Below are 56607 nucleotides of genomic sequence, written 5' to 3'. Positions count from 1 at the left end.
GTCGACGAGGCCCGGATCGGCCACCGCGGCGGCGAAGCGATGGTCGAAGGCGAGGGCGCGCTCCATCCAGTAGCTGCCCTGACTGATGCCGAGGACGGCGATGCGTGCGGCATCCACTCCCTCCATCGCCGCGACCGCGTCGAAGACGGGGGTGAGCACGTTCTCCCAGTCGGGCCGGAACGGCACGCCGCGCTCGAACAGCTCGGACTGCTGTCCGGGGCCGTCGAAGACGAGCACGTCGTAGCCGCGCTCCAACGCCGCCGACACGCACGACGCCCACAGCGATGCGCGTGAGCCGTCGCTGCCGTTGACGACGACGAGCGCCGCGCCACTGGGCGAGGGTGCGCGGAAGAACCACCCCGGCATCTCCCCGCCCTCGTACGGGATCGCGAGCTCCTCGACCGTCACGGCCGTGTGCGCGATGAACCCGCGCCACGCCTCCTCCTGCTTCGCGAACGTGGGGGCGAGGAGGTCCGTCTCGGGGAGCGCGCTGACCGCGTTGACGGCCACCGCGTAGTACGCGCTCGCGCGCAGGCAGGCCGCTGCGGCGCTCACGCGGTGGCCCCCGGCGGCCGAGGCGACGGCCACGGCGAGGGTGCGATCGGCGAGGTCTCGCCAGGCGGCGTACCAGCCCTCGTGGTCGCCCTTGTGGACGTGGGTGACCGCGGCGAGGATCTCGCCGAGATCTCCGGCGCCCCCGGCGGCGTTGCCGAGCGCGCACCGGATCTCGTAGTCGAAGTCGGGATCCGCCGAGAACGGGCGGATGCCGGACTCGGAGCGGCTCATGACGGCAGCTCCTGCAGCACGTTCGCCACGACCGGCCCCGCGACCGCGGGCGAGGTGAACAGCACCGACTCGGTGTGGACCCACGCCCCGATGTCGCTGAAGACGTCGATCAACGTGCCGCCCTGGCCCGAGGAGTACGCGGTCAGGTCGGCACCGAACACGTCGGTCTCCACGCCGGCACGCGAGACCATGGCCTCGGCGTCGTCCACGACCTGGGTGCCCACCTGGCCGGCGGCCAGCAGCACGACGTTTCCGGAGTCGTCCGACCACGCGCACGAGGTGCCGCCGGCGTCCACCAGCATGTCCACGGCGGAGCCGGCGCCGGGCGCGGGCGGCTCCTGCGGCGTGAACGTGCCGCCGAACGTGCTCTGCAGCAGCGAGACCGGCACGAGCTCCTCGCACGTGAACGCGGCCGGGGTCGGCGTGGGCGTGGGGGCGGGCGTCTCGGGGGCGGGGGCGGGTTCCGTCGCCGGCGGAGAGGTGGGCTCCGGCGCCGGGGTCTGGGCGCAGCCGGTCAGGACGAACGGCACCGCGAAGGCGGCGGCGAACGCATACGCGGCGAGGCGGCGGGGGCGGGAGTGGTGCGTCATGTCTGGACTCCTCGGAGCTGGTGACGATCCGGGCTTTCCGGTCGACTCGACGCTATGGCCGACCGGCCGGGCGGCGACTGTCCGTTCTGCACAGTCCTGCCCCGGCGCACGGGCGGGCACCGGTCAACGTGCGGCCTCGCGCACCAGGCGGGTCAGCTGATGGCGGGATTCGACGCCGGTCTTCGCGTAGATGTTGCCGAGATGGAACGAGACCGTGCTGCGCGTCACGTAGAGCTCCTCGGCGATCTGCGTGTAGCTGAAGCCCGCCAGCAGCAGCGTCGCGACCTCGCGCTCGCGGTCGCTGAGTCCGGCCAGCGGATCGGTGGGCGCGGCCACCGCGTCGGCCGTGGCGAGCCTGGCGAGATAGGGGACGGCCCCGAGCCTCGTGTACAGCTCCGTGGCGTGCGCGGTGGCGCGTCCGGCGGTCTCGGCGTCTCCGGCCTGCAGCGACATCCGCGCGAGGTCGGCGTGGAGGTGCGCCCGGTACAGCGGCAGCTCGGTGTCGAGGGCGGCGACGGCATCCGTCAGCAGGCGACGGCCGCCGTCGATGTCGCCGGCGCGCTCGCGAGCGAGACCCGTCACCCACGGCCTCGCCCAGCGCGCCCACTCGGGCACGATCATGTCGGTGTCGATGGCCACGAGGTGCTGCTCGACCCCGTCGAGCTCGCCCGCCCAGATCCGCGCGAGGATCACGTGGAGGTGCCAGAGCGCCCCGTCGCCGTTGTCGACGGCGGTCACGCCGTCGCCGAATCGCGCCCTCAGGCGCGCGAGGTACGACGCACGGGCCGCCTCGTCGTCGCCGACGTGCAGACGCACGATCTCGGCCTGGGTGAGCACCGAGACCGCCTCGTGCCACGGCAGGTCGAGCAGCAGCGACTCCGACCTGGCGAGGAGCTCGTCGGCGCGGGCGAAGTCCCCGCGGACGGTCGGCACCAGCGGGAGGATGGCCTCGGCCAGCGGGCTCATCCGGTCGATGGCGAGCTCGGCGGAGAGCTGCAGCTCGATGCGCGCCCGTTCGAACTCGCCGTTCTGCCAGAGCGCGAACGCGTAGAGCGCGTGGTTCACGCCCGCGGCCGCGTCGATCCGACCGCCGCGGATGCGCGAGACCACCTCCGACAGATCCCGACGCCCCTCCGCCGAGAAGCCGCAGAGCGCGTAGACGGCGCCGCGCCAGCTCAGCCGGTCCGTGTCCTCCATCGGCGTCCGCCGCGCGTCGACCGGCACCGCGTCGAAGTCGTTCCGGATGTGCTCGAAGTCGAAGTCGCGGGTGGCGACCTGGCCGGCCGTGCGCTGGTAGACCCCGCGCAGCACCGGGTCGGCTCCCACGTCGGCCGGGATCGTGGCCAGCACCGCCCTGACGTCGTCGGCGGGGTAGCCCGACATCAGCATCGTCCACGCCTTGAGCACGAGCAGTCCGGTGCGGGTCCGGACGTCGGCCCCGACCATGAGGTCCGGCGGCAGGGCGTCGAGCGCGCGCCGCGCGTCCGCGATGCGGTTCTCGGCGATGAACAGCCACGCCAGCACGAGGGTGCGCAGCGGCGCCTCCCCCGACCAGCCGATCTGGCTGAGATGCGCTCGCACCGCCCGGGTGTCGTGCGCGTGCACGCGCGCGATCTGCGACTGCAGCCATCGCCGCTCGCGTTCGGAGGCATCCGGAGACAGCTGCGACGCCCACTGCAGCAGCTGCGCCTCGCGGTGGTGATCGCGTTCCGCGTACGCGCTCGCGGCCACTCCCTCCAGTCGGGCCGCCAGCTCTTCGTCGCGCCTCTCGGCCGCCGCGACCTCGTGCTCCAGCCGCTGCATGGGAGACCCCAGCAGCGTCGACGCGAGCCGGTGCCGGCGCCGCCGCTCGGTCGCCGGCGTGGAGTCGTAGATCGCGGCCCGCACGAGCGCGTGCACGATCCGGACGTCGGCGAGCGCGACGGCGCCGCGCGCGACCAGCAGCCCGCTGTCGAGGAGGAGCTCGACGGCGGATGCCGGGTCGTCGACCTCTGCGACGGCCGCGGCGTCGAGACGATCGACCCATGACGAGCCGATGACGGCGACGGCGCGCAGGAAGGCGGCGGCGTCCGGATCCATCGACACCAGGCGGGCGTTCAGATCACGGGCGACCTCGGCGGGAGCCGGCAGCGGCGACATCCCGTCGAGCTCGTCGAGGGGGTACTGCGACAGCAGCGAACGCAGGTACATGGGGTTGCGGTCGGTGTGGCGCCAGAGACGCTCGACGAGCTCCCCGCGGACCCGCCCGCCGTCGTCGTGCAGCCCGTGCACCATCGCTGCGGCCTCGTCGAGGTCGATGCCGTCGAGCTCCATGAGCGAGACCGCCTCGGGGTCGGCCATGAGCCGGTGCCACGGCGACCGGTCGCCCGGGGCCGGCGGGCGGGTGGCCACCACGACGAGGAGCCGGTCGCCGGAGAGGCTCTCCAGCACGAGCCGCAGGGCGTCGAGCGACTCGGCGTCGGCCCACTGCGCGTCGTCGACGGCGATGACGACCGGGCCGTCGCGGCTCTCGTCGTCGATCAGGCGCCGCAGCGCCTGGGCGACGACGGCACGGCTCTGCGGCCGGCCGCTGTCGGTGACCGTGCGGCGCACACCGAGCTCCTCCAGCAGCCCGTACGGCGGCCGGTACGCGGTCTCGACGGCCGCGGCGCGGAGCACGCTGAAGCCGGCCGCCTCGGCGAGGATCGCGCGGAGGTGAGAGGTCTTCCCGATGCCGGACGCTCCGACGATGCACAGCACGCGGGGCGAGCCGTGGCGCGCGTCGGCCATGGCCTTCTCGACGACCTCGCGGCGGTCCGGCCTGAGATCGCGCACCGGCTCGTCCTCAGCCGTCGCGGTTGACGATGTGCATCGCGCGCGTGGCGTCGGTGATGCTGCCGGTGAGCGAGGGGAACACGGCGAACACGCGCGACACCTGGTCGACGGTCAGCCGGCGCTCGATCGCGATCGCGAGCGGGTAGATCAGCTCCGACGCGCGCGGCGCGACGATCACGGCGCCGATGACGGTGCCGCTCCCGGTGCGCGCGATGACCTTGACGAAGCCGTCGGTGATGCGCATCATCTTCGCGCGCGCGTTGGCGGCGAGCGGCAGCTTGTAGACGACGCCGTCCGCGCGGCCGTCGACGACGTCCTGCTCGCTGAAGCCGACCGAGGCGATCTCGGGCGACGTGAAGATGTTCGCGGTGATGCGTCGGCGCTCGAGCGGGATGACGATGTCGCCGAGCGCGTGGAAGACCGCGGTGCGTCCCTGCATCGCGGCGACGGATGCCAGCGGCACGAAGTCCGTGCAGTCCCCCGCCGCGTACACGTTCGGCACCGAGGTGCGCGCGACGCGGTTCACCTGGATGTGCCCGGAGTCGGTCAGCTGGACACCGGCCTGCTCCAGCCCGATCCCGCGCGTGTTCGGGATCGAGCCCACCGCCATGAGGCAGTGGCTGCCCTCGACGGTGCGCCCGTCGGAGAGCGTCACCACCACGCCGTCGCCGGTGTTGACGACGCTCTCGGCGCGCGTGCGCGACAGCACCCGCATGCCGCCGCGGCGGAAGACGTTCTCGAGCACGACGGCGGCGTCGCTGTCCTCGCCGGGGAGCACCTGGTCGCGGCTCGAGACGAGCGTCACGGCGGCGCCGAGGTTCATGTACGCGCCGGCGAACTCGGCTCCGGTGACGCCCGACCCCACCACGATCAGGTGCTCGGGGAGCGAGGTCATGTCGTACAGCTGCGTCCACGTGAGGATGCGGTCGCCGTCGGGCCGGGCGCTCGCGAGCTCGCGCGGCGACGCGCCGACCGCGACCACGAGCGTGTCGGCCTCGACGTGCTCGAAGTCGGTGCCGCCCTCGCTCGTGGACACCACGACCTCGCGGGGCCCGGCCAGCCGACCGTGGCCGGAGACGATGCGCACGCCCGCCTCGACGAGCGAGGCGCGCTGGTCGTCGGACTGCTGCCGCGCCAGCGCCAGCAGGCGGTGGTTCACCGCGGCCAGGTTGATCGCCACCTCGGGGCGCAGCGGCGCGCCGCCGCCCCCGCGCGCGAACAGCTGCACGCCGAGCTCCTCGGCCTGCCGGATCGCGACGGCCGCGTCGGCGGTCGCGATGAGGCTCTTCGAGGGCACCACGTCGGTGATGACCGCCGCACCGCCGATCGCGGCCCGCTCGATCAGGGTCACCTCGGCGCCGAGCTGCGCCGCCGCCAGGGCGGCCTCGTAGCCCCCGGGTCCGCCACCCAGCACCGCGACGGTCTGACTGCTCTGGAAGCTCGCTGCCATGAGCCCATTCTGCCCGGATGCCCGGCGGCGCTGGCACCCCGATGCCCGTCCTCCCTAAAGTGGTGCCATGTCAGACACCTACAGCAACCCTCTCGACGACCCCGCCGCCGACCCGTTCGCCGTGGCATCCGATGCCGCCGCCGACATCGCCCGCCTCACCGGCGTCGAGAGCCACGACATCGCGCTCACGCTCGGCAGCGGCTGGGGAGGTGCCGCGGAGCTCATCGGCGAGACGACCGCGACCATCCCGGCCACCGACGTCACCGGCTTCAGCAAGCCGGCGCTGGAGGGCCACGTCGGGTCGCTGCGGAGCATCCTCACCCCCGGCGGCAAGCGCGTGCTCGTCATCGGCGCGCGCACGCACTACTACGAGGGCCACGGCGTGCGCCGGGTCGTCCACAGCGTGCGCACGGCCGCGGCCACGGGCGCCAAGGTCATGGTGCTCACCAACGGCGCCGGCGGTCTCAAGACCTCCTGGAGCCCCGGGCAGCCGGTCCTGATCAGCGACCACATCAACCTGACGGCCGACTCCCCCATCGAGGGCGCGAACTTCGTCGACCTCACCGACCTCTACTCGCGCCGCCTGCGCGACCTCGCCCGGACGATCGACCCGACCCTCGACGAGGGCGTGTACTGCCAGTTCCGCGGCCCGCACTACGAGACCCCGGCCGAGATCCAGATGGTCAAGGCGATCGGCGGGCACATCGCGGGCATGTCCACGGCGCTGGAGGCGATCGCCGCCCGGCAGGCGGGCCTCGAGATCGCCGGGTTCTCGCTCATCACGAACCTGGCCGCCGGCATCCAGACCACCCCGCTCAGCCACGAGGAGGTCATCGAGGCCGGCCAGCAGGCGGGACCGGTCATCGGGGCGCTGCTGGCGAGGTTCGTCGAGGCGCTGTAGCCGCGGCGTAGGCTCGGCGTGTGCTGCTGACCGAACCGATCGCGCTCGAGAACGACCACGTCCGGCTGGAGCCGCTCCACCCGGACCACGCCGCCGACCTCGGCGAGGCCACGGTCGGCCTCGAGCACGCGTGGTACACGTCGGTCCCGGCATCCGTCCCGGACGAGATCGCACAGCGTCTCGCCTGGCGGGATGCCGGGACCATGAACCCGTGGGCGGTCGTGCTGCCCGACGGGCGCGCCGTCGGCATGACCACGTTCTGCAACGTCGACCAGGCGAACCGGCACGTCGAGATCGGCCACACGTGGCTGTCGCCCGCGGTGCAGCGCACCGCCGTCAACACGGCGGCCAAGCTGCTGCTGCTCGGCCACGCGTTCGAGGCGTGCGACGCGATCGCGGTCGAGTTCCGCACGCACTGGCACAACCGGCAGTCGCGCGCCGCGATCGAGCGGCTCGGCGCGCGCCTCGACGGCGTTCTGCGCAACCACCGGCTCGGCCCCGACGGCACCCTCCGCGACACCGTCGTGTACTCGATCCTCCCGCACGAGTGGCCGGCGGTCGCGCTGGGGCTGCGCGAACGCCTCGCGCGCGGCTGACGCGGACCCGGGAGGTCGAGCGGCACGGCCCGCGTCACCGAGGGCGTAGGCTGGCGCGAACGGCGCGGGACGGATGCCGTCGGCCCGGATCGGCCGCGGACGGTTGTCGCGGACGGCCCCGGCCAGCCAGAATGGCTCTGGTGCGTGCAGACGCATCGGCCGCCGTGCGGCGCACATCGATGGAGAGGAACCCGCATGACCGAGGTCTCGCGCACCGTGCGCATCGGATCGTCCCATGGCCTGCACGCCCGGCCGGCGAAGCTGTTCGCCCAGGCTGCGCGGGACTCCGGCGCGAACGTGACGATCGCCAAGGGCGCGGGCGCGCCCGTCAACGCGGCCAGCATCCTGGGCGTCATCGGCCTGGGCGTCGAGTTCGGCGACTACGTGACCCTCACGGCGGACGGCGACGCCCCCGACGACGTGCTCGACACGCTCGCGGAGCTGCTGACCACCGACCACGACGCATAGCCCGAAGACCACCGGACAAGGACAAGGAAGTACCATGAGCGAACTGCGAGGAGTCGGAATCGGTCTCGGCGTGGCCCAGGGGCCCGTCGCGCGGATGGCGGAGCCGCTGCCCGCACCCGAGGACGTCGCCAGCACGCGCACTCCGGACGAGGAGACCGCGCGCGTCAAGGAGGCGGTCGCCGCCGTCGCCCGCGAGCTCGAGGCCCGTGGCGCGCAGGCCGGCGGCGCCGCACGCGACGTGCTGGAGGCGCAGGCCATGATGGCCGAGGACCCCACGCTCGAGCAGGAGGTCTCCACCCGCGTCGCGGCGGGCAAGACCGGCGAGTTCGCGGTGCACGAGGCGTTCGCCAGCTTCCGCGACATGCTCGTGGCGATGGGCGGCTACCTCGGCGAGCGCGCCGCCGACCTCGACGACGTCGCCCAGCGCGTCATCGCGCGCCTGCGCGGCCTGCCCGCACCCGGCGTCCCCGACCCGGGCCACCCGTTCGTGCTCGTCGCGAAGGACCTCGCCCCCGCCGACACGGCGCTCCTCGACCTCGACAAGGTGCTCGGCCTCATCACGACCGAGGGCGGCCCGACCTCGCACACCGCGATCCTCGCGCGCGAGAAGTCGATCGTCGCGGTCGTCGGCGTCGCCGCCGCCTCCGGGCTCACCGACGGCGAGACGGTCATCGTCGACGCCGCCGCCGGCACCGTCACCACCGAGCCGACCGAGGACGAGCTCGCGCGCGCGCAGCACCGCGCCGACGCGCGCAAGTCCGCGGCATCCGCCCCCCTCACCCCGGGTGCGCTCGCCGACGGCACGGCCGTGCCGCTGCTGGCGAACCTCGGCAAGCCGGGCGGTGCGACCGAGGCCGTCGAGCTGGGTGCCGAGGGCGTGGGCCTGTTCCGCACCGAGTTCCTGTTCCTGAGCTCGTCGCAGGCGCCCACCGTCGAGCAGCAGCGCGAGGCGTACACCGAGCTGCTGGCCGCGTTCCCGGGCAAGAAGGTCGTGGTCCGGGCGCTCGACGCCGGCGCCGACAAGCCGCTCGCGTTCCTCAACGACGCGCACGAGGAGAACCCGGCGCTGGGCCTGCGCGGCCTTCGCGCCCTGCGGGCGAGCGAGGACATCCTGCGCGAGCAGCTGACCGCTCTGGCCGAGGCGGATGCCGCGACCGAGGCCGACCTGTGGGTCATGGCGCCCATGGTCGCCACGGTCGAGGAGACCGAGTACTTCACCGCGATCGCGCGCGAGTACGGCGTCAAGACCGCCGGCGTCATGGTCGAGGTGCCCTCGTCGGCGGTGCTCGCCGATCGCGTGCTCGCGATCGCCGACTTCGCCTCGATCGGCACGAACGACCTCACCCAGTACACGCTCGCCGCCGACCGCCTGCTCGGCTCGGTGGCGTCGTTCCAGGATCCGTGGCACCCGGCGGTGCTGCACCTGGTCGGCATGGTCGGCGCGGCCGGCAAGAAGAACGGCAAGCCCGTCGGCATCTGCGGCGAGGCCGCCGCCGACCCGCTCCTCGCGGTGGTGCTCGTGGGCCTCGGCGCGACGAGCCTGTCGATGGCCCCGACCGCGCTCGCCGACGTCCGCGCGACGCTCCTGGAGCACACGCTCGAGGACGCCCAGCGCATCGCCGCGGCGGCCCTCGCGGCCGACTCGGCCGACTCCGCGCGTGCGGCGGCCCGGGCGGCGGCGGCGAAGTAGGCGGCACAGGGGCCTCTCGTGGACGTCCGCGCGCAGGCGGCGGCCGGTGATCCCACCGGCATCGTCGTCGCGGTCGTCGCGGTCCTGGTGGTCGCGGCCGTGATCGCGGTGCTGCTGGTCGTGCGCAGGCGCCGGTCGGCGGCATCCGCCCCCGCCGGCGGCCCGCGCGCGATCCGCCGGGTCGTGTTCGCGTGCGACGCGGGGGTCGGGGCCGCCGTCGTGGGGGCGACCGTGCTGCGCAAGCGCCTGCAGAAGGCGGGCATCGCCGACGTGGACGTGTCGGTGCGCGCCATCTCGCACCTCGACCGCACCGTCGACCTCGTGATCACGCAGGCCAGCCGCAGCGAGAAGGCCCGGGCCAAGGCGCCCGACGCGCTGCACATCTCGGTCGACAACGTGATGTCGTCGACGGGCTACGACGACGTCGTGCGCATCCTCTCGGAGCAGCGGCGCAACACGGGAGACGGTGCGACATGACCCGCGACATCCTGGGCCTCGGGCAGGTCCGCATCCACGCCGGCAGCGTCTCGCGCATCGAGGCGATGAAGGAGGCCGCCGAGATCCTCGAGGCGGCCGGCGCGGTCACGGCGAGCTACTTCGACGCGATGCAGCAGCGCGAGGCGACGATCTCGACCTACATGGGCAACGAGCTCGCGATCCCGCACGGTCTCAACGAGACGAAGGGCACGATCCTCGACTCGGCGCTCTCGTTCGTCCGCTACGACGGCGGCGTCGACTGGGACGGCAACCCGGTCACCTTCGTCGTGGGCATCGCCGGCAAGGGCGGCGAGCACATCCAGCTGCTGTCGCACATCGCGCTGCTGTTCTCGGACGAGGACGACGTCGAGAAGCTCCGCGCGGCGCAGTCCCCCGAGGAGCTGTACGAGCTGCTGCTCGCGATGTACTGACGGCATCCGCGGCCCCGGACGTCGGAGAACCGCGCGTACGTCGGATCGTTCCCCGGCGAATCCTCCGGGACTCGGTCCGATTCTGCGACGTTCGTGCGGGCGGATCAGTCGTCGACGACGGCGACGACCTCGTCGAGGAAGTCCGAGAACGTGGTGGCGCGCCGCACGATGCGCTGCACGCCCTCGTGGCCGCTGAAGACCTCCACCAGCTGCTCGAACACGGTCTGGAACGCGGTGCGGTCCGACTCCGAGAACGCGACCATCGCGACGACCTGCACGTGCCCCTCGCCCCACGCGATCGGCGGCTCGGCGATGCCGACGGCGATCGCGGTGCGCGTCGCGGTCATCGTGAGCGCGTGCGGCACGGCGAGCGCGTCGGTGAACGCGGTCGACGACAGCCGCTCGCGCTCGATCGCCCGCTCGACGTACTCGTCGTCGATGACCCCCTGGGCGACCAGCAGCGCGCCCAGACGACGGATGACGCCGTCCTCGCCACCGGCGCCGTCCAGGCGCGCGACGAACGCCTCGGGGTCGAAGTAGCGCTCCAGCTCGGTGCGCAGGCGCGCCAGCCGGTGCGCGCGACGCACGCGCGCGACCGCGGCCTGCACGCGCGACACGTCGGCGTCGGTGAGGAACGGCTGGATCCGCACGATGCCGTCGCCGGCGATGCGCGGCTCGATCGTGGTCAGCACGAGATCGGTGTCGATCGACGCCCAGTCCGGGTCGGCGCGCGTCTCGACGCCCACGACGTCGACGGCCTGGCCGAGCGACCCCTCGACGCGGGCGTGCAGCAGCTCGTGGATCTCGTAGTAGCCGGGGCACACGATCGTCGCGGTGAGCCGCCGGCCCTCGCTGCGGTGCCGCTCCAGGTGACCGCCCACGTGCATCGCGAGGTAGGCGATCTCGTCGTCGAGGATCGGCAGGCCGAGGAGCCCGCGCAGCCCGTCGGCGACGAACACGGCCACCTCGAAGATCATCGGGTACGCGGTCTTCAGCGACCGCGTCAGCGGGTTGCGCGACCACGCGCCCTCCTGCGCGCGCTCGCGGAGGTTCGCGACGTGCTGGGCCAGGCGCAGCACGAAGTCCTCGTCGTCGAGGTCGATGAGGTACTCCTGCTCGGCGCGCGCGACGACGTCGCGCACCGCGGTCTCGACGTCGACCGGAAGCCGCTCGCGGATGAGCGCCGCCCGCGCGGCGGTGCCGGCGGCGACGACCCTGGTCTGCACGAGACCGGCGAGCTGGGCGAGGTCTCCCCCGCCGAAGCGGATGCCGAGATGCTCGCGCGCCAGCTCGTCGATCAGCTCCCCGATCTGCGCCCGTTCCGCCGACGCCGGCGCGGGCGCCTCGTCGAGCCCGCGCTCGCGGGCGACCCGGTCGGCCGCGATCGCGACGTGCATCATGACGTCGCCGATGCTGAGCTCGTTGACGACGTATCCGAGGCCCTCCAGGCCCGCGACGAGGTCGGCCTTGAACCGGCCGAACGCGCCCGGCTCGACCGCGTCGGCGCCGAGGGCCCGCTGCAGCGCGGCGAGGTCGAACGCGCTCGCCTCCATCTCGTCGTGCGCGAGCCGGCTGAGCAGGCGCCGCTGGGCCGTCTCGGGTCCGCGCAGGAAGGCGCGCGACGCGGTGCGGTGCAGGGTCAGCTGCGTGCCGCCGAGCAGCGCCCGCACGCGCGCGAGATCGGCCTCGAGCGTCGCGGGGCTGACGAAGAACGCCGCGGCGGTGTCGAACACCTCGATGCCCTCGGGCGACTCGAGCAGCGCCCGCACCAGCCGGTGCAGTCGGTCGCGCGTCGACGGCGCCTCGGCGACGGCGTGCAGCGCCTGCGCGGCCTCCGGGCCGGCGCGGTAGCCGCGCGGACCGGACTCGACGGCCGTGCCGGCGGGCACGCGCGCGTTGATCGCGGTGACGTAGCTGCGGATACTGCGCGGGGTCACCCCGACGACGCCGGCGAGCTCGGCGGCGGTCACCCAGTCGCGGCCGCGCAGGAGGTGCGCGATCACCTGGTCGTGCCGGGTTCTGCTCACGCTTTCAGTCAACCACGCACCCCGCCGGCGCGGGCGGCTCGCCGCGCCCCCGCGAGCAGCCGCGCGGCTGCGGTCCCGTGCCCGGCCGCGAGACTCCATCCGGTCTCGCGGGTGCGAGACGGCGCCCGGGGCGGGTGGGAGCGCTTTCCGGACCCGCGGAAACAGATGGGGCCTGACCGGACGCACGGCCTAGGCTGAGAATCTCCTCAGAAGGGATGGTCGATGAAGATCCTCGTCGTCTGCGGAGCGGGAGCCTCCAGCACGTTCGTCGCGCAGCGCGTCCGACGCGCCGCCGAGGCACGCGGTCGCGCCGTGACCGCCGCGGCGGGCACGCAGGCGTCGCTGCCGGTCGAGCGCGACGTCGCGGACGTGCTGCTGCTCGGTCCGCACCTGGCCGGCGCGTTCGAGGACATCCGACGGGATGCCGCAGCCCGCGGCATCCGCGTCGTCCTGCTGCCGCACGACATCTTCTCCGACCGCGACGGCACCCGGACGCTCGACCTCGTCGACGCCGCCGCCGACCGTCCCGAATCCGCCGAGGCCACCGCCTCGCCACCCGAAGCCGCGCACCCCGCGGCCCCTGCAAAGGAGAGTCAGCCATGACAACGTCGTCAACGGACGCGCCGCGCAAGCCCGGCGCGCGCGTCGCCGTCCAGCGCGTCGGCACGTTCATGTCCGGCATGATCATGCCGAACATCCCCGCCCTGATCGCGTGGGGCATCTTCACCGCGTTCTTCATCGCGGTCGGCTGGACCCCGAACGCGGATCTGGCCACGATCGTCGGCCCGATGATCCACTACCTGCTGCCGATCCTGATCGCCTACACCGGCGGCAGCCTCGTCTACGGACCGCGCGGCGCGGTGGTCGGTTCGATCGCGACCTTCGGTGCGATCGCCGGCTCCGACCAGCTCATCGCGAACTTCAACGCGTCGCTGCCCGAGGGCGCCGATCAGCTCGGCCAGGTGCACATGTTCATCGGAGCGATGATCCTGGGCCCGCTCGGCGCCTACACGATGAAGAGGCTCGACCAGCTGTGGGACGGCAAGATCCGCGCCGGGTTCGAGATGCTCGTGAACATGTTCTCGGCCGGCATCTGGGGCTTCGTGATGGCGATCGTGGGCTTCTACCCGGTCGCCTGGCTCGTCAACGGCCTCATGACGATCCTCGGCAACGCGGTGAACTGGCTCGTCGAGACGAACCTGCTGCCGCTGACGAGCATCATCATCGAGCCGGCGAAGGTGTTCTTCCTGAACAACGCCATCAACCACGGCGTGCTCACGCCGCTCGGCATCGCGCAGGCCGACGAGCAGGGCTCGTCGATCCTGTTCCTCCTCGAGGCGAACCCCGGCCCGGGCGTCGGGCTGCTGCTCGCGTTCACGTTCTTCGGCATCGGGGCCGCCAAGGCGTCGGCGCCGGGCGCGGCGATCATCCAGTTCTTCGGCGGCATCCACGAGGTGTACTTCCCGTTCGCGCTCATGAAGCCGGTCCTCATCGTCGCGCTCATCGCCGGCGGCATGACCGGTGTGACCACGAACATGGTCCTCGGCGGGGCGCTGCGCGCTCCGGCCGCTCCGGGAAGCATCATCGCGGTCCTCGCTCAGACGGCGAACGGCTCGTACTTCGCGGTGATCCTGTCGGTGGTGCTCTCGGCCGCCGTCACGTTCCTCATCGCGGCGGTGATCCTGCGGGCCTCGCGCAAGCGCGACCTGGCGGCCGCCGAGGCGGGCACCGACAGCTTCAGCTCGGCGATCGCGAAGACCGAGGCCAACAAGGGCAAGAAGTCCGAGGCCCTCGCGGGCCTGCGCGGCGGCAGCGAGCTGGCGGAGGCCAACACCGAAGCCCAGGTCGCCACCGAGCGGCTCGTCAGGAGCATCGTCTTCGCGTGCGACGCCGGCATGGGCTCGTCGGCGATGGGCGCGAGCGTGCTGCGCAACAAGGTCAAGAAGGCCGGCATCGAAGGGGTGACCGTCGTCAACAAGGCGATCGCGAACCTCGACCCGTCGGCCGACCTGGTCGTGACGCAGAACCAGCTCACCGACCGGGCCCGGGCGCAGGTGCCCGACTCGATCCACGTGTCGGTGGACAACTTCATGAACTCGCCGCGGTACGACGAGGTCGTGGAACTGGTCCGCAGGCAGCATCAGGATGGAAACCAGGAAGGACACTGACATGGCACGCGAGGTTCTCAGCATCGAGCAGGTGCGCATCCACCCCGGCAGCGCGACCCAGGAGGAGGCGATGAGGGAGGCCGCCGGCATCCTCGCCGCCGCGGGCGCCGTCACCGACGCGTACTTCGACGCGATGCGGCAGCGGGAGGCGACGGTGTCCACCTACATGGGCAACGAGCTGGCCATCCCGCACGGCACGAACGAGACCAAGGAGGCGATCCTCGCCTCCGCCCTCTCGGTGGTCCGCTACGACGGCGGCGTCGACTGGGGCGGCGAGCCGGTGACGTTCGTCATGGGCATCGCCGGGGTCGGCGACGAGCACCTCGAGATCCTGTCGCAGATCGCGCTGCTGTTCTCGGACGACGACGAGGTGGCGAAGCTGAAGGCCGCGCAGACGCCCGAGGAGCTGCTCTCGCTCCTCGCCACGGTGAACGAGTCATGAGGGCGGTCCACTTCGGCGCCGGCAACATCGGCCGCGGGTTCGTGGGGCTGCTGCTGCACGAGGGCGGGTACGAGCTCACCTTCGCGGATGTCGCGGCACCCCTGGTCGACGCGATCAACGCGGTGTCGTCGTACACCGTGCACGAGGTCGGGGAGGGCGGCGTCGACAAGGTCGTCACCGGCTTCCACGCCCTCAACAGCGCGACGCAGGCACCCGCGCTGATCGAGGAGATCGCCGGCGCCGACGTGGTCACCACGGCCGTGGGGCCGACGATCCTGCGCTTCATCGCGCCGCCCCTGATCGCGGCGCTGGCGCTGCGCGACCCGTCGTCGCCGCCGCTGCAGATCATGGCGTGCGAGAACGCGATCAACGCGACCGACCTGCTGCGCGACGAGATGCGCGCCGAGGCCGGCGACGCGTGGGACGCCCTGGCCGCGCGCGCGGTGTTCGCCAACACCGCGGTCGACCGCATCGTCCCCGGTCAGCCGGAGGGCGCCGGGGTCGACGTGACCGTCGAGCCGTTCTTCGAGTGGGCGATCGAGCGGACGCCGTTCGGCGACGACCCGCCGCGCATCCCCGGCGCCCACTTCGTGGACGACCTCGCGCCCTACATCGAGCGCAAGCTCTTCACGGTGAACACGGGGCACGCCACCACGGCCTACCACGGCGCGCAGGCGGGCATCGAGCGCATCTCGGACGCCCTCGCCGACGACGCGATCGCCGCCAGGGTCGCCGCGACGCTCGAGGAGACCTCGGCGCTCCTCGCCGCCAAGCACGGCCTCGACGTGGGCGAGCTCGCCGCCTACCGCGCGACGATCCTGAACCGTTTCCGCAACCCCGCCCTGCCCGACACGGTGTGGCGCGTGGGCCGGCAGCCGCTGCGCAAGCTGTCCCGCCACGAGCGCTTCGTGGGCCCCGCCGCCGAGGCCGCCGAGCGCGGCCTGTCGGTCGACGCCCTCGTGGGCGCGATGGCGGCCGCGCTCGCCTTCGACGATCCGGAGGACCAGCAGTCGGTGGAGCTCCAGCGGCGGATCCGCGAGGAGGACGCCGAGTCGTTCACGGCATCCGTCACCGGCCTGGAGCCGTCGCACCCGCTGTTCCCGCGCGTGCAGGAGGCCGTCGCCGCGCGCCAGGCCGCGCTCTGACGCACGATCCGGCCGGTCCGACTCGCGTCGGCCGGCCGGTTCGCCATGTCGGACGCGGGCGCGGCGCCCGGCGGCACGTCAGCGTTCGAAGCCCTCGCCCACGATGTCGATGAGCTCCTCGCGCTCCTCGACGGTCAGGAACGCGCCGGCGGCGGCGTTGAGCTGGAACGCCTCGAGGTCGTCGAGCGTGTACTCGAAGGCGTCGGCGAGCAGGCTCAGCTCGCGCGTGAGCGACGTGCGGCTCATCGTGCGGTTGTCGACGTTCACGGTCACCGCGAAGCCGAGCTGGTAGAGCAGGTCGAAGGGGTGGTCGGCGAGAGTCGTGCCCCAGGTCGCGATCGCACCGGTCTGCAGGTTCGACGAGGGCGAGAGCTCGAGCGGGATCTCCCGGTCGCGCACCCAGCGGGCGAGGTCGCCGAACTGCACGAGCACCTCGTCGCCGGCGCGCGAGACCACGTCGAGGTCCTCCGCGATGCGCACGCCGTGGCCGAGCCGCAGGGCGCGGCCGTCGAGCAGCGCGGAGCGGATGGACTCGAGCCCGGCCGCCTCGCCCGCGTGCACGGTGACCGGGAAGAAGTGCGCGGCCAGGTAGTCGAACGCCGCACGGTGCCGCGACGGCGGGAAGCCGTCCTCGGGGCCGGCGATGTCGAAGCCCACGGCGCCGCGGCCGCGGTACTCGACGGCGAGACGCGCGATCTCCATCGAGCGGTCGGTGTTGCGCAGGGCGGTGACGAGCTGCCCGACGCGGATGTCGCGACCGGTGCCGTCGACGGCGTCCTCGCCCTCCTCGATGCCCTCCTGCACGGCCTCGACCACATCGGCGAGGCCGAGGCCGCGCTGCAGGTGCAGCTCGGGCGCCCAGCGCACCTCGCCGTACACGACGCCGTCGTCGGCGAGATCCTCGACGAACTCGCGCGCGACCCGACGCAGCCCCTCGCGCGTCTGCATGACCGCGGTGGTGAGGTCGAACGTCTTCAGGTACTCCACGAGCGACCCCGAGTCGCTCTGCTCCTCGAACCAGTCGGCGAGGTCGTCGGCGTCGGTCGTCGGGACGTCGAGGCCGATCTCGTCGGCCAGCTCGATCACCGTCTGCGGGCGGACGGCGCCGTCGAGGTGGTCGTGCAGCGAGACCTTGGGGAGCGAGCGGATCGACACGCCCTGCAGGGTCGCGTCGCCGTGCTGGTCGATGCTCATGGATGTGTCCTCGTCAGGGGTCTGGGAACGGGGTGGCGGGCGTCAGGCGGTGATGCGCTCGATGACGAGCGGGGCGGATGCCGGTGCGTCGGCGCCGATCGCCCACGCGCCGTCGACCGCGTCGAGGGCGCGTGCGAAGCGCTGGTCGTCGTCGGCGTGCAGCGTGAACACCGGCTGGCCGGCGGCCACGGCGTCGCCCGGCTTGACGTGCAGGTCGATTCCCGCGGCATGGACCACCGGGTCCTGCGCCCGCGCGCGGCCCGCGCCCAGGCGCCACGCGGCGATGCCGAACGGCAGCGCCTCGAGGCGCGTGACGACGCCGGCGGCCTCGGCGACGACCGTGTGCGCCGCGCGCGGCGTCGCCAGCGCCGCGTCGGGGTCGCCGCCCTGGGCGCGGATCATCGCCCGCCACGTGTCCATCGCACGGCCGTCGCGCAGGGCCGCCTCGACGTCGGCGTCGGGGTGCCCGGCGAGCGCGAGCATCTCGCGCGCGAGCGCGACGGTCAGCTCCACGACGTCGGCGGGTCCGCCGCCGGCGAGCACCTCGACCGACTCGCGCACCTCGTTGGCGTTGCCGATCGCGAGACCCAGCGGCGTGTCCATGTTCGTCAGGAGCGCGGTCGTCGCCACGCCCGAGTCGGTGCCGAGCGCCACCATCGTGCGGGCGAGCTCACGCGCGCGGTCGAGGTCGCGCATGAACGCGCCCGAGCCGACCTTGACGTCGAGGACGAGCGAGTCGGTGCCCTCGGCGATCTTCTTCGACATGATGCTCGACGCGATGAGCGGGATGGCCTCGACCGTGCCGGTGACGTCGCGCAGGGCGTAGAGCTTCTTGTCGGCGGGGGCGAGCCCCGAGCCCGCGGCGCAGATGACGGCGCCGATGTCGCGCAGCTGCGCGAACAGCTCGTCGTTCGACAGTGCCGCGCGCCAGCCCGGGATCGACTCCAGCTTGTCGAGCGTGCCACCGGTGTGGCCGAGCCCGCGGCCGGACAGCTGCGGCACGGCGACCCCGAACGAGGCCACGAGCGGGGCCAGGGGCAGCGTGATCTTGTCGCCGACGCCGCCGGTGGAGTGCTTGTCGACGGTGACCTTGCCGAGCCCGGCGAAGCTCATCCGCTCGCCGGAGCGGATCATGGCATCCGTCATCACGCGGATCTCGTCGCGCTCCATGCCGCGCAGCAGCACCGCCATCGCGAACGCGGCCATCTGCGCGTCGGCGACGTAGCCGCGCGTGTACGCGTCGACCATCCAGCGGAGGGCGTCCTCGGGCACCGCGCCGCCGTCGCGCTTCGTGCGGATCACGTCGACCGCGTCGAACGGCTCCACGTCGGCGCTCATCGGGCCGCCTCCTCGAGGTCGCGCGGCCCGAACGCGTCGGGCAGGACCTCGTCGATCGTGCGGATGCCGGAGACCGTCTCGAGCAGCATGCCGGGGATCGCGAACTCGTTCAGGAGCTGACGGCACCGGCCGCACGGCATGATCGTCTCGCCGTCGCCGTTCACGCACACGAACGCGACGAGCTCGCCGCCGCCGGAGCGGTGCAGCTCCGAGACCAGGCCGCACTCCGCGCACAGCCCCACCCCGTACGAGGCGTTCTCGACGTTGCACCCCGACACGATCCGTCCGTCCGACACGAGCGCCGCAGCGCCCACCCGGTAGCGCGAGTACGGCGCGTAGGCGTGCGTCATGGCATCCGCCGCCACCGCGCGCAGCTCATCCCAGTCGATGTCCATCGTCATCCCTTGATGTACGGTTTGCCGTCCGCGGCGGGGGCTCTGGACTTCCCGACCACGCCTGCCACCACGAAGATCGTCACGAGGTACGGCAGCATGAGCATGAACTCGCTCGGCACCGGCGAGCCGATCACGCTGAGCGTGTTCTGCAGGCTCGACGCGAACCCGAACAGCAGGGCCGCGAGCGTCGCCTTGATCGGATCCCACTGGCCGAAGATCACCGCCGCGAGGGCGATGAAGCCCGCACCGGCGGTCATCTCCTTGTTGAAGGGGATGCCGTTGCCGATCGTGAAGATGGTGCCGCCGAGGCCGGCGATGGCGCCGGCGAGCAGCACGTTCCAGAACCGCGTCGCGTTGACGTTGATGCCGACGGTGTCGGCGGCCTTGGGGTGCTCGCCCACCGCACGCAGCCGCAGGCCCCACCGGGTGTGGAACATCCCGACGTACACGAGCGCGACGGCCGCGTACATGACGTACACGAGGATCGTCTGGCGGAACAGCACCGGACCGAGCACCGGGATGTCGGCCAGCAGCGGGATCGGCACGCGGTCGAACCGCACCGGGCTGTTGAGCACCGACGCGTTGGGCTGCAGCACCTGCGAGAACAGGAACGAGGTGAGGCCGATGACGAGGACGTTGAGCACCACGCCGACGATCACCTGGTCGACGAAGTAGGTGATCGCGAACGTCGCGAGCACCGCCGCGACGAGCATGCCGGCGATCATCGCGCCGAGGAGGCCCATGAGGGGCTGCCGGGTGATGGACGACAGCATCGCGGCGGTGAAGGCGCCGGCGAGCAGCTGCCCCTCGATCGCGATGTTCACGACGCCCGCGCGCTCGCCGATCACGCCGCCGAGCGCGCCGTAGATGAGCGGCACGGCGAGGGCGACGGCCCCGGCGAGGAGGCCCACGACGGGGATCGTCGCCCCGGCCGCCGCCCAGCCGAGGAAGCCGACGATCGCGACGAGGATGTACACGATCACGATCCACAGCGGCGCGCGGCCCTGGGCCCGCACGAAGTACAGGGCCCCGGCCGTGAGGAGCAGCATCAGGACGAGGCAGACCCAGCCGGTCGCGGCGACCGGGAGCGACAGGGCCGGCAGCTGGATCGCGTCCGAGTCGTTCGACAGGCGCAGCGTCGCCTGCCCCGTGCGGGGGGCGAGCAGCACCAGCAGCGCGAACAGGATCGCGAACGCGGCGAGCGCGACCGGCGCCTTGTACGAGCGGACGACGGTCGTCGCGGGGACGTCGGGCATGAGACCGGCGGTGGAGACGTGCGGCGCGCTCACTTGGCCACCCCCTCGAGCTCGTTGCGGGCGGCGGCCTTGAGCGCCTTCTCGTGCGCGCGCTCCGCTCTCTTGCGATCGCGTTCCGGTGAGGGCAGGAAGAAGATCGCCCGCACGAGCGGCGGCGCCGCGATGAACAGCACGATGAGCGACTGCACGACGACGACGATCTCGACCGGCACCCCCTCGGCGGCCTGCATCGAGAAGCCGCCCGCCTTGAACGCGCCGAACAGGATGCCGGCGGCGAGCGTGCCCCAGGGGGTCGATCGGCCGAGGAGGGCCACCGTGATCGCGTCGAAGCCGATGCCGGCGTCGATGTCGACGGTGAAGCCGGTCGTGATCGTGCCGAGCACCTGGCTCGCCCCGGCGAGGCCGATGAGGGCGCCGGAGATCAGCATGCCGTACACGTACATGCGCTTGACGTCGATGCCCGCGACCCGCGCGGCGTTGGGGTTCTCGCCGACAGCGCGGAACTTGAAGCCGAGGGCGGAGCGGTCGAGGATCCACCACACCAGCACGGTCGCGAGGATCACGAGGACCAGCCCGAAGTGCAGGTTGAACTGCGGTCCGAGCAGATCGGGGAAGACGGCCGTGGGCTTGGCCGCCGGCGAGATGGGGTTGCTCTGGCCCGGGGCCTGCAGGAGGCCCGGGCGGCGCAGCATGAACAGCAGCAGGTAGATGGCGACGTAGTTGAGCATGATCGTGACGATCACCTCGTGGGCGCCCGTGGTGGCCTTCAGGAACCCCGCGATGCCGGCCCAGAGGGCGGCGGCGACGATGCCGGCGACGACGGCGAGGATCATGTGGAGGCCCCACGGCAGCTCGAACGAGCCGGCGATCCAGCCCGCGCCGGCCGCTGCCATGAGCATCTGACCGCGACCGCCGATGTTGAACATCCCGATGCGGAAGGCCAGGGCGACGCCCAGGCCCGCCGCGATGAGCGGGGTCGCGAAGGTCAGCGTCTCGGTGAGGGGCCGGATGGCGCGCGCGAAGGTCGGCGCGCCCGGGTTGAACACCGCGCCGCGGAAGAACGCCGCGTAGGCGCCGGCGACGGCATCCCAGATCGCCGCGAACGTGTCGCCGGGCCGCGCGAAGAAGTATCCCGCGGCCTTCTGGACGTTCTCGTCGGTCACGGCGATGAGGAGCCCGCCCGCGATGACGGCGAGGACCATCGCCAGGACGGAGACGAGCCAGCCCTTCTGCGTGATCCGCAGGAACGCCTCGTGCCACTTCGACGGCTGCGGCGGGGCCGCGTCGACGGCGCTCATGCGGCCACCCCCTCGGGCAGCTCGCCGGCCATCATGAGGCCGATCGTGTCGCGCGGCGCGTCGCCCGGCACGATGCCGACGATGCGGCCACGGTACATCACCATGATGCGGTCGGCGAGCGCGGTGACCTCGTCGAGCTCGGTGGAGACGACGATGACGGGGACGCCGCTGTCGCGCGTGGCCACGATGCGCTTGTGGATGAACTCGATCGAGCCCACGTCCACGCCGCGTGTGGGCTGGGCGGCGACGAACAGGGCGAGCTCGCGGCTCAGCTCGCGCGCGAGCACGACCTTCTGCTGGTTGCCGCCCGACATCCGCGCGACCGGAGTGTCGATGCCCTGCGCGCGCACGTCGAACTCGGCGAACTTCTCGGTCGCGAACCTCTCCAGGTAGCCCCGCTGCACCGAGCCGCCCTTGACGAACGGCGGGCCCTCGGCGCGATCGAGCATGAGGTTCTCGGCGATCGAGAAGGCGCCGACCAGGCCGTCCTCGTTGCGGTCCTCGGGCACGAAGCCCACGCCGGCGTCGAGGACGCGACGCACGCTCCGCCCGACGAGCTCCTGGCCGTCGAGGGTGATGGAGCCGCGCACCTGCGGCTGCAGGCCGAGGAGCGCCTCGGTGAGCTCGGTCTGGCCGTTGCCCTGCACGCCCGCGATGGCGAGGATCTCGCCGCCGCGCACCCGGAACGAGAGGTCGTCGACGACCACCTGGCCGTTCGGGTCGATGACGCTGAGCCCGTCGACGACGAGCCCGCCCTCGCGCAGCTGCGGCGGGTCCTTGTGGACGGTGAGGTCGACCGCACGACCGACCATCATCGACGCGAGCTCGACGTTCGACGACTGCGGAGACGCCTCGCCGACGACCTTGCCGAGGCGGATCACCGTGATGCGGTCGGCCACCTCGCGCACCTCGCGCAGCTTGTGGGTGATGAAGACGATGGCGGCGCCGGACTCCTTGAGCTGGCGCATGATGCCCATCAGCTCGTCGGTCTCCTGCGGGGTGAGGACGGCGGTGGGCTCGTCGAAGACGAGCACACGCGCGTCGCGCGACAACGCCTTGATGATCTCGACGCGCTGCTGCACGCCGACCGGGAGGTCCTCGACGACGGCATCCGGATCGACGTGGAAGCCGAAGCGCGCCGAGATCTCGCGCACCCGGGCGCGCGCCGCGGCGAGGTCGAGGAGGCCGCCGGCCTTGGTGGACTCGTGGCCGAGCATGACGTTCTCGGCGACGGTGAAGACGGGCACCAGCATGAAGTGCTGGTGGACCATGCCGATGCCGGCGCGCATCGCGTCGCCGGGACCGCGGAAGGCCTGCACGCGGTCGTCGAGGAGGATCGCGCCCTCGTCGGCCGTGTAGAGGCCGTAGAGGACGTTCATGAGCGTGGACTTGCCCGCTCCGTTCTCGCCGAGGAGGCAGTGGATCTCGCCGGGCTCGACCACGAGGTCGATGTGGTCGTTGGCGACGAGACTGCCGAACCGCTTGGTGATGCCGCGGAGCTCGAGCTTCATGTTCCTGATCCTAGGAGTCGGGGTGCCGGAGCGCACCAGATGGATGCCTCTCGCGAACGGCCGAGGGCGGCTGGATCAGCCAGCCGCCCTCGGGTCCGTCACGGGGTCACTCCGCCAGGTACGAGGTGACCGGGATCGATCCGTCGACGATGCCGGCGGTGATCTCGTCGAGCTCGCCCTGCAGGTCGGGCGAGACCTTGCTCTCGAAGTCGTGGAACGGGGCCAGGCCCACGCCCTTGTTCTCGAGCGTGCCGATGAACGGGGCGGCGTCGAAGTCGCCCTTGCCCGCCGCCACGACCGTCTCCTTGACGCCGACGTCGATGAACTTGCGGATCGAGGTCAGGAGCAGGTCGCCGACGTTCGGGTCGGTCTCGAACACGTCGGCGTCGACGCCCAGGAGCGCGATCTCGCGTCCGGAGTCGCGGATCACCGACGCGGCACTCTGGTAGATGCCGCCGCCGACCGGGAGGAGCACGTCGACGCCCTGGTCGACGAGGCCCTGCGCGGCGTTGGTCGCCGGCTGGCCGGGCACGAACGCGTCGGCGAACACGCCGTTGGTGCCGTCCCAGCCGAGCACCTCGACGGTGTCGCCCTTCTGCTCGTTCCAGTACTCGACGCCCTGCTTGAAGCCGTCCATGAAGATCGTGACGGTCGGGAACGGCTTGCCGCCGAACGTGCCGACCTTCTTCGCCTTCGAGAACGAGGCCGACGCGTAGCCGGCCAGGAACGCCGCCTGGGCGGTGTCGAAGATGATCGGCTTGATGTTGGGCTGGTCGGTCTTGCCGTCGAAGTCCTGGTCGACGATGTCGTCGATCGAGACGAACTGCACGTCGGGGTTGGCCGCCGCCGCCTCGGCCGCCGCCGCGGCGAGGTCGAAGCCGACCGTGATCACCATGGTGCAGTTCTGGTCGAGCACGCTCTGGATGTTGGGGGCGAAGTCCGAGCTCGTGTTCGACGCCACGTCGACGCCGTCGATGCCGAGCTCCTCGAGCGCCTCGTCGAAGCCCTTCTTGCCGAGCTCGTTGAACGACCGGTCCTCCCAGCCGCCGGTGCCGGAGACGATGCAGGGCTTGAAGCCGTCGACGGCGCCGCTTCCGCCGCCGTCGGACGAGGACTCCTCGGGTGCCGATCCACAGCCGACGAGGGCGACGAGCACGCTCGCGGCGACGACGCCGCCGAGCAGGCGCTTTCGGGTAGAAATGGTCAACTCTGCCTCCACGATCTCGACTCGCGGACATCGCGAGCTTCCGAGAAGAAGCTACCCATTGCGGCGCGATTCACCAGGACATTCGGTGAATGGTTATGAACTCGCAACACAGCGGGTCAGAGGACGTCCCCACGGCCGGTGAGCTTGAGCGCGTCGACCACGTGCTTGACGCGCTGCGCGTGCTCGCTCGTGGTCACCAGGAGCGCGTCCTCGGTGTCGACGACGACGATGTCCTTGACGCCGATGAGGCTGATCACGCGCTTCGTGTGGCTGACCACGATGCCGCTCGCGGCGTCGGAGAGGATGCGCGCGTTCTCGCCGAGGATCGCGAGGTCGTTCTTGCGTCCGCCCGAGTTGAGCTTCGCGAGGCTCGCGAAGTCGCCCACGTCGTCCCAGTCGAAGTGCCCCGGCACGACGGCGAGCCGGCCCTTGGCGGCCGCCGGCTCGGCGACGACGTAGTCGATGGCGATCTTCGGGAGCGTCGGCCACACGCGGTCGACGACCGGGCCGCGCCGCTCGCGGTCGTCCCACACCTCGGCGAGGTCCATGAGCCCCGCGTACAGCTCCGGGTCGTTCTCGGCGATCTCGCCGAGCAGCACGTCGGCGCGCGAGATGAACATGCCCGCATTCCAGAAGAAGGAGCGGGATGCCACGTACTCCTTCGCGGTGGCCAGGTCGGGCTTCTCCACGAAGCGGTCGACCAGGGCCGCCTCGGGGGCGCCCTCGACGGCGAGCATCTCGCCCTTCTGGATGTAGCCGAAGCCCACGGCGGGCTCGGTCGGGGTGATGCCGATCGTGCAGATGTATCCCTCGCGCGCGACGGCGACCGCCTGCTGCACCGCCCAGTGGAACACCGGCAGCACCCGGATGACATGGTCGGCGTGGAAGGAGCCGATGATCACGTCGGGATCGCGGCGGCTCAGGATCGCCGCAGCCAGCCCGATGGCCGCCCCCGAGTCGCGCGGCTCGGACTCGAGGAACACGTTGCGATCCGGGATGCCGGGAAGCTCCGCCTCCACCGCCGCCCGATGCGCGCGACCGGTCACCACCGCGATGCGGTCATGGCCGGTGAGCGGCTCGAGCCGGTCCCACGTGTCGCGCAGCAGCGAGCTGCCGGAGCCGGTGAGGTCGTGCAGGAACTTCGGCGCGTCGGCGCGCGAGAGCGGCCACAGCCGGCTTCCCACCCCTCCCGCGGGGATGACGGCATACAGGTCGGAGATCGCGTCCACCATGGTCCGAGCGTACCCGCGGCCTCCGGCGTTCCGCCTCCGCACGCGCCGCCCGAGCGCGCCTCGCGTCGTCTCCCGGTAAGGCTCGCCTCAGTCGCCGCACGGGGCGGACAGGAATAGGATGACTGTGCGCCCGTGCGACGCAGGGCTCGGCCCCCGGGTCATCGCTTGCCCTCCGGCGCTTCGAGCAGTCGGCTCACACCAAGGGAGGACGATCGTGTCTGCACCAGCACGCGTCACACCGTCGTTGACGCAGACCACGTCGAGAACCCCGCGCGGCACCCTGTACCGCGGCAACGAAGGCATGTGGTCCTGGGTGCTGCATCGCATCACCGGCGTCGCGATCTTCTTCTTCCTGCTCGTGCACGTGCTCGACACCGCTCTCATCCGCGTCTCGCCGGAGGCGTACGACGCGGTCATCGGCACCTACAAGAACCCGATCATGGGGCTCGGCGAGGTCGCCCTCGTGGCCGCGATCGCGTACCACGCGTTCAACGGCCTGCGGATCATCGCCGTCGACACATGGCCCTGGGCGACCCGTCACCAGCGGCAGCTGTGGTGGACGGTCCTGGGCGTGTGGGCGGTCACGATCGTCGGCTTCTCGGCCCGTCACCTGCCGATCGTCTTCTCCTCGGTGGGAGGCGGTCACTGATGGCCACCGACACGCTCCGCCGCTCGCAGCGCGACGCGCTCGCCGCCCCCCGCACGACGGTGCGCCGCAAGGGCGCGAACCTCGAGAAGTGGGGCTGGATCTACATGCGCGTCTCCGGCGTGCTGCTGGTCGTCCTGATCTTCGGCCACCTGTTCGTGAACCTCATGATGGGCGAGGGCATCCACGGCGTGGACTTCGCGTTCGTCGCCGGCAAGTTCGCGACGCCGTTCTGGCAGTGGTGGGACGTGCTCATGCTGTGGCTCGCCCTCATCCACGGCGCCAACGGCATGCGCACGATCGTGAACGACTATGTGACAGGGCCGCGCATCCGCCGCGTGCTGGTCGCCGCGCTGTGGCTGTCCGCCGCGTTCCTCATCCTGCTCGGCACGCTCGTCGTCTTCACCTTCGACCCGTGCCTGGGCGCGAGCGGCGACAGCGTCCAGTGGCTCCAGGACCTCTGCCTTTCGTGACGCACGCCGAGTAGAAGAAAGCCTCCACACGTGACAACCTCCACCGCTGACTCCATCGTCAAAGACGGCGTGCACTACCACCAGTTCGACATCGTCATCGTCGGAGCCGGTGGCGCCGGCATGCGCGCCGCGATCGAGGCCGGTCCCGGCGCGAAGACCGCCGTCATCACGAAGCTCTATCCCACCCGCTCGCACACCGGCGCCGCACAGGGCGGCATGGCGGCGGCCCTCGCGAACGTCGAGGAGGACTCGTGGGAGTGGCACACGTTCGACACCGTCAAGGGCGGCGACTACCTCGTCGACCAGGACGCGGCCGAGATCCTCGCCAAGGAGGCCATCGACGCGGTCATCGACCTCGAGAACATGGGCCTGCCGTTCAACCGCACGCCCGAGGGCAAGATCGACCAGCGCCGCTTCGGCGGCCACACCGCCGACCACGGCAAGACCCCCGTGCGCCGCGCGTGCTACGCCGCCGACCGCACCGGCCACATGATCCTGCAGACGCTGTTCCAGAACTGCGTCAAGCTCGGCATCAACTTCTTCAACGAGTACTACGCGCTCGACCTGATCACGGTGAAGGATGCCGACGGCGCGACGCAGATCGCGGGCGTCGTCGCCTACGAGCTCGCCACCGGCGACCTGCACGTCTTCCACTCCAAGGCCGTCATCTTCGCCACCGGCGGCTTCGGCAAGATCTACAAGACGACCTCCAACGCGCACACCCTCACCGGCGACGGCGTCGGCATCGTGTGGCGCAAGGGCCTGCCGCTGGAGGACATCGAGTTCTTCCAGTTCCATCCGACCGGCCTGGCCGGCCTCGGCATCCTGCTCACCGAGGGAGCCCGCGGCGAGGGCGCGATCCTGCGCAACGCCTCCGGCGAGCGGTTCATGGAGCGCTACGCGCCCACCATCAAGGACCTCGCTCCGCGCGACATCGTCGCCCGGTGCATGGTGAAGGAGGTGCTCGAGGGGCGCGGGGCAGGCCCGCACAAGGACTACGTCTTCCTCGACTGCACGCACCTCGGCGCCGAGGTGCTCGAGACGAAGCTCCCCGACATCACCGAGTTCGCCCGCACCTACCTCGGCGTCGACCCGGTGGTCGAGCCGGTGCCGGTCATGCCGACCGCGCACTACGCGATGGGCGGCATCCCCACCAACAACAACGGCGAGGTGCTCGCGGACAACACCACGGTCGTCCCCGGGCTGTACGCCGCCGGCGAGTGCGCGTGCGTGTCGGTGCACGGCTCGAACCGCCTGGGCACCAACTCGCTCCTGGACATCAACGTGTTCGGCAAGCGCAGCGGCCGCAACGCCGTCGAGTACGTGAAGACCGCGGACTTCGTGCCGCTGCCGGACGACCCGGCCGCCGGCGTCCGCGAGATGATCGAGGGCCTGCGCAACAACCCCGGCAGCGAGCGCATCGCGGTGCTGCGCAAGAAGCTGCAGGAGGAGATGGACGCCAACGCCCAGGTGTTCCGCACCGAGCAGACCCTGACCGACGTCATGGGCACCATCCACGACCTGCGCGAGCGGTACAAGAACGTGCACGTCGACGACAAGGGCAGGCGGTACAACACCGACCTGCTCGAGGCCGTCGAGCTGGGGTTCCTCCTCGACCTCGCCGAGATCGTCGCCTACGCCGCCCGCAACCGCAAGGAGAGCCGCGGCGGCCACATGCGCGAGGACTACCCCGACCGCGACGACGTGAACTACATGCAGCACACCATGGCCTATCTGACCGGCGACCCGCACTCGCCGAACCCCGAGGACCACATCCGGCTCGACTGGAAGCCCGTCGTGTTCACGAGGAACGAGAAGGGCGAGCTGAACTACCCGCCGCTGGAGAGGAAGTACTGATGTCGACCGCCATCGTCGAAGAGGTCGTCGAGCAGGACACCGTCGCCGAGGCGAGCGACGAGGCTCCCATCCAGTCCTTCCTCGTGACCTTCATCATCCGTCGCTTCGACCCGGAGCGCGACTCCGAGCCGCGCTGGGTCGACTACGACGTGGAGCTGTACTCCACCGACCGCGTGCTCGACGCGCTGCACAAGATCAAGTGGGAGGTCGACGGCTCGCTCACGTTCCGCCGCTCCTGCGCACACGGCATCTGCGGCTCCGACGCGATGCGCATCAACGGCCGCAACCGCCTGGCGTGCAAGACGCTCATCAAGGACCTCGACATCTCGAAGCCGATCTACGTCGAGGCCATCAAGGGCCTGCCGCTGGAGAAGGACCTCGTCGTCGACATGGAGCCGTTCTTCGCCTCGTACCGCGAGGTGCAGCCGTTCCTCATCGCGAACTCGAAGCCCGAGCCCGGCAAGGAGCGCATCCAGTCGATCGTCGACCGCGAGATCTTCGACGACACGACCAAGTGCATCCTCTGCGCGGCGTGCACGTCGTCGTGCCCGGTGTTCTGGACCGACGGCCAGTACTTCGGCCCCGCCGCGATCGTCAACGCGCACCGGTTCATCTTCGACTCGCGCGACGACGCCGCGAACGTGCGCCTCGACATCCTCAACGACAAGGAGGGCGTGTGGCGCTGTCGCACGACCTTCAACTGCACCGAGGCGTGCCCCCGCGGCATCGAGGTCACCAAGGCCATCGCCGAGGTCAAGCAGGCGGTCCTGCGCGGCTGAGCCGCCCGCGCCCGGTCGGTAGTCTGGCTGCGTGACAGGCGACGGCGACGAACCGGCATCCGGCGCCGGAGAGAGCGCGACACTGCGCGAGCGCTTCGAGGAGCCGATCGCCCGCGCGACCGAGCTGACGAAGAAGACCCTCGCCTGGTTCCCGGTGCGGGTGTGGCGCCACTTCCTCCAGCACAACGGGTTCCTGCTGGCCGCGAGCATCAGCTACCAGGCGCTGTTCGCGATCTTCGCGGTCATCTACGTCGCGTTCGCCGCCGTCGGGGTGTGGCTCGGCGGCAGCACGCAGGCCGTCGACCGTGTGATCGACCTCGTGAACCGGTACATCCCGGGCATCATCGCGGCGGACGGGCTCGTCACCCCCGAGCAGGTGGCGACGATCGCGACCCGCAGCGCCGGGGCGCTCGCGCTCACCGGCGCCGTCGCGATCGTCGCCGCGGTCTGGACCGCCACCGGGTTCGTGACCTTCGCGCGTCGCGCCGTCCGCGACATCTTCGGCCTGCCGTTCGACCGCCGCAACTACGTGCTGCTGAAGACGCGCGACTTCTTCGCGGCGGCGCTGTTCGGCGTCGCGCTCGTCATCGGCTTCATGCTCGGCGTCGCCACCACCGGGCTGCTCGACGCCCTCCTCTCCCTCGTGGGGATCACCGAGACGTCGATCTGGTTCCAGCTGCTCCTGCGGACGCTGTCGCTCGTCGTCGCCTTCGCGATCAACGCGGCGGCGCTCGCGGGGCTCTTCCGCTTCCTCGCCGGCGCATCGCTGCCCTGGCGCACGATCTGGCCCGGCGCGCTGCTCGGCGGCGGCGGCATGGCGGTGCTCCAGGTGGGCGTCGCGGCCCTGTTCGCCTACACGCCGACCAATCCGCTGCTGGCCACGTTCTCGGTCGTGATCGGGTTCCTCCTGTGGTTCCGCCTCGTCGGCATCGTCATGCTCGTCGCGGCGTCGTGGATCGCCGTCACCGCCTCCGACCGGGAGATCCCGCTGGAGCCGGTGAGCGAGGAGGACCGCCGGCGCGCCGAGCACGCCGTGCTGACGTCGGCGGCCGAGATGCGGCTGCGCGACGCCCAGGAGGCCCGCGCCGGCGCGGCCTGGTATCGCGTGTGGCGGGCCAACCGCGCCGTGCGCGAGGCCGAGGACGAGCTCGCGCGGCTGAGGGCGAGCGCTCCCCCGCCGCCCAGGCGCGGCATCCTCTACGACTGATGCCGGTGCGCGCGTGCGCACGCGCGCCGGAGCGGGATCGATAGTCTGACTCTCGTGTCCGGCAATCGCGACGAGGCGTCGATCGGTGGTTCAGGGCCGGCGATCCGCGAACGGCTCACCGGTCCGATCGCCCGTGCGAGCACCGTCGCGCAGCGCACTCTCGAGTGGTTCCCGGTGCGGGTGTGGCGGCACTTCCTCGACCACAGCGGGTTCCTGCTCGCCGCGGGCGTCAGCTATCAGGCGCTGTTCGCGGTGTTCGCCGGCATCTACGTGGCGTTCGCCGCCGCCGGCATCTGGCTCGGCGCGAGCCCCGCCGCGGTGAACGCGCTGATCGACGGCATCAACAGCTACGTCCACGGCCTCATCGGCGAGGGCGGGCTGTTCACGCGCAGCCAGGTCTGGGACATCGCCCGCGAGTCGCGCGGCGTCCTCGCCGTCACGGGCTCCGTCGCGATCGTCGTGTCGATCTGGACGGCCATCGGCTTCGTCTCGTTCTCGCGTCGCGCGGTGCGCAACGTGTTCGGCCTGCCGCCCGACCGCCAGAACATCGTGGTCGTCAAGGCCCGCGACCTCGTGGCCGCGTGCGCGCTCGCGCTCGCGCTGATCGCGGGCTTCGTGATCGGCACCGCCGGCACGGGCGCCGCCGGACTGATCCTCACCGCGCTGGGCTGGGGCACCCACTCCGCCCTGTACGGCTTCGGCATCTGGTTGGCCTCGGTGACCATCTCGTTCACCGTGTACGCCGTCACGCTCGCGGGGCTCCTGCGCTTCCTCACCCGCACGGCCCTCGCCTGGCGCGCGATCAGGCCGGGAGCGCTCCTCGGTGCGGCCGGCATCACGCTGCTGCAGGTGGCGACCGGCTACCTGCTGACCTCGGTGCCGCGCAACCCGTTGCTCGCGACCTTCGCGATCTTCGTGGGTCTGCTGCTGTGGTTCCAGCTGGTCGGCGTCATCCTCCTCTTCGCGGCGTCGTGGATCGCGGTGTTCGCCCGCGACGGCGACATCCCGCTGCTGCCGCCGAGTGAGGCCGAGCGGCGCGCCGTCGAGCACGGCGTGCGCGTGCAGCAGGCGCGGGCCCGCCTCCGCGCGGCGCGCGAGGTGCGGCGCAGGACGCCCTGGTGGCGTGCGGCGGGCGCCGACCGCGCGGTGCGCGACGCGCTCGACGCGCTGTTCGAGGTCGAGGCGTCGGGGTCGGAGGAGCCTCCGCCCGCCCGCCGTGCCCGCCCCGGCGGGGGCGGCTGAGGCGGCTGAGGCGGCCTTGAGGGCGGATGCCACGACGCCGCAGCGGGGTCCGGTGCCGCTCAGCGGCTCGATCCCGCGAAGCCGGTGGTCCTCGCGTCACGACCGGTCGCGACGGCGGTGCGGTGTCGGAGCGCTGGCCTAAGCTGACGGTCGTGCCCGTACGAATCGCGACCGTCAATGTCAACGGCATCCGTGCCGCCGTCCGCAAGGGCATGCTCGACTGGATCGAGGCGGCCCAGCCCGACATCGTCGCCCTGCAGGAGGTGCGCGCCTCCGCCGACGAGCTGGCCGCCGCGCTCCCCGGCTGGGAGCTCGTCGGCGACGAGGCGCTGCAGAAGGGCCGCGCGGGCGTCGCCGTCGCGAGCCGCCGCGCCCCCGTCCGCACCCGCACGGTGCTGGGGGCCGAGGGCCTCGACTCGGCCGGGCGGTGGATCGAGGCCGACTTCGACGTCGACGGCGAGAGCGTCACCGTCGTGAGCGCCTACGTGCACACCGGCGAGGCCGACACACCCCGCCAGGACCCGAAGTGGGCGTTCCTCGACGCGATGGAGGCACGGCTGCCGGTGCTCCGCGCCGAGGCGCCGCTCGCGCTCGTGATGGGCGACCTGAACGTCGGGCATCGCGAGCTCGACATCCGCAACTGGCGGGCGAACCGCAAGAAGTCCGGGTTCCTGCCGCGCGAGCGCGCGTACTTCGACCGCTTCCTCGGCCCCGACGGCGCGGTCGTCGCAGGGGTCGACGGCTCGTCGGGCACCGGCCTCGGCTGGGTCGACGTCGGGCGCCGCTTCCACGGCGACATCGACGGGCCGTACACGTGGTGGTCGATGCGCGGACGCGCCTTCGACAACGACACCGGCTGGCGCATCGACTACCACCTCGCGACCCCCGAGCTCGCCGAGCGCGTCTCCGGCTACCACGTGCTGCGCGCGCCGTCGTGGGACACCCGCTGGAGCGACCACGCTCCGGTCGTGGCCGACTACCGCATCGGGGCCTGAGCCCGCGGCGCGGGCCTCGCCGCCGTCGGAAGCCCCGGCATCCGCCAGCCCTAGGATTGTCGGGTGACCAAACCGCGCCTCTACTCCGGAATGCAGCCCTCCGCCGACTCCCTCCAGATCGGCAACTACATCGGGGCGCTCATGCAGTGGCGCGAGCTGCAGCAGTCGTACCAGGCGTTCTTCTCGGTCGTCGACCTGCATGCGCTCACCCAGCCGAACGACCCGGCCGAGCTGCGCGAGAAGACGCGGCGCACCGCCGCCCAGTACATCGCGGCCGGCATCGAGCCGTCGCGCGCGACGCTGTACGTGCAGTCGCACGTGCCCGCCCACGCCGAGCTGGCGTGGATCCTGTCGACCATCACCGGCTTCGGCGAGGCCGGCCGCATGACGCAGTTCAAGGACAAGTCGCAGCGGTACGGGTCCGACGCCACCAACGTCGGGCTCTTCACCTACCCGATGCTCATGGCGGCCGACATCCTGCTCTACCAGACCGACATCGTGCCGGTCGGCGACGACCAGAAGCAGCACGTCGAGCTCACGCGCGACCTCGCGGAGCGGTTCAACTCGCGGTACGGGCGGGCGTTCACGGTGCCGATGCCGGTCATCCAGCAGGACACCGCGCGCATCTTCGACCTGCAGAACCCGACCGCCAAGATGTCGAAGTCGGCCGAGTCGGACGCCGGCGTGCTGTGGCTGCTGGACGACCCGGCGGTCACCGCGAAGAAGATCATGCGGGCCGTCACCGACTCGGAGGGCTCGGTGCGCTACGACCGGCAGGCCAAGCCGGGCGTGTCGAACCTGCTGGTGATCTACGCCGCGCTGACCGGGCGTCAGATCCCGTCGATCGAGGACGAGTACGCCGGACGCGGCTACGGAGACTTCAAGAAGGGCCTCGCCGAGGTCGTCGTGAACGAGTTCGGCCCGGTACGCGAGCGCGCGCTCGCGCTGCTGGCCGATCCCGGCGAGCTCGACCGCGTGCTCGCGGTCAACGCGGGGCGCGCCGAGGAGGTCGCGAACGCGACCCTCGCCGACGTCTACGACAAGGTCGGCCTCCTCCGCCGCGTCTAGCGTCCAGGCGGCTACCTCATCCGGCTCGCACCCTGCGCATAACTCAGGCAGTTCGAGGCCAAACGAGGCCTCACAGGTCAGGCGGGCTTGATCTGCCTGAGTTATGCGCGCGATAGTGCCGCGAACCGTGACCGGCCTGCCCGCTGCGCCTACGCCGCGCGGCGGCGGGTGCGAGCGATTCCGCGCACGGCTGAGATGACCACAGCGGGGTCGTACATGAGGTGCTCGGCGAGCGGCCTGAGCGTCGCGTAGCCGAGCGCGGCGGCAGCCAGGTCACGGCGTCGGTCCTGACGCTGCTTCTCCCAGCCTTCATGGTGCGCCCTGCTGTCGCACTCGATGATCAGCCATCCCTCGACGAGGAAGTCCACTCGGCCCACGCCCGGAATCGTCACCTGCGTCCGATAGCGCAGCCCGAGTTGCCGGAGGATCAGGCGCATGAACGTCTCCGGGCCGGACTCGGCGATTCCGTCTGTCAGAGAGAGGATGATGCGGTATTGCTTGGGCAGGCATCCGAAGAGGTCGCGGATCTCCGCTCGTGTCATCAGACCGAGATGAAGGATGCTGTCGATGGTCGCGACCGCGGCGCGCGGGGGCTGGCACCTGATCGCCTGGCACACGGCATCGAGGAGTCCGACGTGGCCGAGTGTGGCGTCGTCTCCTCGCAACGGCCACCAGTGCAGGTCCAGTTCCCGCCGAGAGTTCTGGTCCAGTCCACGCAGACGATCGTGGGGCGAGCGCAACCGGGACATCGAACGTTCGACATGGACATGCAGCCGTGAGCTGTCGAGGACGAAGACCCCGAGCGGCGCCAGCATCGACACGCAGGCGAGTCGACCTCCCACCCGAACGGCCTGGCCGACGCCGTCGAGCGGTTCCGCGAGGTACCTGTCGCGGCGGAGTCGCTGAAGGCTCCCGTTCCCCACCGCGGCCGTGATCTGCCTCGGACGCATGCCCGCGGAGAGCAGATCGGCACGGGTCAGGACCGTTCCCTTTTCGACCCGCGATCGCAGCATCCTCCCAGGGTGGACCCATCCGAAGCCGCCAAGAGGCTCGTTCCCGAGAATGTGCAGAGCTGCTGGGATTGGCCGCTTGTGGAGGAGGACTCTTCGGTTTGAGGTCTCGCAAGAGGTAACGGACACCCGGCATCTCCCGGAACCATCGCGGCAGCGCGCACAACTCAGGCAGAACAGCCGTCAGAGACTGCTCGGCCGGGCCGAGCCGCCGTCTTGCCTGAGTTATGACCAGCGGGCGCGGCGAACCTAGCCCGAGGGCCAGCGGCTCGCGGCCGTGCAACACCTGGGCATCGTCGGAGCTGCGTGCGAGGATGGGCGCATGCCCGAGATGCCGGAGGTGCAGGGGCTCGTCGACTTCCTCGGCGAGCGGCTCGCGGGGCTCGCGATCACGAAGGTCACGGTCGCGAACATCGCTGCGCTCAAGACCTACGATCCGCCGGTCGACGCCCTGAAGGGCGCGGTCGTCACGGGCGCCGCGCGCCACGGAAAGTTCGTCGACCTCGCCACGACCGGGCCGCACCTCGTCTTCCATCTCGCCAAGGCCGGTTGGCTGCGCTGGTACGACCAGCTGCCGTCCACCGTCATCCGCCCGGGCCGGACGCCCATCGCCCTGCGCGTAGGGCTCGACGACGGCTCCGGCTTCGACCTCACCGAGGCCGGCACGAAGAAGTCCCTCGCCGTCTACGTCGTGCGCGACCCGCGCGACGTCCCCGGCGTCGCGCGCCTCGGCCCGGATCCGCTCGACCCCGCCTTCGACCGCGACACGCTCGCCGGGCTGCTCGACGGCAGGCGCACGCAGATCAAGGGGGTCCTGCGCGACCAGTCGATCATCGCCGGCATCGGCAACGCCTACTCCGACGAGATCCTCCACGCCGCGAGGATGTCGCCGTACGCGCTCGCCACGAGCCTCGGCGACGCGGACGTCGACCGGCTCTACGACGCGATGATCGAGCTGTTGACGGATGCCGTGGCCACGGCATCCGGAAAGCCGCCCGCCGATCTCAAGGACGCCAAGCGCCGCGGCATGCGCGTGCACGGCCGCCGCGGCGAGGCCTGCCCCGTGTGCGGCGACACCGTGCGGTCGGTGTTCTTCGCCGACAACAGCCTGGAGTACTGCCCGACCTGCCAGACCGGCGGCAAGATCCTCGCCGACCGGCGGCTCTCGCGTCTGCTCAAGTAGCCGGCCGTGCCCGGCACCGGCCGGCGACCGCAGTGCAGAAACGCAGAAAGGTGTCGCCAACCGGAAGGAGCCCGAGGTCGGCGCCAGTTCCCTGCTTCGGCCCCTACGAATATGTGGCGCCATCGCAGAGAAGTGGCGCCATCGCGATTGTGCCGCGACGGTCGGCCGGGCTCGCGACGGTCGGATAGGCTCGCGCCCGTGATCGAGCTGACGACGGAACGCCTGCTGCTGCGACCGTTCACGGACGCCGACGTCGACTTCGTGCTCGACGTCTACTCGCGCGCGGAGGTGCAGCGGTACATCGGTCGCACGCCGCGCGTCATGGCCGACCGGGCCGAGGCGCGCGCCGCGGTGGCCCGGTACGCGTCGTTCGACGATGGCGTCCGCGGCGCCTGGCTCATCGCCGACCGGAAGACCGGCGCCCGCTTCGGCAACCTGCTGCTGAAGTCGCTGCCGGCCTCGGCGGACGAGGAGCCGCTCCCGCCATCGGGCGAGACCGAGATCGGGTGGCACCTCCACCCCACCGCGATGCACCGCGGCATCGCGACCGAGGCGGCGGCGCGCGTGCTCGCCCACGCGTTCGAGTCGGGTCTTCCCCGCGTGCTCGCCGTCACGCACCCGGACAATCACGCCTCACAGGCCGTCGCCCGGCGCATCGGGATGGCCGACGCCGGCCTCACCGACGCGTACTACGGCACGACCTGCCGGCTGTTTCGCCTCGAGGGCGGAAGCGGCCTCACGGACCGGTCGTGCCGGCCATGATGCGCGCGTCGTCGTCGACCCAGTCGAGCGACTTCGACACCGCCTTGCGCCACAGCCGGTAGCGACGGTCGGCCTCGTCGCGGGGCATGAGCGGCTCGAACCGACGCTCCTCCTGCCAGTGCGCGCGCAGGTCGTCGAGCCCGCGCCACACGCCGGTCGCGAGCCCGGCCGCGTAGGCGGCGCCGAGCGCCGTCGTCTCCACGACCTGCGGGCGCACGACCGTGATGCCGAGGATGTCGGCCTGGAACTGCATGAGCGCGTCGTTGCGGGTCATGCCGCCGTCGACGCGCAGCTCGTCCGACCCGCGCCCGGTGTCGGCGACGACGGCGTCGAGCACGTCGCGCGTCTGGAACGCGGTCGCCTCGAGCGCCGCCCGCGCGATGTGCGCCTTGGTCACGAAGCGCGTGAGGCCGACGAGGGCGCCGCGCGCGTCCGGACGCCAGTACGGCGCGAACAGGCCCGAGAACGCCGGCACGAAGTAGGCGCCGCCGTTGTCGTCGACGGTCGCGGCGAGCGTCTCGACGTCTTCGGAGCGCTCGATGATCCCGAGGTTGTCGCGCAGCCATTGCACGAGCGATCCGGTGACCGCGATCGAGCCCTCCAGCGCGTAGTGGGCGGGCCCGTCGCCGATGCGGTAGGCGACGGTCGTGATGAGACCGGCATCCGATCGGACGATCTCGGTCCCGGTGCCGACGAGCAGGAAGTTGCCGGTGCCGTAGGTGTTCTTCGACTCCCCCGCGTCGAACGCCGCCTGGCCGAACGTGGCCGCCTGCTGGTCGCCGAGGATGCCGGCGATCGGCACGCCGCGCAGCACGACCGGTCCCCGCACGGCGCCGACGACCTCCGACGACGACCGGATCTCGGGCAGCACGGCGCGCGGGATCCCCCACACGGCGAGGAGGTCGTCCGACCAGTCGAGCGTCCGCAGGTCCATGAGGAGCGTGCGGCTGGCGTTCGTGACGTCGGTGACGTGGATGCCGCCGTCGCTGCCGCCGGTGAGATTCCACAGCACCCACGTGTCGGGCGTGCCGAACATCAGGTCGCCGGCCTCGGCCGCGGCGCGCGCGCCCGGCACGCGGTCGAGCAGCCACGCGAGCTTCGAGGCCGAGAAGTAGGCGGCGAGCGGCAGACCGGTCGCGTCGGCGAACGCGCCGACGCCGCGCTCGGCGATGAGCGCGTCGATGCGCGGCTGCGTGCGGGTGTCCTGCCACACGATCGCGTTGTGCACCGGCCGCCCCGTGCGGCGGTCCCACAGCATGACGGTCTCGCGCTGGTTGGTGACGCCGATCGCGGCGATGTCGGCTGCCGCGAGGCCGCTCTGCCCGAGCGCCCGGGCGAGCACCCACTCGGTGTTGGTCCAGATCTCGACCGGGTCGTGCTCGACCCAGCCGGCGCGGGGCAGGATCTGCTGGTGCTCCCGCTGCGCGACGGCCACGATGCGCGCATCCGCATCGAAGACGATCGCCCGTGTCGACGTCGTGCCCTGGTCGATCGCGATCACGTGGTCGGCCATCGCCGTCTCCTCTCCCGCGGCGCGCCCTCGCGCCCTGGTCGATGCTGCTGCGTCAATACTGCCCGGTCGCACCGCGCGTCGCGCGGTCGCCGAGCCCGGTCACCGCCCGATCGGATCCGTCGCCGCCCGATCCGCCTCCTTCGCGCGGCCCGTCGCCCCGCCGTTCCACGTCGGGTCGGCCGCGTGCACGCGGGCGACCGCCCGGGACGCCTCGGCGGCGGCGGTCGCGGCATCCCACCCCATCGCCGGCGCGATCGCCGCAGCGATCGCGGCGGCCGCCGCGTCGGTGACGGCGCCGACGAACGCGAGCGAGGTGCGGCGCATGAGGAGGTCGTCGAGGTGCACGACGTGCTCGGTGCGCGCGAGATGGCGCAGCTCCGCCGTGCTGTACGCGGGTGCGGCGGCCAGCGCGGCGTCGGCGGGGTCGGCCTCGATCGCGGCGATCACGTCTGCGGCGACGGTGCCGTAGCGGTCGAGCAGCTCGGCGACGCGAGCGGCGGACAGCCGCCTGGCATGGTCGGCGATCCAGCGGGCGCGATCGCGAGGGGTCACCGGGTATCCCTTGCCGCCGCCGATCGGCACGTCCTTCGTGGAGCGCAGGCGCGGCCGCGCGAGCACGGCCAGGGCGCGGTCCGCGACGCTCTCGGCCGAGGCCCGGAACGTGGTCCACTTGCCGCCGACGAGGCTCAGGACGGTGGCGTCGGGACCCCCGAGCGGACGCTCCTCGATGCGGTAGTCGCGCGAGACGAAGCCGGGCGTCACGTGCCCGTGGCCGGGCAGGGGTCGCACGCCCGCGAACCGGTACACGATGTGCGAGCGGTCGACCGGGATCGCCGGCAGCACCTGATGGATGAGGTCGAGGAAGTAGTCGACCTCCTCCTCGGTGCACACGATCGGGTCGCCCATCGTGTGCTCGAGGTCGGTGGTGCCCACGAGCACACGCCCCTCGAGCGGGTAGATCAGCACGATGCGGCCGTCCGCGTTCTCGAAGAACAGCTCGCGTCCGCCGGTGGCGGCCAGCAGCTCCGGGTGGTCGAGCACGATGTGCGAGCCCTTCGTACCGCCCATGAGCCGCGTCCGCTCGCCGAGGTCGGCGTTGGTCTCGTCGGTCCACGGGCCCGTGGCGTTGACGACGACGGATGCCGCGAACGCGACCTCGCGTCCGGTGACGGCGTCGCGGAGCACGACGCGCGAGCCCGCGGCATCCACCGCCGCGACGTAGTTCGCCGCACGGGCATGGCCCGCCCCGGCGGCCTCGCCGTCGCGCAGCACGTCGACCGCGAGACGCTCGGGGTCGTGGAGCGAGGCGTCCCAGTACGTCGCCGTGTAGGACAGCTCGGGGTTGAGGGCGGGGAGCTCGGCCAGCGAGCGGCGCCGGCCGTGGAAGCGGTGGCGCGGAACCGATCCGCCCGCGCGCGAGAACGAGTCGTAGAGCACGAGGCCGAGGCGGATCAGGAGCGCGCCGCGCTCGCGCGGCCTGCCCGCGCCGTGGCGCAGGAACCGCAGCGGCGCGCTCAGGATGCCGGAGAAGGTCGAGAAGATCGGGATCGTCGTCCGCAGCGGCCGGACGTAGTGCGGGGCGAGACGCAGCAGCCGGTTGCGCTCCTGGACGGCCTCTTTCACGAGGCGGAACTCGCCGTTCTCGAGATAGCGGATGCCGCCGTGGATCATGTGCGACGACGCCGACGACGCGCCGCTGACGAAGTCGCCGCGCTCGACGAGGGCCACGTCCACGCCCTGCAGCGCCAGATCGCGGAACGTCGCGAGCCCGTTGATGCCGCCGCCCACGATGAGCACGTCGGCGTACGGCCGCTCTGCCAGCGCGTCGAATCGTGTCGGTTCCGTGTCCATCAGTTCCCCCATGACCGCTCTGGCTCCATGATGTCATCCGCCGGTGACACGAGGGCCGGTCTTCCGATGACCGTCGGATGAAGAGCCTGTGAGTCCGCTGCCCCGGCCGCCGGGCGGCGGCGCCGCGCGAGGTCCATTCGCGGGAATGATCCGACGGGCGCGACGTTGACTACACTCAGAGCATCGAACGTGCTCCGGGGTCGGTGAGAATCCGAACCGGCGGTGACAGTCCGCGAGCCCCTCGGCCATCCGGCCGGACGGGCTGACCCGGTGGAACTCCGGGACCGACGGTGATGCGACGGGTCTCTCGACGAGACCCTCGCGAGTCCGGATGGGAGGCAGCACGAGGCAGCGCGATGCGCGCTGCCCCAGCCGCGATCCCCGGAGCCTGACACCGAGGAACAGGATGACGGCGACGGACCGCGAACACGACGCCATGCGGCGCGCGCTCGCACTCGCCCCGCGCGGGCCGCGCGGCGTGAACCCGCAGGTGGGCGCGGTCGTCCTCTCCCCCGCCGGCGACGTGCTCGCCGAGGGCTGGCACCGCGGCGCGGGCACGGCGCACGCCGAGGTCGACGCGCTGTCGCACCTCGCGCCGGGTGAGGCGCACGGCGCCACCGCGGTCGTCACGCTCGAGCCGTGCAATCACCGCGGCCGCACCGGACCCTGTGTCGACGCGCTCCTGGAGGCGGGCATCGCACGCGTCGTCTACGCGGTCGACGACCCGAACGCGGTCTCGTCCGGCGGGGCCGAACGGCTCCGCGCCGCGGGCGTCGAGGTCGAGGCCGGCATCCTCGCCGACGAAGGCGCGGCGCTCCTGGACTCGTGGCTCACCGTGCAGCGACTCGGCCGCCCCCACGTCACCGTCAAGTGGGCGCAGAGCCTCGACGGCCGCGCCGCCGCGGCCGACGGCACGAGCCAGTGGATCACCGGACCCGCCGCCCGCGCCGACGTGCACCGTCGGCGCAGCGACGCGGATGCCGTCGTCGCGGGCATCGGCACCCTGCTGGCCGACGACCCCGCCCTCACGGCGCGGCGCCCCGACGGCTCGCTGTACGCCGCCCAGCCGCTGCCCGTCGTGGTCGGCCGGCGGAGCGTCCCGGAGGACGCCGCCGTGCGCCGGCATCCGCGACCCCTGCTGCGACACGACGGCACCGACCTGTCCGAGCTGCTGGGGACGCTGCGCGACCTCGGCGTCCAGCGCGTGTTCGTGGAGGGCGGCCCGACGCTCGCGAGCGCGTTCCTGCGCGACGGGCTCGCCGACGAGGTGCTCGCCTACATCGCCCCCACGCTCATCGGAGGCCCGCGCCTCGCGGTCGGCGACGTCGGCGTCGAGACGATCGCCGCGCAGCGACGGCTGGACGTGGCATCCGTCGACCGCATCGGCGACGACCTGCTGATCGTCGCGCGGCCGAAGACCGAGACCACAGAGGAGGAGACCCGCTGATGTTCACCGGGATCATCGAGGAACAGGGCGCCGTGACCGCGGTCGCGCCGTCGGGCGACGGCGTGCGGCTCACCGTGCGGGCCCCGCTCGCGGTGTCGGACGCCGCGCACGGCGACTCGATCGCCGTCAGCGGCGTGTGCCTCACCGTCGTCGACCAGGGCGACGACTGGTTCACCGCCGACGTCATGCGGCAGACCCTCGACATGTCGACCCTGGGCTCCTTCGGTCCGGGCACCCCGGTCAACCTGGAGAGGGCGATGGCGGCGCACGGACGCCTGGGCGGGCACATCGTGCAGGGGCACGTCGACGGCACCGGCGAGGTGCTCGAGGTGCGCCCCGGGGCGCAGTGGCGCGTGCTGCGGATCGGACTTCCCGCCGCGCTCGCCCCGCTCGTGGTCGACAAGGGCTCGGTCGCCGTCGACGGCGTCTCGCTGACGGTCAGCGCGGCCAGCGAGCCCGCGGCGGCCGACCACTGGTTCGAGGTGTCGCTCATCCCCGAGACGCTCGAGGTCACGACCCTCGGCGCGCGCACCGCCGGCGACCGCGTGAACCTCGAGACCGACATCCTCGCGCGGCACGTGCAGCGCCTGTTCGGCTTCTCCGCGGCCGCCGCCGCGGCGACCCCCGACCTCACCACCGAAGGAGACCCACGATGAGCCTGGGCACCATCCCCGAGGCGCTCGACGCGCTGCGCGCCGGACGTCCGGTGATCGTCGCGGACGACGAGAACCGCGAGAACGAGGGCGACATCATCCTGTCCGCCGAGCTCGCCACCCCGGAATGGCTGGCGTGGACGATCCGCTGGTCGAGCGGCTTCCTGTGCGCGCCCATGCCCGCCGACTGGGCCGACCGGCTCGACCTGCCACCCATGGTCGCCGTGAACGAGGACTCGCGCGGCACCGCCTACACGGTGAGCGTCGACGCGGCCGACCGCGTGTCGACCGGCATCAGCGCCGCCGACCGGGCACACACCCTCAACGTGCTGGCCGACCCGTCGTCGACGCCGGCATCCGTCATCCGCCCCGGGCACATCCTCCCGCTGCGCGCCGTCGACGGCGGCGTGCGCGAGCGCGCCGGCCACACCGAGGCGGCCGTGGAGCTCATGCGGCTCGCCGGCCTCGAGCCCGTGGGCGCGATCGGCGAGGTCGTCGCCGAGGACGGCAGCATGATGCGGATGCCGGGACTGCTCGAGATGGGCGAGCGCGAAGGCGTCCCCGTCATCACGATCGAGCAGCTGATCGCGCACCTCGACGGCGTCGAGCAGGCGCCCGTGCAGGCCCACAACCCGCACCGGCGGCGGGTCAGCCTGCGTGCGGAGGCTCAGGTGCCGACCTCGCACGGCACGTTCCGTTTCCTCGCCTACAAGGACCGCATCACCGGCACCGACCACATCGCGGTCGTGGCGGGCGACCTCAGCGAGTGCGTGCCGCTCGTGCGCGTGCACTCCGAGTGCCTGACCGGCGAGGCGTTCGGCTCGCTCAAGTGCGAGTGCGGCCCACAGCTCGACGCCGCGCTCGACGCGATCGAGCGCGACGGCGGCGTCGTGATCTACATGCGCGGCCACGAGGGTCGCGGCATCGGCCTCATCAACAAGCTGCGCGCGTACAGCCTGCAGGAGCGCGGACTCGACACCGTCGACGCCAACCTCGCCCTGGGCCTGCCGGCCGACTCGCGCGACTACGCCGCGGCGGCCGGCATCCTCGCCGACCTCGGCGTCGACCGCATCCGCCTGCTCACGAACAACACGAACAAGGTGAGCCAGCTGACCGAGCTGGGCCTGAACGTCGTCGAGCAGGTGCCGCTGCTGGTCGGCGTCGGCCCGAACAACCACCAGTACCTCGCGACCAAGCGCGATCGCATGGGGCACATCATCGACGCGGGCGCCCTCGACAGCGCGCTCGCCGACACCGAGGGGACCAGCCGATGAGCGGACACGGCGCACCGGAGGAGCAGGCGCTCGAGGCGACGGGCCTCGAGGTCGTGATCGTCGCCGGCACCTGGCACGACGTCATCACCGACGGGCTCATCGCCGGCGCGGAGCGCGTGCTGACGGCATCCGGCGCCCGCTGGCGGCTCGTGCGCGTGCCCGGCTCGTTCGAGCTGCCGGTCGCGTGCAAGACGGCGCTGGAGGCGGGGGCGGATGCCGTCGTGGCCCTGGGCGTCATCATCCGGGGCGGCACGCCGCACTTCGAGTACGTGTCGTCGGCCGCGACCGACGGGCTCACGCGCGTCGCGCTCGACACCGGCAAGCCGGTCGGGTTCGGCGTGCTCACCCTCGACGACGAGCAGCAGGGCCTCGACCGGGCAGGGCTCCCGGGGTCGAAGGAGGACAAGGGCGCCGAGGCCGCTTCGGCCGCCGTGCGGACGGCGCTCGTGCTGCGCGACCTGCGCGGCTGACGCACCGGACGGGACGCGCACGGGCGCAGGCCCCCATCCACCCGGCGCATTCTGTCGTCAGTCGGCACGTCCTCGACCGCGGGCGCCCAGTCGACCGGTGGGACCGCGACTCACCTGGCGCATCCCGTCGCTCGCACGCACCGGCGCGACCGCACGCGCCCGGTGAGCCGGTGGCACGACCGCTCGTGTGCCGAGGCGGGAGCCGACGGTCGGACGGGGACGGACGGCGGCTCAGACCGACTGCCGCGACACCGGAGGGCAGGCCACCAGCAGGGGCTCGCCGTCCGGCACCTCCTCGAGCCCGAGCAGCACGCGGACGCCCGCCGCGCCGAGCTCGTAGTGCGGCAGTGCGACGGTGCTGAGCGGCGGGCGCAGGTGCGCGGCGATGATCTCCTGGTTGTCGAACCCCACGACGGCCAGCTCGCCGGGGATCGACACCCCCTGCTCGCGCAGACGGTCGTAGAGGCCCATGGCGATGCGGTCGTTGTAGCAGAACACCGCGGTCGCACCGCGCTGCAGCACGGTCCGGCCCGCCTCGTACCCGCCGTCCTGCTCGTCGTGGACCGCGAGGACGAGCTCGTCGTCGAACGCGATGCCGGCGTCCGCGAGCGCCTCGCGGTAGCCCCGCAGCCGGCCCTCCTGCGCGGGCGAGGGCTCCGCGGCGTTCACGAACGCGATGCGCCGGTGCCCGGCCGCGAGCAGCAGCTCGGTGGCCGTGCGCCCGCCCCCGACCTCGTCCGGGACGATGGCGGGGAACTGACCGTCGGGCGAGTAGCAGTCGACCAGCACCGCCGTCGTCTCGCCGAGCGCCGCGGGGGTGTCGACCGCGCGGTGGTACCAGGTCGAATAGAGGATGCCGCGCACCTGATGCTCGAGCATCATCGCGATCGCCTCGTCCTCGGCCTCGCGGTCGCCCTCGGTGTTGGCGACGAGCAGCACGAAGCCGTGCTTCCACGCCTCCTTCTGGGCGCCCTGGATGATCTGGCCGGCGAACGGGGTCGTCGCGATGGCGTCGGCGACCAGGCCGATGAACCGCGACCGCCCGCGGACGAGGTTCTTCGCGAGCATGTTCGGCCGGTACCCGAGCTCGTCGATCGCCTGGCGCACGCGCTCGCGCGCCGCGGCGCCGATGCGCGCGCCCGCCTTGTCGTTGACGACGTGCGAGACGGTCGCGACCGAGACGCCCGCCACGCGTGCGACGTCGCGCATCGTCACCGGGTGCGCGGAGCGGTCGCGTCGGTCGGGCTCGTTCGCCATCGACGCCCTCCCTTCGTCGCCCTTCCCACGACCGTAGATCATCGCGGGCGCGCGGCGGGTCACGCCTCTGCGCGCGTGCGGATGGCGAGCTCGGAGAAGGTCACTCCGCCCTCGCCGACGAACAGGCCCAGGCGTCCCTCGCCGTGGTCGTAGATCCGGGTGCTGAGGATCACACTGCGGTCGAGGTTGACGACGCACAGGTCGCCGTCGACGACGATCTCGAGCACGTGCTCGCCGGAGCTCAGGTCGCACGGGCGCTCGAGCTCGAGCGCGAACGGCACGTCGCCGGGGAGCCGTCCGCGCGTGGCGGCGGCGGCGCCGGCGCGCGTCCAGCGGTCGAAGACCATCCGGTTGCGGCGCGGCTCGATGCGCACGATGTAGCCGACGTCGCCGCTCGCGCTGGTGCGCAGCAGCAGGCCGCACTCGGTCGTGCCCACGTCGAGCGAGAGCCGCACCGTCGCGTAGAACTGCTCGGGCAGCGCCTCCTCGGTCACGAGGGCGCCATAGCCCTCCGGTGCGTCCAGCGCGAATCCGACCGCCGATGCCGGCACGGCGAGTCCGGTCACGGCATCCTGCAGCGCCACGGGCTCCTCGACGCCGAAGCCGGCGACGAGCTCGTCGGGCAGGGCGAAGGCGAGCGTGCCGCCGGCCTCCTGCCGCGCCTCGAGCACGGACATCGTGCCGCCCCGCTGCCAGGTGCCGTCGTCGTCGGAGAACTCCCGGCTCGCGATCCAGCCGAAGAAGAGGCGCCGGCCGTCGCGTTCGGCCGATCTCGCCGAATAGTAGGCGCGGCCGTCGATCGTGTCGCGGTCGGGGATGAGCCACGGGCCCTGCAGGGTCCGCGCCATCCGGTACCTGGTCGCGAACGACTCCGAGAGCTCGGAGTAGACGAGGTACCACCAGTCGCCCCACCGGAAGACCTCGGGGCACTCGTACGCGGGGTAGCGACGCGGATCCCAGAACGGCTCGGTCGGCTTCCACGTCGTGAGGTCGCGCGAGACGAACTGCGCGATGACACCGCGGCGCCGCTCGGGTCCGTCGAGGTGGCGGGCCGCGATCAGCATGCGCCACACGCCGGCCGTGTCGTCGCGGAACACGAACGGATCCCGCCAGTGCGCCGGCTCGTAGCCGTCGATCGCGCCGAAGGCGAGCTCGGGATGACGCCGCCAGCTCCGCATGCCGTCGCTGCTCGTGGCGTGTGAGATCTGCTGCAGCGGGCGCCCGTCGGCGCCCGGCCGCCTCGGGCTCTGGCTCGCGTAGAAGAGGTGGTGCACGCCGTCGTCCGCGCGCACGACGCTGCCGGTGCAGGCGTCGACCTCGACGTCGTCGAGCCCGCCGTCGGCGAGTGCGACGCCGCGATCGGAGAAGTGCAGGAGGTCGGCGGTGGTCACGAGATGCCAGCGGGCGTCCGGCCGGGCGTGGACGCGTGCCTCGTGCAGGTAGAAGAGATGGAACTCTCCGTCCTCCTGCCACGGGATCGCACCGCCGACCCAGGCCTCCGACGGCGGGAAGAACACCGGAGCGCGCACGTGACCACCTTCGGATGATTAAGCGTTTGATCACTGATCATACGCTCGAGATCTGGTTTGGTCAAGCGTTTAATCATGGGCGCTGCCACCGTCGCGACGCCCCGATCGCAGGCGCGAACACGAGACGGGCGGCGGAACGCTCCCGCGCCCCGCCGCCCGTCTCGCGCGCGTGCCGGATCAGTACCAGTTGGTGGCCTGCGAGTGGCCCCACGCCGAGCACGGCGATCCGTACACCTTGGCGATGTAGTCCAGGCCCCACGCGATCTGGGTCGCCGCGTTGGTCTGCCAGTCGTCGCCGAACGTGGCCATCTTGCTGCCGGGAAGGGACTGCGGGATGCCGGTGGCGCCGCTGCCGTCGTTGTAGGCGAGGTAGTTCCAGCCCGACTCCTTCATCCACAGCGAGTCGAGGCACTGGAACTCGCCGTCGCCCCAGCCGTACTGCGACGCGGCCAGGTCGCGCGCGTAGGCGCGCGAGCCGTCGGGGGTGTTCACCTGGGCGAGCATCTGGGCGCGGGCCGCGGCGGCCTGCGCCTCGGCGATGGCCTGCGCCTGGGCGGCCGCGGTGGCCAGCGCCTGGGCGCCGATCGTCTGCGCCGAGCCGATGACGCCCTGGACGGCGGCGTCGACGTCGTGCCCGACGGCCTGCTGGGCGGCGCGCACGGTCGTGCGCTCGAGCGCACGGGTCAGCTCGTCGACCTTCTGCAGGGGCATGTCCTCGAAGTCGGAGAGCCGCGAGATCGCGGTCGTGAGCGAGGAGTCGGAGACCTTGCCCTTCACGCTGCTCTCGGTGCGACGGGCATCCTTGATGGCCGACTTCGCGCGCTCGTCGAAGGACGCACGCACGACGACCCCGCCGATGCCGTCGGCGCCGGACTCCTGCACGGCGATGACCATGGGAGCCTTGACGGTGAGCGACGGGCCGAAGCCGGCCGCCTCCGAGGCGGCCGACGAGACGACGCCGGAGCCGGCCGGGTGCGGGGCGATCGCGTCGGGGGCCGCCGCGGCGCCCGCCGCGACGAGGGGGACGGCGAGCGCGAGCGCGACGATGGCAGGGCGGACGAGGGAAGAGCGGGAGAAGGACACGGGACTCCGGTTGGTCGGACTTTCCCTGCATCGGCCAGAGCGCCGCGCGGGGCGCGACAGGGAGCCGCTCGGGGAGCGGGCAGCCGGCACAGGCTGTGCTCCGGACCCTCACGCTCGGCGAGAACCCGGCGCCCTCCGGGCCGCGGGGGCGGCGCGCGGTGCACGAGGGCGGTCTCCGTTCGGGCGGATCCCGCGTCTTCCTCACCGGTGGACCCGCCCACGCTATCGACCGACTCTGGGCGGTTCATCCGAAAGACCTGATCATCCGGTGGATGCCGTCCGCAACGGCGAGCGGATGCCGGCTCGGCGATCGCGTCGCTCACCTTCAGCTAGACTGATGGCATGGAGATCCTGCGCCATGTCGTCGTCCTCGTCCACCTCGTCGGATTCGCCGTCCTCTTCGGCGCCTGGGCGGTCGAGGCCTTCGGCGGACGCCGCCGGGTGACGCGCCTCATGAGCATCGGGATGACGATCGCCGCGGTCGCCGGCCTCGCCCTCGCCGCACCGTGGGGGGTCGAGGGCGCGCTGAACTACCCCAAGATCGGCGTCAAGCTCGTCGTGCTGCTCGCGATCGGCGCGCTCCTCGGCATCGGCTCGGCACGGCAGCGCCGCGAGGGCGCGGTCCCCTCCGCGGTGTTCTGGCTCGTCGGCATCCTGACCCTTCTGAACGCGGGCATCGCCGTCATCTGGCGCTGAGCGCACGCGTGTGCCGGCGCGACGTCACCCTCACGGCACCAGGACGTCGCAGTAGCGGCTCGCCGTCGCGGCGAGCCGAGGGTCGAGCGTGACCAGCGGTACGCCGAGCGACTCGGCGAGCGCGACGTACACGGCGTCGTAGGCCGAGATGTCGTGCCGCATCGCCCAAGCCCGAGGGAGCAGCCGGGAGATCGGATGCCGCTCGATGTCGAGCTCGCGGAAGGAGTCGAGGACCTCCCGGGCGCCGTGGGCGGGCAGCTCGCCGCGCAGCACCTTCCTGCGGAGCACCGACAGGACCTCGACGTCCAGGCCGGCGTGCGAGTGCCAGGCCGCCCAGTCCTGCCGGGGACCCTCTCCGAGGAACGCGTCGATCACGACGGAGGCGTCGAGCACGACCGCGGTCACCGCGGACCCTCGCCGGGGAGCGGCTCGCCTCGAGACGGACCCGAGTCGCCGAGCCGGTCGAGCTGTGCGTCGCGGAGCTCGTGCTCCTCGTGCACGGCGTCGAGGATCTGCTCCCGGCTCAGCCGGAGCCCGCGCGCGCGGAACGCGGCGACGATCTCGGCGTTGCTGCGGTACCGGACGAGCTGGGCGAGCTCGCGATTGAGGTAGTCCGACAGCGACAGGTGCTCGGCCGCAGCCCGCTCCTTGAGCCGGGCATGGACGTCGTCGGGGACGTTTCGAACCTGGATCATGCGGCTCATGATCCCAGTGTCGCATGCGGTTCACATGTGCGAATGCTCGATCTGTGGACAACTTGCGGAGCTCATGAGTTGCGACGAGGCAGGCGTCAATTCAAGTTGACGCTCCTTGAAGTGTCAACTATGGTTGACGGTGGATGCCGGGCCTCCGGCATCCGGAAGGGGATCGCATGAGCGGCGACGGCATCCGCACCCTCGTCGGGGCCGCGGGAGAACGCGAGCCGCTCGCCGAGCTGCACCGTCTCGCCGACGTGCGGCGCGAGCTCGCCCGGGCCGAGGAGGTCCAGGTGCGCCGCGCCCGCAATCTCGGCTATTCGTGGCAGGCGATCGCCGGCGCGCTCGGCGTGACCCGCCAGGCGGCGCACAAGAAGTACGGTCGACAGTGACCCCCCGAGCGAACGAACGAGGTACCGCCATGTCCGTCGTCAGACCCGCCCGCGGAGCGCGCCGCTCGCGCAAGGACGACGGTCCCCGCGCGAGCCTGCGGCAGCTGCTGCCCTACCTCTTCGAGCACAAGCGCGTCCTCGTGCTCGTGACGGTGCTGAGCATCCTCGCGGCGGCCGCGACGCTCGCCCAGCCGCTCGTCGTCGGCCAGGTGATCGAACGGGTGCAGCAGGGCGACACCCTCGGCGGTCTCGTGTGGGTGCTCGTGGCCCTCGTCGTCGCCTCGTCGCTGATCGGCGGATGCCAGCACTACCTGCTCCAGCGCACCGGCACCGCGGTCGTGTTCTCGAGCCGCCGCCGGCTCATCGCACAGCTCCTGCACCTGCCCGTGCAGGAGTACGACGCGCGCCGCACCGGCGACCTCGTCTCGCGCGTCGGCACCGACACCACGCTCCTCTACGCCGTGCTCACCCAGGGTCTCGCCGACTCGATCGGCAACGTCCTGATCTTCGTCGGCGCGGTGATCGCGATGGTCCTCATCGACCCGCTGCTCCTCGTGCTGATCCTCGCCGTGATCGGCGGATCGGTCGCGGTCGTGGGCGTGCTCAGCGGACGCATCCGCCAAGCCACCGCCGTGCAGCAGGAGAGGGTCGGCGCGCTCGCCGCCGGCGTCGAGCGCGCCGTCGGGTCCATCCGGACGATCCGCGCGGCGGGGGCGGCCGAGCGCGAGCAGCAGGCCATCACCGGCGACGCCCGTGCCGCCTACGACGCCGGCGTGCGCGTGGCCAAGGCGTCCGCTCTCGTCGTGCCGGTCGCGGGCATCGCGCTGCAGCTCTCGCTGCTGGTCGTGCTGGGCGTGGGCGGGTTCCGCGTGGCATCCGGCGCCATCTCGATCGCGAGCCTCGTGACGTTCGTGATGTTCCTGTTCTTCCTCGTGCAGCCGCTCGGGTCGTTCTTCGGCGCGATCACCTCAGTGAACCAGGCGCTCGGCGCGCTCGGGCGCGTGCAGGAGGTGCTCGACCTCCCGACCGAGACGCAGGCGGATGCCGCGACCGCCGGGGCCGTCCGTGCCGCCGCGACGACGGCGCCGGAGACGGGCGGCGCCGCGGCAGCACACGGCGCGGAGTCGGCGACCGCGGTGACCGACGCCGTTGCGATCGAGTTCCGCGACGTGCGCTTCTCATACCCCGAGGTCGTCGTCGCGGCGCGGCGGAAGACCGAGACCGAAGCCGTCGCGATGCTCGCCGAAGCGCACGTCGACACGACCGCGATCGACCTGCCCGACGACGAGGGCGAGGTGCTGCGGGGCGTGTCGTTCCGGGTCCCGCGCGGATCGCGCGTCGCGCTCGTCGGGCCGTCCGGCGCGGGCAAGTCCACGACGCTGGCCCTCATCGAGCGCTTCTACGACCCGGTCGGCGGCGCCGTGCTGGTCGACGGCGAGGACGTGCGCACGCTCGACCGCTCCGCGCTCCGCGCCCGGCTCGGCTACGTCGAGCAGGACGCACCGACCCTGGCCGGCACGATCGCCGACAACCTGCGACTGGCCTCGCCCGAGGCGTCCGACGCCGACTGCGAGCGGGTGCTGCGCGCCGTGAACCTCGGCGAGGTGCTCGAACGCAGCCCGCTGGGGCTCCAGGCCCCGGTGGGCGAGGCGGGCGTCATGCTCTCCGGCGGCGAGCGCCAGCGGCTCGCGATCGCGCGGGCGCTGCTGGCCGCTCCCCCGATCCTGCTGCTCGACGAGTCGACCTCGTCGCTCGACGGGCTCAACGAGCAGCGCATGCGCGAGGCGATCGATGCCGTCGCCGACGGCCGCACGCTCGTGGTGATCGCGCACCGCCTCTCGACGGTGGTCGACAGCGACCTCATCGTCGTGCTCGACCGCGGCCGGGTCGCCGGCCAGGGCACGCACTCCGAGCTCGTGGCATCCGTGCCGCTCTACCGCGACCTCGCGCGCCACCAGCTCCTCGTCTGACGCGCGCCCCGGTCCCGACCCCGCGCCCTGCGCCCGCCGCCCGCCGCCCATGACCGCGAGAATGCACTGGTGCACCGAGAATGCGTGCTGAGCATGCACTCTCGGTGCACAGTTGCACTCTCGCGGTCAGGAGGGTCGGGAGCGAGGGCGGGACGCGCGGACCGTGCGCGGGTCAGGAGGTGCGGTCGAGGCGGTAGCGGAGCGCGGCGAGCTCGGTGCGCAGCGCCGCGGGCAGACGGTCGCCGAACCGGGCGTAGAACTCCTCGGTGAGGTCGGCCTCGTGCCGCCACGAGTCGGGGTCGACCGCGAACAGCTCGTCGAGGTCGCCCTGCGAGACGTCGAGACCGTCGAGCGTGAGGTCCGCGGTCTCGGGCAGGCGCCCGATCGGGCTGTCCACGGCGCCCACGTCACCGTCGAGCCGGCGGCAGATCCACTCGATCACGCGCGAGTTCTCGCCGAACCCCGGCCACAGGAAGCGGCCGTCGACACCCTTGCGGAACCAGTTGACCTGGAAGATCCGCGGCGCGCGGTCGAACCGCAGCGACTGCCCGACCTCGAGCCAGTGCGCGAAGTAGTCGGCCATGTTGTAGCCGCAGAACGGCAGCATCGCGAACGGGTCGCGACGCAGCTCCCCGACGGTGCCCTCGGCGGCGGCGGTGCGCTCCGACGAGATGTTCGACCCGAGGAACACGCCGTGCGTCCAGTCGGTCGCCTCGACCACGAGCGGCACGTTCGTCGCACGTCGTCCGCCGAAGAGGATCGCGTCGAGCGGCACGCCCTCGGCGGCATCCCAGTCCGGCGCCATCTGCGGGCACTGCGCCGCGCTCACCGTGAAGCGTGAGTTCGGGTGGGCGGCGGGGCGACCGGATGCCGGCGTCCACGGCCTTCCCTCCCAGTCGGTCAGCTCGGCGGGTGCCTCGTCGGTGAGCCCCTCCCACCACACGTCGCCGTCCGGGCGGAGGGCGACGTTCGTGAAGATCGTGTTGCCCCACAGCGTCTCGACCGCCGTGACGTTCGTCGACTCGCCGGTGCCGGGCGCGACCCCGAAGAAGCCGGCCTCGGGGTTGATCGCCCACAGCCGACCGTCGGGTCCCGGGCGCAGCCACGCGATGTCGTCGCCGAGCGTCTCGACGCGCCAGCCCGGCAGGGTCGGACGGAGCATCGCGAGGTTCGTCTTGCCGCACGCCGACGGGAACGCCGCGGCGAGGTGGTAGGCCTTGCCACGCGGGTCGATGACGCGGATGAGCAGCATGTGCTCGGCGAGCCAGCCCTCGTCGCGGCCGAGGACCGAGGCGATGCGCAGCGCGAAGCACTTCTTCGCGAGGATCGCGTTGCCGCCGTAGCCCGAGCCGAACGACCACACCTCGAGCGACTCCGGGAAGTGCACGATGTACTTCTCGTCGTTGCACGGCCACGCGACATCCTGGTCGCCGGGGGCGAGGGGTGCGCCCACCGAGTGCACCGTCTTGACCCAGGGCCTGCCGGCGGCGATCTGCTCGATCACGGCCGTGCCGACGCGGGTCATGATGCCCATCGACACGACCGCGTACGCGCTGTCGGTGATCTGCACGCCGATGTGCGAGAGCGGTCCGCCGACGGCCCCCATCGAGAACGGCACGACGTACATCGTGCGACCGCGCATCGAGCCGTCGAACAGCGGCGTGATCGTGGCGCGGATGTCGTCGGGAGCGACCCAGTTGTTGGTCGGCCCGGCATCCTCCTCGCGCTCCGACGCGATGAACGTGCGGGCCTCGGTGCGGGCGACGTCGCTCGGGTGCGAGCGCGCGAGGTACGACCCGGGCCGCCACTCGGGGTTGAGCTTGATGAGCTTGCCCTCCGCGACGAGGCCGCGCAGGAGCATGTCGTTCTCGGCGGCGGAGCCGTCGACCCAGTGCACCCGGTCGGGCCGCGTGAGCGCGGCGATCTCGGCGACCCACTCGACGAGGCCCGTCATGCCGGTGCCGCTCACCTGCGGTCGCTGGCCGAACGCGCGCACGACGGGCGCGGCGGGGCGGCGAGGCGTGAGCGGGGTCAGGATGTCGGCAAGAGCCATGTCGGGGTTCCCTTCGGAATGTCACGAGATCATCGTTCTTCTCCATTCTGACCAGCGCACGCGCTGTTTGCCCGGCTCAACTGTGTAAAGAACTTCACTTCTTTCGCTATCGTGAAGGAATGACCCCCTCCTCGCTGGAGCTGTCGACGCTCGGCCACCGCATCCGCCACCAGCGGATCTCGCACGGCTACACGCTCGACGCCCTCGGCGCACTCGTGGGCGTCGCCGGCAGCCAGCTGAGCCTCATCGAGAACGGCAAGCGCGAGCCGAAGCTGTCGCTGCTGCAGGCGATCGCGACGGCGACCGGCACCGACGTCGCCGCGCTCCTCTCCCCCGAGCCGCCCAACCGCCGTGCCGCTCTCGAGCTCGAGCTCGAGCGCGCGCAGGCGAGCCCGGTCTTCCGGCAGCTCGGCATCCCGCCGGTGCGAGTCGCCAAGGCGATGACCGACGAGACGCTGGAGTCGGTCCTGGGACTCCACCGCGAGCTGCAGCGTCGCGAGCGCGAGGCGATCGCGACGCCCGAGGAGGCGCGTCGCGCCAACACCGAGCTGCGCCTGCGCATGCGCGAGCGCAACAACCACCTGCCCGAGATCGAGAGGCTCGCCGAGAAGCAGCTCAAGGCCGCGGGGCACGTCTCCGGCGCGCTCACGCACCGCACCGTGAGCGTCATGGCCGAGCAGCTCGGCTTCGAGCTGCTCTACGTCAACGATCTGCCGCACTCGACGCGCTCGGTCACCGACCTCGAGAACGGCCGCGTGTACCTGCCGCCGGCCTCGATCCCGGGCGGGCACGGCCTGCGGTCGATGGCGCTGCAGGCGATGGCGCACCGGCTGCTCGGCCACCAGGCGCCCACGGACTACGCCGACTTCCTGCAGCAACGGCTCGAGATCAACTACTACGCGGCGTGCTGCCTCATGCCCTCCACCGCCGCGGTCGCGTTCCTGCAGCAGGCGAAGAAGGACCGCGACCTCGCCGTCGAGGACTTCCGCGACGCGTTCGGCGTGACGCACGAGGCCGCCGCGATGCGCATGACGAACCTGCTCACCGAGCATCTCGGCATCCGGCTGCACTTCCTCCGCATCGACGAGCCGGGCACGATCGGCCGCGTGTACGAGAACGACGGCCTGCCGCTGCCGATGGACGTGACCGGCGCGGTCGAGGGCCAGTTCGTGTGCCGGCGCTTCGCCGCGCGCGCGGCGTTCTCCGAACAGAACCGCACGACCGAGCACCACCAGTACACCGACACGCCCGCCGGCACGTTCTGGTGCTCGAGCCAGACCGGGTCGACGTCGGCGGGCGAGTACTCGGTGACCGTCGGGGTGCCGTTCGACGACGCGCGATGGTTCCGCGGGCGCCAGACGAGCAAGCGCGCGCAGTCGTCGTGCCCCGACGAGTCGTGCTGCCGCCGGCCGCCGGTCGAGCTCGCGCAGCGCTGGGAGGGCAAGGCCTGGCCGAGCGCGCGCGTGCACATGCAGATGTTCTCGCCGCTCCCCCGCGGCGCGTTCCCCGGCGTGGACGACGGCGAGGTGTACTCGTTCCTCGACCGGCACGCGTGAGGGTGCGGGACGGCGGATGCCGGTGGCGAGCCGCGGTCGAGCCGCCGAGCCGGTTCAGGCCGTGATGAACGCGCGGTAGCGGTCGAGTGCGGCCGCGATCTCCTCGTCCGTCGCAGCATCGCGGGCGAACAACTGCGGCACGGGATCGTCGGTGTGCCGTTTCAGGGCGAGCGAGTGCGTCCAGACGCCGACGATCTCGCCGCGGGCGACGAGCACCGGCCGCACGATGCCGTTGAGGCCCGGGCCGACCGAGGCAAGGAACTCCGGCGCGCAGGCGATCGTGCGGTCGGCGTAGGAGATGAACGACTCCTCGAACGGTGGCAGCGCGACGACGTCGGGAGCGGTGGGATGCCGGTGCGGCATCGCGGGCGCGACGAACACACCGTCCTCCACCTCGGTCAGCCGGTCGCGCGCCGCCTCGGCGGCGGTCCGCGCCATGCCGATCGGCAGACCCGCCCACCAGGCGAAGTCGGCGGCGCCGGCCGGGCCATGACCGTCGATGTAGCGGACGAACAGCTCGGCGAGCGGGTCGTCGGGAGTGCGCGCGTGCGGGAGCCACTCCTCGGCCAGCACGACGTACTGCTCCCGCGTCGGGCCGCCGGAGCGCGGCACCACCGGGCCCTGGCATACCAGCATCCGCATCGAGAGGTCGTACAGCACGTGCACGCCGCGCTGGCCCACCGGATCGATCCCCGCGTCGCCCAGGACGGCGAACAGCTCAGCCCGGGTCAGGCGATTGCCGCCCGTCAACGCCGCGCGCGCGACGGACTCCGCTCGGCGGAGGTCGTCCGCGTCGAGCCCGAGCTGGCGCAGGCGTGCGGCGGCGGAGCGCTGCTGCCGCTCGCCGGTGACCGAGAGCACCCACGCCAGATCCGCCGCGGGGACGACGTGGATCGTGCCCCGCATCGTCCACGAGCGCACCAGCTCGCCGCGGTCGAAGGCGGCGTCCACGTCGGAGAGCGCCAGATCGCCCTTGGTGCGAGCCGCGAGCGCCCACCGGCCGCCCCAGAACTCCTGGCCCTGCACCGCGAGCATGTGCGCGGCTGCCTCACCGACCGACGGCGCGGGCGAGGCGATCCGGTGCGACCGCCAGCGCAGCGCGCGGGCGCGAGAGATGTCCATGAACCCATCCTGGCCGGGACCTCCGACATCCGGCTCTCGCTCCACGCTTCCTCCACACCCCGGTGGGGCGAGAGGTTCTCCACGGACGCCGGCTGCACACCGTGCCGACGCCGCACCCCCTGATCGTCAGGACCGGGATCGCCGGACTGCGCATCGAGATGAAGGGCGAGCTCGAAGGACTGCGCGGCGACGTCCGCAGCCTCGACCGCGACATCAGCGCGCTCATGGAGCACACGTTCGGCATCGACCGCGGCTGAGGTCGCGCGGTAGACTCGGCCCGTCCGGCGGAGGCATCCGCCGGTGCTCGGAAAAGGGGCACGCAGCCGCCCGCACCGTCGCGGCGCGCGAGACACATACGGCATCCTCCGTCCCGTCTCGAAAGGCTCCGCCATGCCCACGGTCTCCGCA

At 72.1% G+C, this 56607-nt stretch carries 52 protein-coding genes (1 of these 52 only partly in view); 29 read left to right on the top strand and 23 right to left on the bottom strand.

From position 1 onward, the window contains the following. The 4 genes from WML84_RS00260 to WML84_RS00245 all read right to left on the bottom strand — a co-directional run. A protein-coding gene (locus tag WML84_RS00260) for a prolyl oligopeptidase family serine peptidase (RefSeq protein ID WP_347344148.1) crosses the window boundary here: on the bottom strand, nt 1-786 show its 5' portion. 426 nt of this gene lie to the left of the window's left edge; 786 of the gene's 1212 nt are visible here — the first part of the coding sequence; it begins with the start codon at nt 784-786; the stop codon falls past the left edge of the window. After that, complete coding sequence (locus WML84_RS00255) at nt 783-1376, bottom strand: hypothetical protein (RefSeq protein ID WP_347344147.1); 594 nt, start codon at nt 1374-1376, stop codon at nt 783-785. Before WML84_RS00255 ends, WML84_RS00260 begins: the two co-directional genes overlap by 4 nt. A 123-nt stretch (nt 1377-1499) precedes the next feature. After that, complete coding sequence (locus tag WML84_RS00250) at nt 1500-4190, bottom strand: AAA family ATPase (RefSeq protein ID WP_347344146.1); 2691 nt, start codon at nt 4188-4190, stop codon at nt 1500-1502. A 10-nt stretch (nt 4191-4200) separates the two neighbouring features. After that, a complete protein-coding gene (locus WML84_RS00245) occupies nt 4201-5640 on the bottom strand; it encodes an NAD(P)H-quinone dehydrogenase (protein ID WP_347344145.1) in 1440 nt (479 codons plus the stop codon). Nucleotides 5641-5707: 67 nt separating this feature from the next. Between WML84_RS00245 and WML84_RS00240 the strand changes: the two genes are divergently transcribed. The 6 genes from WML84_RS00240 to WML84_RS00215 all read left to right on the top strand — a co-directional run bounded on the left by WML84_RS00240 (nt 5708) and on the right by WML84_RS00215 (nt 10203). Continuing rightward, nucleotides 5708-6541 (top strand): purine-nucleoside phosphorylase, encoded by an 834-nt coding sequence (locus WML84_RS00240; RefSeq protein ID WP_347344144.1) that lies wholly within the window; start codon nt 5708-5710, stop codon nt 6539-6541. Nucleotides 6542-6561: 20 nt separating this feature from the next. Continuing rightward, nucleotides 6562-7137 carry a GNAT family protein gene (locus WML84_RS00235; RefSeq protein ID WP_347344143.1) on the top strand — a complete coding sequence of 192 codons (576 nt, stop codon included), beginning with the start codon at nt 6562-6564 and terminating at the stop codon, nt 7135-7137. A 195-nt stretch (nt 7138-7332) separates the two neighbouring features. Continuing rightward, nucleotides 7333-7605, top strand: coding sequence for an HPr family phosphocarrier protein (locus WML84_RS00230; RefSeq protein WP_347344142.1), 273 nt, complete (start codon nt 7333-7335; stop codon nt 7603-7605). 34 nt (nt 7606-7639) lie between these two features. After that, entirely contained in the window at nt 7640-9295 is a 1656-nt protein-coding gene (gene ptsP / locus WML84_RS00225) for a phosphoenolpyruvate--protein phosphotransferase (RefSeq protein WP_347344141.1), read from the top strand. Nucleotides 9296-9313: 18 nt separating this feature from the next. Next, nucleotides 9314-9772 (top strand): hypothetical protein, encoded by a 459-nt coding sequence (locus WML84_RS00220; RefSeq protein WP_347344140.1) that lies wholly within the window; start codon nt 9314-9316, stop codon nt 9770-9772. Next, nucleotides 9769-10203, top strand: coding sequence for a PTS sugar transporter subunit IIA (locus WML84_RS00215; RefSeq protein ID WP_347344139.1), 435 nt, complete (start codon nt 9769-9771; stop codon nt 10201-10203). Before WML84_RS00220 ends, WML84_RS00215 begins: the two co-directional genes overlap by 4 nt. A 104-nt stretch (nt 10204-10307) precedes the next feature. Here WML84_RS00215 and WML84_RS00210 read toward each other — a convergent pair whose 3' ends face one another. Beyond that, a complete protein-coding gene (locus WML84_RS00210; protein WP_347344138.1) occupies nt 10308-12230 on the bottom strand; it encodes a PTS sugar transporter subunit IIA in 1923 nt (640 codons plus the stop codon). Nucleotides 12231-12452: 222 nt separating this feature from the next. Between WML84_RS00210 and WML84_RS00205 the strand changes: the two genes are divergently transcribed. From WML84_RS00205 to WML84_RS00190, 4 genes are read left to right on the top strand one after another with little or no spacing between them, the layout of a single operon-like run. Further along, entirely contained in the window at nt 12453-12833 is a 381-nt protein-coding gene (locus WML84_RS00205) for a PTS sugar transporter (RefSeq protein WP_347344137.1), read from the top strand. Next, entirely contained in the window at nt 12830-14398 is a 1569-nt protein-coding gene (locus WML84_RS00200) for a PTS mannitol transporter subunit IICB (RefSeq protein WP_347344136.1), read from the top strand. Before WML84_RS00205 ends, WML84_RS00200 begins: the two co-directional genes overlap by 4 nt. 1 nt (nt 14399) lies before the next feature. Beyond that, nucleotides 14400-14840 (top strand): PTS sugar transporter subunit IIA, encoded by a 441-nt coding sequence (locus WML84_RS00195; protein ID WP_347344135.1) that lies wholly within the window; start codon nt 14400-14402, stop codon nt 14838-14840. Further along, nucleotides 14837-15985 carry a mannitol-1-phosphate 5-dehydrogenase gene (locus tag WML84_RS00190; protein WP_347344134.1) on the top strand — a complete coding sequence of 383 codons (1149 nt, stop codon included), beginning with the start codon at nt 14837-14839 and terminating at the stop codon, nt 15983-15985. Before WML84_RS00195 ends, WML84_RS00190 begins: the two co-directional genes overlap by 4 nt. Nucleotides 15986-16063: 78 nt before the next feature. On the opposite strand, the gene WML84_RS00185 is transcribed toward WML84_RS00190, so the two are convergent. The 8 genes from WML84_RS00185 to WML84_RS00150 form a co-directional block, all read right to left on the bottom strand. Then, entirely contained in the window at nt 16064-17179 is a 1116-nt protein-coding gene (locus tag WML84_RS00185; RefSeq protein WP_347344133.1) for an adenosine deaminase, read from the bottom strand. Between the two features lie 42 nt (nt 17180-17221). Then, on the bottom strand, nt 17222-18517 hold the full coding sequence (locus WML84_RS00180) for a thymidine phosphorylase (RefSeq protein ID WP_347344132.1): 1296 nt from the start codon (nt 18515-18517) through the stop codon (nt 17222-17224). Then, nucleotides 18514-18918 (bottom strand): cytidine deaminase, encoded by a 405-nt coding sequence (locus WML84_RS00175; protein WP_347344131.1) that lies wholly within the window; start codon nt 18916-18918, stop codon nt 18514-18516. Before WML84_RS00175 ends, WML84_RS00180 begins: the two co-directional genes overlap by 4 nt. Continuing rightward, nucleotides 18915-20168, bottom strand: coding sequence for an ABC transporter permease (locus tag WML84_RS00170; protein ID WP_347344162.1), 1254 nt, complete (start codon nt 20166-20168; stop codon nt 18915-18917). The genes WML84_RS00175 and WML84_RS00170 overlap by 4 nt, the downstream gene beginning before the upstream one ends. Nucleotides 20169-20197: 29 nt before the next feature. Then, nucleotides 20198-21466, bottom strand: coding sequence for an ABC transporter permease (locus WML84_RS00165; protein ID WP_347344130.1), 1269 nt, complete (start codon nt 21464-21466; stop codon nt 20198-20200). Further along, on the bottom strand, nt 21463-22977 hold the full coding sequence (locus WML84_RS00160) for an ABC transporter ATP-binding protein (protein WP_347344129.1): 1515 nt from the start codon (nt 22975-22977) through the stop codon (nt 21463-21465). The genes WML84_RS00165 and WML84_RS00160 overlap by 4 nt, the downstream gene beginning before the upstream one ends. Nucleotides 22978-23083: 106 nt before the next feature. Continuing rightward, on the bottom strand, nt 23084-24184 hold the full coding sequence (locus WML84_RS00155; RefSeq protein WP_347344128.1) for a BMP family ABC transporter substrate-binding protein: 1101 nt from the start codon (nt 24182-24184) through the stop codon (nt 23084-23086). A gap of 116 nt (nt 24185-24300) precedes the next feature. Continuing rightward, a complete protein-coding gene (locus WML84_RS00150) occupies nt 24301-25416 on the bottom strand; it encodes a mannose-1-phosphate guanylyltransferase (RefSeq protein ID WP_347344127.1) in 1116 nt (371 codons plus the stop codon). 214 nt (nt 25417-25630) lie between these two features. Here WML84_RS00150 and sdhC point away from each other — a divergent pair, with 214 nt between their 5' ends. From sdhC to trpS, 8 genes are all read left to right on the top strand, one after another. Beyond that, nucleotides 25631-26065, top strand: coding sequence for a succinate dehydrogenase, cytochrome b556 subunit (sdhC, locus tag WML84_RS00145; RefSeq protein WP_347344126.1), 435 nt, complete (start codon nt 25631-25633; stop codon nt 26063-26065). Continuing rightward, nucleotides 26065-26535, top strand: a complete 471-nt coding sequence (locus tag WML84_RS00140) for a succinate dehydrogenase hydrophobic membrane anchor subunit (RefSeq protein ID WP_347344125.1) — start codon at nt 26065-26067, stop codon at nt 26533-26535. Before sdhC ends, WML84_RS00140 begins: the two co-directional genes overlap by 1 nt. Nucleotides 26536-26565: 30 nt before the next feature. After that, entirely contained in the window at nt 26566-28392 is a 1827-nt protein-coding gene (gene sdhA / locus WML84_RS00135; RefSeq protein WP_347344124.1) for a succinate dehydrogenase flavoprotein subunit, read from the top strand. Continuing rightward, on the top strand, nt 28392-29171 hold the full coding sequence (locus WML84_RS00130) for a succinate dehydrogenase iron-sulfur subunit (RefSeq protein WP_347344123.1): 780 nt from the start codon (nt 28392-28394) through the stop codon (nt 29169-29171). The genes sdhA and WML84_RS00130 overlap by 1 nt, the downstream gene beginning before the upstream one ends. Before the next feature lie 31 nt (nt 29172-29202). After that, nucleotides 29203-30378: a YihY/virulence factor BrkB family protein gene (locus WML84_RS00125; RefSeq protein WP_347344122.1), complete on the top strand. Its 1176-nt coding sequence runs from the start codon at nt 29203-29205 to the stop codon at nt 30376-30378. 54 nt (nt 30379-30432) lie between these two features. Continuing rightward, a complete protein-coding gene (locus tag WML84_RS00120) occupies nt 30433-31620 on the top strand; it encodes a YihY/virulence factor BrkB family protein (RefSeq protein WP_347344121.1) in 1188 nt (395 codons plus the stop codon). Nucleotides 31621-31772: 152 nt separating this feature from the next. Beyond that, complete coding sequence (locus tag WML84_RS00115; protein ID WP_347344120.1) at nt 31773-32615, top strand: exodeoxyribonuclease III; 843 nt, start codon at nt 31773-31775, stop codon at nt 32613-32615. Between the two features lie 63 nt (nt 32616-32678). After that, on the top strand, nt 32679-33683 hold the full coding sequence (gene trpS / locus WML84_RS00110; protein ID WP_347344119.1) for a tryptophan--tRNA ligase: 1005 nt from the start codon (nt 32679-32681) through the stop codon (nt 33681-33683). Between the two features lie 149 nt (nt 33684-33832). Here the strand turns inward: trpS and WML84_RS00105 are convergent, their stop codons facing one another. Further along, complete coding sequence (locus WML84_RS00105) at nt 33833-34696, bottom strand: DUF559 domain-containing protein (RefSeq protein ID WP_347344118.1); 864 nt, start codon at nt 34694-34696, stop codon at nt 33833-33835. Nucleotides 34697-35015: 319 nt separating this feature from the next. Between WML84_RS00105 and WML84_RS00100 the strand changes: the two genes are divergently transcribed. Beyond that, nucleotides 35016-35876 (top strand): DNA-formamidopyrimidine glycosylase family protein, encoded by an 861-nt coding sequence (locus tag WML84_RS00100; RefSeq protein WP_347344117.1) that lies wholly within the window; start codon nt 35016-35018, stop codon nt 35874-35876. Nucleotides 35877-36074: 198 nt separating this feature from the next. Continuing rightward, entirely contained in the window at nt 36075-36638 is a 564-nt protein-coding gene (locus WML84_RS00095; RefSeq protein WP_347344116.1) for a GNAT family N-acetyltransferase, read from the top strand. Here the strand turns inward: WML84_RS00095 and glpK are convergent. Both glpK and WML84_RS00085 read right to left on the bottom strand, forming a co-directional pair. After that, nucleotides 36613-38151 (bottom strand): glycerol kinase GlpK, encoded by a 1539-nt coding sequence (gene glpK, locus WML84_RS00090; protein WP_347344115.1) that lies wholly within the window; start codon nt 38149-38151, stop codon nt 36613-36615. The genes WML84_RS00095 and glpK overlap by 26 nt on opposite strands. A gap of 99 nt (nt 38152-38250) precedes the next feature. Continuing rightward, complete coding sequence (locus tag WML84_RS00085) at nt 38251-40002, bottom strand: glycerol-3-phosphate dehydrogenase/oxidase (RefSeq protein ID WP_347344114.1); 1752 nt, start codon at nt 40000-40002, stop codon at nt 38251-38253. 406 nt (nt 40003-40408) lie between these two features. Between WML84_RS00085 and ribD the strand changes: the two genes are divergently transcribed. The 4 genes from ribD to ribH are packed head-to-tail and all read left to right on the top strand — an operon-like array spanning nt 40409 to nt 43846. Next, nucleotides 40409-41449, top strand: coding sequence for a bifunctional diaminohydroxyphosphoribosylaminopyrimidine deaminase/5-amino-6-(5-phosphoribosylamino)uracil reductase RibD (ribD, locus tag WML84_RS00080; protein WP_347344113.1), 1041 nt, complete (start codon nt 40409-40411; stop codon nt 41447-41449). Beyond that, complete coding sequence (locus WML84_RS00075; RefSeq protein ID WP_347344112.1) at nt 41449-42105, top strand: riboflavin synthase; 657 nt, start codon at nt 41449-41451, stop codon at nt 42103-42105. Before ribD ends, WML84_RS00075 begins: the two co-directional genes overlap by 1 nt. Continuing rightward, on the top strand, nt 42102-43376 hold the full coding sequence (gene ribA / locus WML84_RS00070) for a GTP cyclohydrolase II (RefSeq protein ID WP_347344111.1): 1275 nt from the start codon (nt 42102-42104) through the stop codon (nt 43374-43376). Before WML84_RS00075 ends, ribA begins: the two co-directional genes overlap by 4 nt. Continuing rightward, nucleotides 43373-43846 carry a 6,7-dimethyl-8-ribityllumazine synthase gene (gene ribH, locus WML84_RS00065; RefSeq protein ID WP_347344110.1) on the top strand — a complete coding sequence of 158 codons (474 nt, stop codon included), beginning with the start codon at nt 43373-43375 and terminating at the stop codon, nt 43844-43846. Before ribA ends, ribH begins: the two co-directional genes overlap by 4 nt. 231 nt (nt 43847-44077) lie before the next feature. Here the strand turns inward: ribH and WML84_RS00060 are convergent, their stop codons facing one another. From WML84_RS00060 to WML84_RS00050, 3 genes are all read right to left on the bottom strand, one after another. Continuing rightward, entirely contained in the window at nt 44078-45103 is a 1026-nt protein-coding gene (locus WML84_RS00060) for a LacI family DNA-binding transcriptional regulator (RefSeq protein ID WP_347344109.1), read from the bottom strand. A gap of 59 nt (nt 45104-45162) precedes the next feature. After that, nucleotides 45163-46632: a glycoside hydrolase gene (locus WML84_RS00055; RefSeq protein WP_347344108.1), complete on the bottom strand. Its 1470-nt coding sequence runs from the start codon at nt 46630-46632 to the stop codon at nt 45163-45165. A 177-nt stretch (nt 46633-46809) separates the two neighbouring features. Then, entirely contained in the window at nt 46810-47715 is a 906-nt protein-coding gene (locus WML84_RS00050; RefSeq protein WP_347344107.1) for a phospholipase, read from the bottom strand. A gap of 342 nt (nt 47716-48057) precedes the next feature. On the opposite strand from WML84_RS00050, the gene WML84_RS00045 reads away from it, so the two are divergent. Continuing rightward, nucleotides 48058-48411, top strand: a complete 354-nt coding sequence (locus WML84_RS00045) for a Fe-S protein (RefSeq protein WP_347344106.1) — start codon at nt 48058-48060, stop codon at nt 48409-48411. 30 nt (nt 48412-48441) lie between these two features. Here WML84_RS00045 and WML84_RS00040 read toward each other — a convergent pair whose 3' ends face one another. Beyond that, nucleotides 48442-48816: a type II toxin-antitoxin system VapC family toxin gene (locus WML84_RS00040; RefSeq protein WP_347344105.1), complete on the bottom strand. Its 375-nt coding sequence runs from the start codon at nt 48814-48816 to the stop codon at nt 48442-48444. Next, nucleotides 48813-49115: a hypothetical protein gene (locus WML84_RS00035; protein ID WP_347344104.1), complete on the bottom strand. Its 303-nt coding sequence runs from the start codon at nt 49113-49115 to the stop codon at nt 48813-48815. The genes WML84_RS00040 and WML84_RS00035 overlap by 4 nt, the downstream gene beginning before the upstream one ends. Nucleotides 49116-49282: 167 nt before the next feature. Between WML84_RS00035 and WML84_RS00030 the strand changes: the two genes are divergently transcribed. Together WML84_RS00030 and WML84_RS00025 are read left to right on the top strand one after the other, a co-directional pair. After that, nucleotides 49283-49498, top strand: coding sequence for an AsnC family protein (locus tag WML84_RS00030; protein WP_347344103.1), 216 nt, complete (start codon nt 49283-49285; stop codon nt 49496-49498). Between the two features lie 29 nt (nt 49499-49527). Next, nucleotides 49528-51468: an ABC transporter ATP-binding protein gene (locus tag WML84_RS00025; RefSeq protein ID WP_347344102.1), complete on the top strand. Its 1941-nt coding sequence runs from the start codon at nt 49528-49530 to the stop codon at nt 51466-51468. A gap of 172 nt (nt 51469-51640) precedes the next feature. Here WML84_RS00025 and WML84_RS00020 read toward each other — a convergent pair whose 3' ends face one another. After that, on the bottom strand, nt 51641-53521 hold the full coding sequence (locus tag WML84_RS00020) for a phosphoenolpyruvate carboxykinase (GTP) (protein ID WP_347344101.1): 1881 nt from the start codon (nt 53519-53521) through the stop codon (nt 51641-51643). A 119-nt stretch (nt 53522-53640) separates the two neighbouring features. Here WML84_RS00020 and WML84_RS00015 point away from each other — a divergent pair, with 119 nt between their 5' ends. Next, the gene (locus WML84_RS00015) at nt 53641-55077 is read left to right on the top strand and encodes a helix-turn-helix domain-containing protein (RefSeq protein WP_347344100.1); all 1437 of its coding nucleotides are present in this window, start codon (nt 53641-53643) and stop codon (nt 55075-55077) included. A 54-nt stretch (nt 55078-55131) separates the two neighbouring features. Here the strand turns inward: WML84_RS00015 and WML84_RS00010 are convergent, their stop codons facing one another. Then, complete coding sequence (locus tag WML84_RS00010; protein ID WP_347344099.1) at nt 55132-56199, bottom strand: winged helix DNA-binding domain-containing protein; 1068 nt, start codon at nt 56197-56199, stop codon at nt 55132-55134. Between the two features lie 101 nt (nt 56200-56300). Here WML84_RS00010 and WML84_RS00005 point away from each other — a divergent pair, with 101 nt between their 5' ends. After that, entirely contained in the window at nt 56301-56456 is a 156-nt protein-coding gene (locus WML84_RS00005; protein ID WP_347344098.1) for a hypothetical protein, read from the top strand. Nucleotides 56457-56607 lie beyond the last annotated feature (151 nt).

The organism is Microbacterium sp., from assembly GCF_039812165.1.
Lineage (GTDB): Bacteria > Actinomycetota > Actinomycetes > Actinomycetales > Microbacteriaceae > Microbacterium.
Note: the sequence above shows the minus strand (reverse complement) of the source record. Positions and strands in the feature narration are given on the sequence as shown.

Bases quoted from the DNA above. Each gene is read 5' to 3' on its own strand.
- WML84_RS00255 (WP_347344147.1), bottom strand. From the start codon at position 1,376: ATGACGCACCACTCCCGCCCCCGCCGCCTCGCCGCGTATGCGTTCGCC.
- WML84_RS00245 (WP_347344145.1), bottom strand. From the start codon at position 5,640: ATGGCAGCGAGCTTCCAGAGCAGTCAGACCGTCGCGGTGCTGGGTGGC.
- WML84_RS00240 (WP_347344144.1), top strand. From the start codon at position 5,708: ATGTCAGACACCTACAGCAACCCTCTCGACGACCCCGCCGCCGACCCG.
- WML84_RS00230 (WP_347344142.1), top strand. From the start codon at position 7,333: ATGACCGAGGTCTCGCGCACCGTGCGCATCGGATCGTCCCATGGCCTG.
- ptsP (WP_347344141.1), top strand. From the start codon at position 7,640: ATGAGCGAACTGCGAGGAGTCGGAATCGGTCTCGGCGTGGCCCAGGGG.
- WML84_RS00215 (WP_347344139.1), top strand. From the start codon at position 9,769: ATGACCCGCGACATCCTGGGCCTCGGGCAGGTCCGCATCCACGCCGGC.
- WML84_RS00205 (WP_347344137.1), top strand. From the start codon at position 12,453: ATGAAGATCCTCGTCGTCTGCGGAGCGGGAGCCTCCAGCACGTTCGTC.
- WML84_RS00200 (WP_347344136.1), top strand. From the start codon at position 12,830: ATGACAACGTCGTCAACGGACGCGCCGCGCAAGCCCGGCGCGCGCGTC.
- WML84_RS00195 (WP_347344135.1), top strand. From the start codon at position 14,400: ATGGCACGCGAGGTTCTCAGCATCGAGCAGGTGCGCATCCACCCCGGC.
- WML84_RS00190 (WP_347344134.1), top strand. From the start codon at position 14,837: ATGAGGGCGGTCCACTTCGGCGCCGGCAACATCGGCCGCGGGTTCGTG.
- WML84_RS00185 (WP_347344133.1), bottom strand. From the start codon at position 17,179: ATGAGCATCGACCAGCACGGCGACGCGACCCTGCAGGGCGTGTCGATC.
- WML84_RS00180 (WP_347344132.1), bottom strand. From the start codon at position 18,517: ATGAGCGCCGACGTGGAGCCGTTCGACGCGGTCGACGTGATCCGCACG.
- WML84_RS00175 (WP_347344131.1), bottom strand. From the start codon at position 18,918: ATGACGATGGACATCGACTGGGATGAGCTGCGCGCGGTGGCGGCGGAT.
- WML84_RS00170 (WP_347344162.1), bottom strand. From the start codon at position 20,168: ATGCCCGACGTCCCCGCGACGACCGTCGTCCGCTCGTACAAGGCGCCG.
- WML84_RS00165 (WP_347344130.1), bottom strand. From the start codon at position 21,466: ATGAGCGCCGTCGACGCGGCCCCGCCGCAGCCGTCGAAGTGGCACGAG.
- WML84_RS00160 (WP_347344129.1), bottom strand. From the start codon at position 22,977: ATGAAGCTCGAGCTCCGCGGCATCACCAAGCGGTTCGGCAGTCTCGTC.
- WML84_RS00150 (WP_347344127.1), bottom strand. From the start codon at position 25,416: ATGGTGGACGCGATCTCCGACCTGTATGCCGTCATCCCCGCGGGAGGG.
- WML84_RS00140 (WP_347344125.1), top strand. From the start codon at position 26,065: ATGGCCACCGACACGCTCCGCCGCTCGCAGCGCGACGCGCTCGCCGCC.
- WML84_RS00130 (WP_347344123.1), top strand. From the start codon at position 28,392: ATGTCGACCGCCATCGTCGAAGAGGTCGTCGAGCAGGACACCGTCGCC.
- WML84_RS00105 (WP_347344118.1), bottom strand. From the start codon at position 34,696: ATGCTGCGATCGCGGGTCGAAAAGGGAACGGTCCTGACCCGTGCCGAT.
- WML84_RS00100 (WP_347344117.1), top strand. From the start codon at position 35,016: ATGCCCGAGATGCCGGAGGTGCAGGGGCTCGTCGACTTCCTCGGCGAG.
- glpK (WP_347344115.1), bottom strand. From the start codon at position 38,151: ATGGCCGACCACGTGATCGCGATCGACCAGGGCACGACGTCGACACGG.
- WML84_RS00085 (WP_347344114.1), bottom strand. From the start codon at position 40,002: ATGGACACGGAACCGACACGATTCGACGCGCTGGCAGAGCGGCCGTAC.
- ribD (WP_347344113.1), top strand. From the start codon at position 40,409: ATGACGGCGACGGACCGCGAACACGACGCCATGCGGCGCGCGCTCGCA.
- WML84_RS00075 (WP_347344112.1), top strand. From the start codon at position 41,449: ATGTTCACCGGGATCATCGAGGAACAGGGCGCCGTGACCGCGGTCGCG.
- ribA (WP_347344111.1), top strand. From the start codon at position 42,102: ATGAGCCTGGGCACCATCCCCGAGGCGCTCGACGCGCTGCGCGCCGGA.
- ribH (WP_347344110.1), top strand. From the start codon at position 43,373: ATGAGCGGACACGGCGCACCGGAGGAGCAGGCGCTCGAGGCGACGGGC.
- WML84_RS00060 (WP_347344109.1), bottom strand. From the start codon at position 45,103: ATGGCGAACGAGCCCGACCGACGCGACCGCTCCGCGCACCCGGTGACG.
- WML84_RS00045 (WP_347344106.1), top strand. From the start codon at position 48,058: ATGGAGATCCTGCGCCATGTCGTCGTCCTCGTCCACCTCGTCGGATTC.
- WML84_RS00035 (WP_347344104.1), bottom strand. From the start codon at position 49,115: ATGAGCCGCATGATCCAGGTTCGAAACGTCCCCGACGACGTCCATGCC.
- WML84_RS00030 (WP_347344103.1), top strand. From the start codon at position 49,283: ATGAGCGGCGACGGCATCCGCACCCTCGTCGGGGCCGCGGGAGAACGC.
- WML84_RS00025 (WP_347344102.1), top strand. From the start codon at position 49,528: ATGTCCGTCGTCAGACCCGCCCGCGGAGCGCGCCGCTCGCGCAAGGAC.
- WML84_RS00020 (WP_347344101.1), bottom strand. From the start codon at position 53,521: ATGGCTCTTGCCGACATCCTGACCCCGCTCACGCCTCGCCGCCCCGCC.
- WML84_RS00015 (WP_347344100.1), top strand. From the start codon at position 53,641: ATGACCCCCTCCTCGCTGGAGCTGTCGACGCTCGGCCACCGCATCCGC.
- WML84_RS00010 (WP_347344099.1), bottom strand. From the start codon at position 56,199: ATGGACATCTCTCGCGCCCGCGCGCTGCGCTGGCGGTCGCACCGGATC.